The sequence below is a fragment of the Rhodococcus sp. 14C212 genome (assembly GCF_011058195.1).
GTDB classification, from domain to species: domain Bacteria; phylum Actinomycetota; class Actinomycetes; order Mycobacteriales; family Mycobacteriaceae; genus Rhodococcus; species Rhodococcus aetherivorans.
In genome coordinates this window covers 1-49,118 of sequence record NZ_JAALEH010000039.1, presented here as the reverse complement: position 1 = coordinate 49,118, position 49,118 = coordinate 1, and the positions used below count along the sequence as shown (strand labels likewise).

At 68.9% G+C, this 49,118-nt stretch carries 45 protein-coding genes and 1 pseudogene; 13 read left to right on the top strand and 33 right to left on the bottom strand.

The window, feature by feature from the left end:
- Positions 1-489 (bottom strand): LLM class flavin-dependent oxidoreductase (locus G6038_RS17765; protein ID WP_165039127.1); only part of this gene is annotated, 489 nt, incomplete at its 3' end.
- Between the two features lie 84 nt (positions 490-573).
- Here G6038_RS17765 and G6038_RS17760 point away from each other — a divergent pair.
- The gene (locus tag G6038_RS17760) at positions 574-1,299 is read left to right on the top strand and encodes an MOSC N-terminal beta barrel domain-containing protein (protein WP_165039126.1); all 726 of its coding nucleotides are present in this window, start codon (positions 574-576) and stop codon (positions 1,297-1,299) included.
- Positions 1,300-1,385: 86 nt separating this feature from the next.
- Here the strand turns inward: G6038_RS17760 and fahA are convergent, their stop codons facing one another.
- From fahA to G6038_RS17685, 15 genes are all read right to left on the bottom strand, one after another.
- A complete protein-coding gene (fahA, locus tag G6038_RS17755) occupies positions 1,386-2,573 on the bottom strand; it encodes a fumarylacetoacetase (protein WP_165039125.1) in 1,188 nt (395 codons plus the stop codon).
- Positions 2,570-3,454, bottom strand: coding sequence for a hypothetical protein (locus tag G6038_RS17750; protein ID WP_165039124.1), 885 nt, complete (start codon positions 3,452-3,454; stop codon positions 2,570-2,572). Before G6038_RS17750 ends, fahA begins: the two co-directional genes overlap by 4 nt.
- Positions 3,451-4,647: a cupin domain-containing protein gene (locus tag G6038_RS17745; RefSeq protein WP_100055252.1), complete on the bottom strand. Its 1,197-nt coding sequence runs from the start codon at positions 4,645-4,647 to the stop codon at positions 3,451-3,453. The genes G6038_RS17750 and G6038_RS17745 overlap by 4 nt, the downstream gene beginning before the upstream one ends.
- Positions 4,648-4,758: 111 nt before the next feature.
- On the bottom strand, positions 4,759-5,292 hold the full coding sequence (locus tag G6038_RS17740; protein ID WP_165039123.1) for a MarR family transcriptional regulator: 534 nt from the start codon (positions 5,290-5,292) through the stop codon (positions 4,759-4,761).
- Between the two features lie 80 nt (positions 5,293-5,372).
- The gene (locus G6038_RS17735) at positions 5,373-6,203 is read right to left on the bottom strand and encodes an SDR family NAD(P)-dependent oxidoreductase (RefSeq protein ID WP_346772845.1); all 831 of its coding nucleotides are present in this window, start codon (positions 6,201-6,203) and stop codon (positions 5,373-5,375) included.
- 79 nt (positions 6,204-6,282) lie between these two features.
- A complete protein-coding gene (locus G6038_RS17730) occupies positions 6,283-8,016 on the bottom strand; it encodes an iron ABC transporter permease (protein ID WP_165039121.1) in 1,734 nt (577 codons plus the stop codon).
- A gap of 5 nt (positions 8,017-8,021) precedes the next feature.
- Positions 8,022-9,188, bottom strand: a complete 1,167-nt coding sequence (locus tag G6038_RS17725) for an ABC transporter ATP-binding protein (protein WP_100055256.1) — start codon at positions 9,186-9,188, stop codon at positions 8,022-8,024.
- Positions 9,189-9,217: 29 nt separating this feature from the next.
- A complete protein-coding gene (locus tag G6038_RS17720; protein ID WP_165039120.1) occupies positions 9,218-10,390 on the bottom strand; it encodes an acyl-CoA dehydrogenase family protein in 1,173 nt (390 codons plus the stop codon).
- Positions 10,391-10,430: 40 nt separating this feature from the next.
- The gene (locus G6038_RS17715) at positions 10,431-10,712 is read right to left on the bottom strand and encodes a hypothetical protein (RefSeq protein ID WP_165039119.1); all 282 of its coding nucleotides are present in this window, start codon (positions 10,710-10,712) and stop codon (positions 10,431-10,433) included.
- A gap of 42 nt (positions 10,713-10,754) precedes the next feature.
- Complete coding sequence (locus G6038_RS17710) at positions 10,755-11,816, bottom strand: extracellular solute-binding protein (RefSeq protein ID WP_165039118.1); 1,062 nt, start codon at positions 11,814-11,816, stop codon at positions 10,755-10,757.
- Positions 11,817-11,897: 81 nt separating this feature from the next.
- The gene (locus G6038_RS17705) at positions 11,898-13,142 is read right to left on the bottom strand and encodes an acyl-CoA dehydrogenase family protein (protein ID WP_165039117.1); all 1,245 of its coding nucleotides are present in this window, start codon (positions 13,140-13,142) and stop codon (positions 11,898-11,900) included.
- A gap of 85 nt (positions 13,143-13,227) precedes the next feature.
- Positions 13,228-14,403, bottom strand: a complete 1,176-nt coding sequence (locus tag G6038_RS17700) for an amidohydrolase family protein (protein ID WP_165039116.1) — start codon at positions 14,401-14,403, stop codon at positions 13,228-13,230.
- A gap of 142 nt (positions 14,404-14,545) precedes the next feature.
- Positions 14,546-15,607, bottom strand: a complete 1,062-nt coding sequence (locus G6038_RS17695) for an LLM class flavin-dependent oxidoreductase (protein ID WP_346772844.1) — start codon at positions 15,605-15,607, stop codon at positions 14,546-14,548.
- Entirely contained in the window at positions 15,604-16,821 is a 1,218-nt protein-coding gene (locus G6038_RS17690) for a CoA transferase (protein ID WP_165039115.1), read from the bottom strand. Before G6038_RS17690 ends, G6038_RS17695 begins: the two co-directional genes overlap by 4 nt.
- Before the next feature lie 254 nt (positions 16,822-17,075).
- Entirely contained in the window at positions 17,076-17,882 is an 807-nt protein-coding gene (locus G6038_RS17685) for an SDR family NAD(P)-dependent oxidoreductase (protein ID WP_206024982.1), read from the bottom strand.
- Positions 17,883-18,008: 126 nt separating this feature from the next.
- On the opposite strand from G6038_RS17685, the gene G6038_RS17680 reads away from it, so the two are divergent.
- From G6038_RS17680 to G6038_RS17665, 4 genes are all read left to right on the top strand, one after another.
- Positions 18,009-18,797, top strand: a complete 789-nt coding sequence (locus tag G6038_RS17680) for a GntR family transcriptional regulator (RefSeq protein ID WP_165039114.1) — start codon at positions 18,009-18,011, stop codon at positions 18,795-18,797.
- A gap of 247 nt (positions 18,798-19,044) precedes the next feature.
- The gene (locus G6038_RS17675; RefSeq protein WP_165039113.1) at positions 19,045-20,214 is read left to right on the top strand and encodes an MFS transporter; all 1,170 of its coding nucleotides are present in this window, start codon (positions 19,045-19,047) and stop codon (positions 20,212-20,214) included.
- Positions 20,215-20,350: 136 nt separating this feature from the next.
- Positions 20,351-21,247: an enoyl-CoA hydratase gene (locus tag G6038_RS17670; RefSeq protein ID WP_165039112.1), complete on the top strand. Its 897-nt coding sequence runs from the start codon at positions 20,351-20,353 to the stop codon at positions 21,245-21,247.
- A gap of 51 nt (positions 21,248-21,298) precedes the next feature.
- A complete protein-coding gene (locus tag G6038_RS17665) occupies positions 21,299-22,015 on the top strand; it encodes an SDR family oxidoreductase (protein ID WP_165039111.1) in 717 nt (238 codons plus the stop codon).
- A 3-nt stretch (positions 22,016-22,018) separates the two neighbouring features.
- Here G6038_RS17665 and G6038_RS17660 read toward each other — a convergent pair whose 3' ends face one another.
- The 13 genes from G6038_RS17660 to G6038_RS17600 all read right to left on the bottom strand — a co-directional run bounded on the left by G6038_RS17660 (position 22,019) and on the right by G6038_RS17600 (position 35,207).
- On the bottom strand, positions 22,019-22,897 hold the full coding sequence (locus G6038_RS17660; RefSeq protein ID WP_165039110.1) for a TIGR03619 family F420-dependent LLM class oxidoreductase: 879 nt from the start codon (positions 22,895-22,897) through the stop codon (positions 22,019-22,021).
- A gap of 88 nt (positions 22,898-22,985) precedes the next feature.
- Entirely contained in the window at positions 22,986-24,107 is a 1,122-nt protein-coding gene (locus G6038_RS17655; RefSeq protein ID WP_165039109.1) for a phosphotransferase family protein, read from the bottom strand.
- Positions 24,107-25,396, bottom strand: coding sequence for an acyl-CoA dehydrogenase family protein (locus G6038_RS17650; RefSeq protein WP_165039108.1), 1,290 nt, complete (start codon positions 25,394-25,396; stop codon positions 24,107-24,109). Before G6038_RS17650 ends, G6038_RS17655 begins: the two co-directional genes overlap by 1 nt.
- Positions 25,397-25,440: 44 nt before the next feature.
- Positions 25,441-26,583: a thiolase family protein gene (locus tag G6038_RS17645; RefSeq protein WP_165039107.1), complete on the bottom strand. Its 1,143-nt coding sequence runs from the start codon at positions 26,581-26,583 to the stop codon at positions 25,441-25,443.
- Positions 26,580-27,017 carry an OB-fold domain-containing protein gene (locus tag G6038_RS17640; RefSeq protein WP_165039106.1) on the bottom strand — a complete coding sequence of 146 codons (438 nt, stop codon included), beginning with the start codon at positions 27,015-27,017 and terminating at the stop codon, positions 26,580-26,582. Before G6038_RS17640 ends, G6038_RS17645 begins: the two co-directional genes overlap by 4 nt.
- Entirely contained in the window at positions 27,014-27,502 is a 489-nt protein-coding gene (locus tag G6038_RS17635) for an OB-fold domain-containing protein (RefSeq protein ID WP_165039105.1), read from the bottom strand. The genes G6038_RS17640 and G6038_RS17635 overlap by 4 nt, the downstream gene beginning before the upstream one ends.
- A complete protein-coding gene (locus tag G6038_RS17630) occupies positions 27,499-28,686 on the bottom strand; it encodes a lipid-transfer protein (RefSeq protein WP_165039104.1) in 1,188 nt (395 codons plus the stop codon). The genes G6038_RS17635 and G6038_RS17630 overlap by 4 nt, the downstream gene beginning before the upstream one ends.
- A 98-nt stretch (positions 28,687-28,784) precedes the next feature.
- Positions 28,785-29,597: an SDR family NAD(P)-dependent oxidoreductase gene (locus tag G6038_RS17625; RefSeq protein ID WP_165039103.1), complete on the bottom strand. Its 813-nt coding sequence runs from the start codon at positions 29,595-29,597 to the stop codon at positions 28,785-28,787.
- The gene (locus tag G6038_RS17620; protein ID WP_100055269.1) at positions 29,594-30,421 is read right to left on the bottom strand and encodes a mycofactocin-coupled SDR family oxidoreductase; all 828 of its coding nucleotides are present in this window, start codon (positions 30,419-30,421) and stop codon (positions 29,594-29,596) included. The genes G6038_RS17625 and G6038_RS17620 overlap by 4 nt, the downstream gene beginning before the upstream one ends.
- 85 nt (positions 30,422-30,506) lie before the next feature.
- Positions 30,507-31,625 carry an extracellular solute-binding protein gene (locus tag G6038_RS17615; protein WP_165039102.1) on the bottom strand — a complete coding sequence of 373 codons (1,119 nt, stop codon included), beginning with the start codon at positions 31,623-31,625 and terminating at the stop codon, positions 30,507-30,509.
- Positions 31,626-31,704: 79 nt separating this feature from the next.
- Positions 31,705-32,469 carry a glucose 1-dehydrogenase gene (locus G6038_RS17610; RefSeq protein ID WP_165039101.1) on the bottom strand — a complete coding sequence of 255 codons (765 nt, stop codon included), beginning with the start codon at positions 32,467-32,469 and terminating at the stop codon, positions 31,705-31,707.
- 122 nt (positions 32,470-32,591) lie between these two features.
- Entirely contained in the window at positions 32,592-33,641 is a 1,050-nt protein-coding gene (locus G6038_RS17605) for an NADP-dependent oxidoreductase (protein WP_346772843.1), read from the bottom strand.
- Between the two features lie 78 nt (positions 33,642-33,719).
- On the bottom strand, positions 33,720-35,207 hold the full coding sequence (locus tag G6038_RS17600; protein ID WP_165039100.1) for a class I adenylate-forming enzyme family protein: 1,488 nt from the start codon (positions 35,205-35,207) through the stop codon (positions 33,720-33,722).
- A gap of 179 nt (positions 35,208-35,386) precedes the next feature.
- On the opposite strand from G6038_RS17600, the pseudogene G6038_RS31410 reads away from it, so the two are divergent.
- From G6038_RS31410 to G6038_RS17585, 3 genes and pseudogenes are all read left to right on the top strand, one after another.
- A pseudogene (locus tag G6038_RS31410) lies at positions 35,387-35,638 on the top strand (IclR family transcriptional regulator); the annotation flags it as partial.
- A 212-nt stretch (positions 35,639-35,850) separates the two neighbouring features.
- A complete protein-coding gene (locus tag G6038_RS17590) occupies positions 35,851-37,182 on the top strand; it encodes a DUF3533 domain-containing protein (protein WP_165039099.1) in 1,332 nt (443 codons plus the stop codon).
- A gap of 142 nt (positions 37,183-37,324) precedes the next feature.
- Complete coding sequence (locus tag G6038_RS17585) at positions 37,325-38,872, top strand: bifunctional 3'-5' exonuclease/DNA polymerase (protein WP_346772842.1); 1,548 nt, start codon at positions 37,325-37,327, stop codon at positions 38,870-38,872.
- Here the strand turns inward: G6038_RS17585 and G6038_RS17580 are convergent.
- The 4 genes from G6038_RS17580 to G6038_RS17565 are packed head-to-tail and all read right to left on the bottom strand — an operon-like array spanning position 38,851 to position 41,270.
- Positions 38,851-39,714 carry a DNA-3-methyladenine glycosylase 2 family protein gene (locus G6038_RS17580; RefSeq protein ID WP_165039098.1) on the bottom strand — a complete coding sequence of 288 codons (864 nt, stop codon included), beginning with the start codon at positions 39,712-39,714 and terminating at the stop codon, positions 38,851-38,853. The two genes, G6038_RS17585 and G6038_RS17580, sit on opposite strands and share 22 nt — an antisense overlap.
- Positions 39,711-40,298, bottom strand: a complete 588-nt coding sequence (locus tag G6038_RS17575) for a methylated-DNA--[protein]-cysteine S-methyltransferase (protein ID WP_165039097.1) — start codon at positions 40,296-40,298, stop codon at positions 39,711-39,713. The genes G6038_RS17580 and G6038_RS17575 overlap by 4 nt, the downstream gene beginning before the upstream one ends.
- Entirely contained in the window at positions 40,295-40,786 is a 492-nt protein-coding gene (locus G6038_RS17570) for a sigma-70 family RNA polymerase sigma factor (protein ID WP_165039096.1), read from the bottom strand. The genes G6038_RS17575 and G6038_RS17570 overlap by 4 nt, the downstream gene beginning before the upstream one ends.
- A complete protein-coding gene (locus tag G6038_RS17565; RefSeq protein ID WP_165039095.1) occupies positions 40,773-41,270 on the bottom strand; it encodes a methylated-DNA--[protein]-cysteine S-methyltransferase in 498 nt (165 codons plus the stop codon). Before G6038_RS17565 ends, G6038_RS17570 begins: the two co-directional genes overlap by 14 nt.
- A 386-nt stretch (positions 41,271-41,656) precedes the next feature.
- Between G6038_RS17565 and G6038_RS17560 the strand changes: the two genes are divergently transcribed.
- The 5 genes from G6038_RS17560 to G6038_RS17540 all read left to right on the top strand — a co-directional run.
- A complete protein-coding gene (locus G6038_RS17560) occupies positions 41,657-42,694 on the top strand; it encodes an AraC family transcriptional regulator (protein WP_165039094.1) in 1,038 nt (345 codons plus the stop codon).
- A 348-nt stretch (positions 42,695-43,042) separates the two neighbouring features.
- Positions 43,043-43,843 (top strand): polyphosphate kinase 2, encoded by an 801-nt coding sequence (gene ppk2 / locus G6038_RS17555; protein ID WP_206024986.1) that lies wholly within the window; start codon positions 43,043-43,045, stop codon positions 43,841-43,843.
- 28 nt (positions 43,844-43,871) lie between these two features.
- Positions 43,872-46,661, top strand: a complete 2,790-nt coding sequence (locus G6038_RS17550; protein WP_206024980.1) for a cation-transporting P-type ATPase — start codon at positions 43,872-43,874, stop codon at positions 46,659-46,661.
- Between the two features lie 883 nt (positions 46,662-47,544).
- A complete protein-coding gene (locus G6038_RS17545) occupies positions 47,545-48,519 on the top strand; it encodes a quinone oxidoreductase (RefSeq protein WP_165039092.1) in 975 nt (324 codons plus the stop codon).
- A gap of 64 nt (positions 48,520-48,583) precedes the next feature.
- Positions 48,584-49,118: TauD/TfdA family dioxygenase (locus G6038_RS17540; protein ID WP_165039091.1), on the top strand; the 535-nt coding region annotated here is incomplete at its 3' end.

Here is a 49,118-nt window from a genome sequence, read left to right as displayed (position 1 = left end):
CAGCAGGGGCGGGGCGGGATCGGGGACGAGGCCGGCCCGGAACCCGCTGACCTCGAACGTGTCGTACTTGTGGGTGACCTTCTCTCCGGCGAGCGCGGCGCGCAGGAACTGCAGCGTGTCGCGGGCCCGCTTGAACGGCTCCTCGAACGGGGTGCTGTTCCACTTCTCGACGATCACGTTGGACGAGGTGCCGACGCCGAGGACGAAGCGGCCCGGGGCGGCGGCGGCGAGGGTGGCCGCGGAGATCGCCAGGGTGGCCGGGCCGCGCGTGAAGACCGGGACGATCGCGGTGCCCAGCCGCAGCGTCGGCGCCCACACGCTCGCCAGCGCCAGGGGCGTGAAGGCGTCGGCCACGCTGCTCTCGGACGACCACACGTCGGTGTAGCCGAGGTCGGGCAGTTCGGCGATCAGGTTTCGCTGATCCGGCAGGGAAATGCCGTCGAGAGGGATAGTCAGGCCCCAACGGCGCGGCGTCGCATCATCGCTCATACGCCACACCTTAGGCTGCGCCGGTGTGTCCTTCGGGCTGCCACGACCGCCCGAAGGACACACCGGTCCGTATGCTGGCCCGCTGTGCAGGTCTCTCAGCTCTGGCGTTACCCGGTCAAGTCGTTCGGCGGCGAGCAACTGCAGTCGGCGACGATCGAGTCCGACGGGCTGCGCGGCGACCACATGTGGGCGGTGATCGACGCCGAGACCGGCACCGTGGCGTCGGCGAAGAAGGTGCGGGCCTGGTCGCGGTTGCTCGAGTGCCGTGCCCGCCTGCTCGACGACGCCGACCCGTCGGATCCGTCCGTCCTCGAGATCACGCTGCCCGACGGCCGGTGCACCCGCGGCGACGACCCGCGCACCCCCGGGCTGCTGTCCGAGCTGACCGGGCGTGCGCTGACCCTGGAGGCCCGCCCCCGCACCTACGACGACGCGCCGCTGCACCTGCTCACGACGGCCGCCGTGGAGGCGCTCGGCACGGACGAGCCGGCGGGCGTCGCGCTGCGCCGCTTCCGGCCCAACGTCGTGGTCTCGACGGACGGCACCGGGTTCGTCGAGGACGACTGGCTGGGCCGGCGTGTCGAGGCCGGTTCCGTCGCGCTCGTGCCGACGCAGCGCACGGCGCGGTGCGTGATGGTGACGCTGCCGCACCAGGAGGTGCCGGCCCGGCGCGACATGCTGCGCACCGTCACCGACCGCAACCGCGTCCCGAACCGTCCCGAGGCCAGGCCCGCTCCCTGCATCGGCGTATACGCCGATGTGGCGTCGGGCGGTGTTCTGTGCGTAGGTGATTCGCTGATCGTCTGCTGAAACGGATCCGCGCGCCGACCGGACGTCGACGCGCGGAATTCACCGCGCCGCTGTCGAGCCGGCGCGCGGATCCGGGGAGAGCCGGCTCAGCGGCCGCCGTCCTTCGCGGGCAGGATGCGGGTGCGGACCTCGCCGAAGCCGATTCGGGTGCCGTCCGGGCCCGGAGCGGTCGCGGAGATCGCGATCTCGTCGCCGTCCTCGAGGAAGGTGCGGGTCTCGTCGCCGACCCGAACCGGTTCCTTACCGCCCCAGGTGAGTTCGATGAACGCGCCGCGCTGCTCCTTTTCCGGCCCGGAGATGGTGCCGGAACCGAACAGGTCGCCGGTGCGGGTGGCGGCACCGTTGACGGACGTGTGCGCGAGCATCTGCGCCGGCGACCAGTACATCTGGGCGTACGGCGGACGCGAGACGACGTGGCCGTTCCATTCGACCTCGAGATCGATGTCCAGGCCCCACTTCTCGGTGCCCTTCAGGTACGGCAGCGGCTCCGGGTCCTGCACCGGGGTGTCGACGCGGGCGGCCTCGAGCGCGGCCAGCGGCACGACCCACGGCGAGATGGAGGTCGCGAAGGACTTGCCGAGGTTCGGGCCGAGCGGCACGTACTCCCACGCCTGGATGTCACGGGCCGACCAGTCGTTGAGGATGACGGCCCCGAAGCAGTGGTCGGCGAACTCGTCCGGGGTGATCGACGATCCCATCGGCGAGCCGGCACCGACGACGAAGCCCATCTCGGCCTCGATGTCGAGACGGATCGACGGTCCGAACACCGGCGCCGGGTCGTTCGGGCCCTTGCGCTGGCCACACGGGCGCACGATGTCCACGCCGGACACGACGACGGTGCTCGAGCGACCGTGGTAGCCGACCGGCAGGTGCTTCCAGTTCGGCATCAGCGGCGACGGGTTGTCGGGCCGGAACAGCCGTCCGAGGTTCGACGCGTGGTTCTCCGACGCGTAGAAGTCGACGTAGTCGGCGACCTCGATCGGCAGGTGCAGCTCGACGTCCGCGACGGCGTGCACGGCCTCGGCGGGCACGTCCCTGGCGACCAGGTTCTGCAGCGCGGCGCGTACCTCGTCCCAGCGGGCGCGGCCCTGCGTCATGAACGCGTTCAGGGTGGGCTCGACGAAGGCGGGGTCGTCGAACACGACGGACAGGTCGAGAACGGAGTCACCGACGCGTACACCGACGCGGGGCTGCGTTCCGGCCGTGGAGAACACACCGTAGGGCAGGTTGTTCGCGCCGAAGAGCGAACCTTCCGGGATGTCGATGACGGTCATGCAAGGGATCCTTCGGTGATCGGGGACATCGTCGACGGAGCCAGGCCGACCTCGACGAGGTCGACGAGCGGCTCCGCGATGCTGCAGGTTCCGAACGAGTGGAAGCTGTTGCGGACCTCGGTGATGCGCGCGGGGGTCAGCGAGCCCAGCCGTGCGGCGAGGCGGTCGCCGTCCCGGTCGGCGAGCACGGCCGCCAGGTCCGGGGTGTCCGCACCGTCGAGCGCGGCGTCGACGGCGGCGAGCACGTTGAGGAATCCGTGCTGCTCGAATCCGGTCTGTGGGTCGGTGTTGCGGACCGCGTGGTGCAGACCGGCCGTGGCCTTGAACGGCACCTTCGTGCGCACCACGGTCGCGACGGCCTCGGCGAGTTCCTGCTCGTCGGGGTACGCCTCGGCGACCACGCCGCCGGTGCGGAACTTCGCCGCGTAGCGCGATCCCACGAGACCCTGGAGGATCTCGGTGCGGCGCTCGTCGCGCGGAATCTCCACGAACAGAGCCACTCCCGGGTACTCGGCGGCGAGCACATCGAGGGCGACGAGAAGCCCGGTGGGGGTCTCGTCGGCCGGAACGGCGATCTCGAGCGCCGCCACGGCGACGCCGTCGAGGCCGCGCAGGCTCTCCATCGCGGGAACGACCGCGGCGGGACCGCCGGGAACGGTCAGGCTCAGGGTCAGCTCACCGCCGAGCGGTCGCTGCCCGAGCGCCTCGACCAGCTCCGGAATCCGCGGCGCCGGGAACACGAACGTGCCTACCAGCTCGGCGTGGTCGGCGACGCGGTGCGCGGCGTGGGCCGGCAGCGCGAGGTCGAGCGGGGCGTTGCCCGGCGGGAAGAGCGCCGCGTCGTCACACAGGCCGGCGAGCAGGGGTCCGAGGGTGCTCACTTGCCGAGACCTCGATTCCAGCTGCCGGCGTAGGCCGGGTCCTCGCACGCGAGCGCGCCCTCGCCGAGTTCGAGCGGGCGGAAGGTGTCCACCATGACGGCGAGCTCGTCGAAGAAGTCGACGCCGAGGCTCCGCTCGTAGGCACCGGGCTGCGGACCGTGGGCGTGGCCGCCGGGATGGACGGAGATCGAACCCTGGCCGATGCCGGAGCCCTTGCGGGCCTCGTAGTCGCCGCCGCAGTAGAACATGATCTCGTCGGAGTCGACGTTGGAGTGGTAGTAGGGCACCGGGATCGCCAGCGGATGGTAGTCCACCTTGCGGGGTACGAAGTTGCAGATGACGAAGTTGTTGCCCTCGAACGCCTGGTGCGCCGGCGGCGGCTGGTGGACCCGGCCGGTGATGGGCTCGTAGTCGTGGATGCTGAAGGTGTACGGGTACAGGCAGCCGTCCCAGCCGACGACGTCGAACGGGTGGTTGGGCACGAGGTAGCGGGTGCCGACGATCCCGTGCGAGGTGCGGTGCTTGACCAGGACCTCGACGTTGGTGTCCTCCACCTGGATCAGCTCGGTCGGGCCGTGCAGGTCGCGTTCGCAGAACGGCGCGTGCTCGAGGAACTGGCCGAACCGCGACAGGAAGCGCTTCGGCGGGACGATGTGACTGTTGGCCTCGATGACATAGGCGCGCAGCGGCTCGTCGCCGGTGGGGATCCAGCGGTGCGTGGTGGCCATCGGCAGCAGCACGTAGTCGCCGGCCTTGGCGTCGAGCACACCGAAGACGGTCTCGACGCGGGCGGTGCCCGATTCGACGTAGACCATCTCGTCGCCGACGACGTTGCGGTAGAGCGGCGACTCCTTCCTCGAGACGACGTAGGAGAGGCGCACGTCCGCGTTGCCCAGGATCAGCCGGCGGCCGGTGACGACGTCGGTCTCCGCCCAGACGGTCTCCGGGAACAGGTCGTGCAGCTTCAGGTGACGCGGCTTGAGCGGGTGGTTCGGGGTGGTGGCCTGCTCGGGCACCTTCCACTCGGTCGCGTCGACGATGGCCGACGGGATGTGGCGGTGGTAGAGCAGCGCCGAGTCCGAGGAGAAGCCCTCCTCGCCCATCAGCTCCTCGTAGAACAGCCCGCCGTCCTCGTTGCGGTGCTGCGTGTGCCGCTTCGGCGGGATGACGCCGAGCTGTCGGTAGAACGCCATGGGATTCCGCTCCTCGGGTTCTCGGTGGCTGATCCGCGGATCCCCGCGGTGTTAGTAAACACCTTAACTAGTTTTCGGGCGTGAGCGCAACCACATCGGGAAGATCGGTCGTCAGTTGCGGTCGCGCATGTCGAATTGGCTCCGCCTGGTGATGAGTTTGTTGAGCAGCATGACGAGGATCTGCTGCTCCGCCTCGGTCAGCACATCGACCCAGGCGGTCTCGCGCTCGTTCTGGGCGCGGAACGTCTCCACGATCTCCCGCTCGCCGGCCTCGGTGAGCGACAAGCGGACCGACCGGCCGTCCTCCGGATCCGGGGTACGAGCCAGCAGACCGGCCTCGACCAGTGGTTTCGCGAGATTGGAGACGGCGGCGCGGCTCATGCCGGTGAGCTTGGCGGCCACCTTCGGCTCGATGGGGCCGGCCAGCCAGGTGACGAACATCAGGCGGTACGCCGACCACGACCGCCCCCTCGGGCGGTGCACGGCCGCCTCGAGGTCGTACGTGACGATGTCGGAAGCCCGGTTGAGGGTCAGCAGCACCTCGGTGGCCTGCTCGTGGTAATCGCCGTATCGGCTGCTCAGGCGCCGGTTCGCGAGTTCGACGAAGGACCAGTAGTCGAGGTCGCGGGCGTCCGCTTCGGTCATGAGCGCCACCTTATCCGAGCGCGACTATTCAGTACACGGGTTAATCAACATGACCGTCTCGTCGGCGTGAACAATTCGGGTCACCGAACGTCCTTGCCGTCGCTGACCTCCTGCGTCGCGCGCGTTGCCCTCAGCTTCTCGATGCGATGCTGGATGCGGCGCATCCCACGCAGCCAGCGATCGGTGTCGCTCGCGCGGTTCACGTAGTACTGCGCGACCTCACGGTGCGGCAGGATCAGGAACTCCTCACCGGCCAGAGCGCGCATGACCTCGTCCGCCACCTGCCCGGGTTCGAGGACCCCGGATTCGAAGATCACCGAGCCGGCCTCGTCGGTCGGCAGCAGGTTCGTCCGCACTCCCTGCGGGCACAGGCATTGAACGATGATTCCGCGGTCGCCGTATGTCGCAGACAGCCATTCCGAATGGGCGACGGTTGCGTGCTTGGTTACCGAGTACGGAGCGGAGCCGAGCATCGTGAGCAAGCCCGCGGCGGATGCGGTCGCGACAAACCGGCCGCGGCCGCGTTCGAGCCACTCGGGCAGCAGTTCCCGTGCCGCGCGCACGTGCCCCAGCACGTTGACGTTCCAGGACCGCTCCCATGCGGACTCGGTGTCGTCCGGTCCGGTCTCGATGCCCGCGTTGGCGAAGTAGGCGTCGATTTCGCCGAGTTCGGCCCGGGCTCGCGCGACGAGCTCGGCCACTGCCTGCTCACCCGCGGCGTCCCCCGGTATCGCGACGCCCCCGATCTCGTCCGCGACGGCGCGGCACTCGTCGGCCGCGAGGTCGTTGACGACCACCCTCGCGCCCGCGGCGGAGAGGCGCTGCGCCAGTGCCTTGCCGATACCGTTACCCGCCCCGGTGACGACGACACCCGCACCACGGAGCCAGATAGGATTTCCCGTTGTGTCCACAGTCTTTGCCTTTCGCAGAACAGGGAGAACGCCGGACCGCCCGGCCGACACGTGGTCGGCCGGGCGGTCCGGGAACATGTCACATCTTGCTCATCGCGTCCGCGCCGCCGGCGAGCATCGCCGCAGTGACACCCACGGCGGTCACGCCCGTCATCACGAGGGCAACGGCGGCCACCAGCGGATACCCGCCGTTGGACCAGTACTCGAACAGGATGGTGCCCATGACCTGGGTCTGGGACGCGCGCACGAGCAGCGACGCCGTGAACTCGTGGGTGAGCAGCACGAACAGCAGCGCCGCGGTACCGCCCAAGCTGCCGCGCATGAGCGGCAGCAGGATCTTCACGTTCGTGGCGACGAAGCCCGCGCCGCTGACACGGGACGCTTCGAGGTAGCTGTCCCCGAGCGCGAGCATCGACGACAGCTGCATACGGGTCGCGAACGGCAGCATGAGCGTGACGTACACCAAAATCACGACCCACGGCGTGCCGTACAGGATGATCGGACCGGTGGTGTAGGTCAGCAGGAATGCTGCGCCGAAGATCACGGCAGGAACCCCGAGCGGCATCGATACCAGAACGTCGACGAGGAGGCGGAGGACGGGGTAGCGCTGCCCGCGCACGATCAGGCTGGCCGCGACGAAGCCGAGCGGCAGCACGATCGCCATGGCCGCGAGCGAGAACATCAAGCTGTTGCCGACCGCGGCCGGCACGGCCGTGCCGGAGAAGATCGTGCGGAAGTTGTCGAACGTCAGGGTCGAGAAGTCGACGGTGCCGCGCCAGTATCGGGACAGCGCGACGAACACCAGGGCGAGCAGCGGCAGGATCGTCGACAGCAGCGAGAACACCAGGATCACCGCGACGCCGGCCTTGGAGGGCCGACCCTGTGATTTGAACGCCTTGCCGCCGTGCGTGACGAACCGGCGCTGATTGCCGAGCATCGCCTTCTGCGCGAACACCACGACGACACCGACGACGAGCAGCGGTGAGCCGAGCGCTGCGGCGGTCGCGAACTGCGCGGGACTGTCACTGATCTGGAAATACATCTCGGTCGTGAGCACGCTGACGCCGGAGTTGGTGCCCAGAAGCAGTGGTCCGGTGAACTGGCCGAGACCGAGCAGCAGCGCGACACCGGAACCGTAGATGAGGGTCGGGCGCAGCAGCGGAAGGGTGATCCTGAAGAAGACCTTCCATTCCGGCATGCCGGAAACCTGTGCGGCCTCGATCATCTCGGAGTTGATGTTCTCGAATCCGGAGCGGACGAACATGAAGACGAACGAACTCAGCGAGAAGCCGGTGATGATGACGATCCACTCGATCGAATAGATGTCGACCGGGCCTTCCTCGAGGTGCGACCACCACGGCAGGTTCCGCAGCACAGCGTTGAGGTAGCCGGGCCGCGGCGACAGCAGAAACGCCCAGCCGACGATCGAGGCAACCGCCGGAATGACGATGGGCAGAATCGGCAGGACTTCGAGGAAGGCGAATCGGCGGGGCAGGCGGCTGGCCGCCCACGCCAGAGCGGTTCCCAGCACCATCGCGATGGCCAGCGATCCGATCGCCAATCCGAGTGTGTACCAGAGGATCTGACCGATACGCGACAAGCCGAACGCCCGAGCGTAACCGGCGGCGCCGTCCTCGAATGCGGTCAGTTGCAGGCGCACGATCGGGAGGACGACCAGGTAGGCGAGCAACGCGGTGAACGCGACGACACCCATTCGGCGTGCCCCGGCGCGCACCGCCGCGTTCTGCATACCGGTCGGGGCGGTTGCGACGGGCTCGTGCTCGTCGGTCCGTGGCAGTGTCAGAATTGCCATCGTCCTCACCCCACCAGGGCGCTGACGAGCGCCTGCTGTTCCATCGGCAGAGCCCTGCCGTCGGTGTCGAAGGTCCGCCCGTCGATCGGGTCGAAGGCGAGGACCATCCGCGCGTCGCGTTCGATCACCCGCGGTGCGCGGAACGAATCGAACGTCGCGACGCGGGCGTGCAACTGGCGACGTTGGGAGCCCTCGACCGCGACCGAGAGCATGACGTCCAGGTGCAGGCCACCGTACTCGACGTCGTCGACGTGGACGGCCATGCCCGCCTCGCCGGGCTGCAGGTCCGCCACGTCCGGGACCAGGCGTACCTTTTCGGGGCGCAGGCGCACCACGAACGAACCGACCGACGCAGCCGCACGCGGCTGCATGCCGTGGATCTCGGTGCCCAATGCGTACCACCGGCCGTCGACGTACTCGCACGGGACCCGGTTCGACATGCCGGTGAAGCCCGCGACGTACTCGTCGACCGGCTCCTCGAAGACTTCGCGGGGCGGGCCCATCTGGACGATGCTGCCGGACCTCATGATCGCCATCCGGGTTCCCAGAGCGAGGGCTTCGCTCTGGTCGTGCGTGACGAACACCGCGGTGAACGGCTTGCGCTGGTGCAGGTCGTGCAGCTCCGCGCGCACCTGGTCGCGCAGGCGGGCGTCGAGATTGCTCAGCGGCTCGTCGAACAGCACCAGGTCGGGGTGGGAGACCAGGCCGCGGGCCAGAGCCACGCGCTGCTGCTGACCGCCGGACAACTCGGCGGGGAGACGGTCGAGCAACCGCTCGCAGTCCACCAGCGCCGCGGTCTCCTCGACGCGTCCGCTTTCGAGGGCATGGGTGAGCTTGCGGGATTTCAGCGGGTAGGCGATGTTCTTGCGCACGGTCATGTGCGGCCACAGAGCGTAGGACTGGAAGACCATACCGATGAACCGCTTGTCCGGGGTGAGATTGATGCCGCGCTGCCGGTCGAACACCACCTGGTCGCCGAGGGTGATGGAGCCTCCGGCCGGCTGTTCGAGGCCCGCGAGGCAGCGGAGCGTCGTGGTCTTGCCGCAGCCCGACGGGCCGAGCAGCACGAGGAATTCACCGTCCTCGATCTCGAGGTCGAGGTGGTCGACGGCGACGGTGGGTGGTTTTCCGTCGAAGTTCTTGAGCAGCTGACGTACGGAGACGTGGGACACGGTGTACTCGCTTTCTGAACGAGCCGGGTTCAGGACTCGGTGGAGGAGAGCACGGCGGATGCCGGCTCCTGCCTCGGATCGGTGGATGTCTCGCTGCCTCTCGCCGTGCCTGCCGCGGCAAGAGCATAGAGGCGCTGGGCGTGATCGTCACCGCTCCCCCACAGGACGCCGGAACTCAGGGCACGACGGTAGTACAGGTGTGCGGTGTGTTCCCAGGTGAAACCGATACCGCCGTGCACCTGGATGTTCTTCTCGACAGCGAGTCGCGCGGCGTCCCCGCAGGCGAGGGCTGCGATCGCAGCGGCCTCGGCCAGATCGTCGTCGCTCCCCTCCACGACTGCCCACACAGCGTGGGCGACGGCGGACTCGGCGAGTTCGACAGCCACGGCGACCTCGGCGAGCATGTGCTTGATCGCTTGGAATCCGCCGATGGCGCGGCCGAACTGGACGCGCCGGCCGGCGTAGTCGACGGCATTGGCCAGGGAGGTACGCGCGACGCCCAGGCTCTCGCACGCGAGGGCCACGACCGCCCTGTCGTGGATCCACTCGAGTGGAACGCGCTCCGCGAGGACGGTTGCCGGCGCCGCCTCGGCACGAACCCGGGACAGGATCCGGGTCGCATCGGTGGTATCCATCCGCTCGGTCGTGAGCACGGCCGCGTCGACGGCGTAGAGGCCCACCGTCCCGGACTCGTCGGCGGCGGGCACCAACACGGTGTCGGCGACGTCGCCATCCACGACGAAACCGGCTCGGCCCGTGACGAACACGTCGTCACCCACGTGTTCGGCCCGAAATCCGGAGTCCGTACCGGGGGCGGTCACGACCGTGGCGACGACGGCCTCCCCCGTCGCGATGCCGGCGAGCAGCTCCGCGGCGCGCGGCGCGCCGTCGCAGCGCGACAACGCCGCGGCGGCAACGACGCCGCTGAGGACCGGGATCCGGCTCAGTTCCCCACCGAGCAGCTCGAGGACGGCGGCGACGTCGGCGAACGATACGCCGAGACCACCGGCGGCCTCCGGAACGGCGAGTGCACCCACGCCGATCTCGGTGCCCAGCACGGCCCACAGGTCACGATCGACCGGACCGTCGCGGTAGACGCGCTCCGAGCGTCCGTCGGCCGGGTCCGTCCGACGGATCACCGATCGGATGGTGTCGGTGAGCAACGCGGTGTCCTCTGCCGCGGCCGAGCTTCCGAGAATCATGCTGTCGCCTTTCGTGGGTGAGGGAGCGCCGGGGGCCCGGTCAGTCCGAGGACGGGAGGGGCTTTGCCTGCTTCTGGCTGAGGATTTCGTCGCCGACCGCGAGTGGCCCGGCACCGCCACGCACAACGACGACCTCGACGCCGCCACCGGAGTAGCGCTTACCCATGAGAAGCTCGTTGCCCTCGGCGGGCGTGGCCGGGGCCGCTTCCGCGCTCATCGGCGCGCCACCGCACAGCAGCGGTCCCGTCGCGCCGTCATCGATGCGGACGACGATGACCTCCGCGGTGCACACCGCGCTCTTCAAACGTTCACCGACATTCATCGGGAGTTCCTCTCGTATCAGGTCCGTACCGAACCGGTGTGCTTATTGGGAAGCGCCGAACAACTGCTCGAACTCGGCGCGGAAGGCCTCCACATCGGCGGCGGTGACGGTCCGCGAGTTGACCCAGATGTTCTCGGCCGGAGTCGCCGCCGTCGCGATGTCGGGCAGGACCGCGCCGGCACGGTTGGCGACCGCTTCCTGACCGGCTTTCGTCAGGAGGAAGTTCGCGAACAGTTGCGCCGCGTTGGGATGCGGAGCGGCGCCGGTGACGCCCGTGTAGAAGGCCGCACCGAACACCGGCTTCGGCATGGCTGATTCGACCGGAGCGCCGGCCGCCTTCTCGGCGGTCAGCGGGACGGTGTAGACGGTGGCGGCGAGTTCCCCGGAAGCCAGGGCCTGACCCATTGCCTGCGCACCCGGATAGGTGCGTGGTTGCTGCGCGGCGAGCTTCTCGACGAAGTCGGGTGAGACAGTGTCCGCGAGGTAGTCGTAGAAGTCGACGATTGCTGCGGATACCGGCAGGATCACGCCGATCTTACCGCCGGCCAGCTCGGGGGCGAGCAGGTCCTCGTAGCTGTCCATGCCCTCGGGGACCCGGTCGGTGTTCCAGCCGTAGGTGAGCACGGCCGCCGACGAGGTGAAGATCGTGTCGCCGATCATGAACTTCTCACTGTCGAACTCGGCCGCGTCGAACGCCGGGCCGGTGACCGGGGTGTAGTAGCCCTCGGCAATACGCTCGTCGACCCACGGGCGGGCCGCCGAAGCGACGACATCGGCGACCTGCCGGCCGGTCGAGGCCTCTGCGGCCAACTTGGTCTGCAGATTCGCGTCGTTGTCGCGGACGATGTCGACGGTGATCCCGTACGCCGACTCGAAGCGGTCGGCGAGATTCTCGAGATTGTCGGTCGCCTGCCCGGTGTAATACGTCACCGAGCCCTCCTGCTTGGCCGCCTCGACGACCTCCTGCCACGCGGCGTCCCCCTGCGGGCCCAGGTCCTCTGCGGCGACCTCGGTGGTGGTGCCGGAACCGCAGGCGACCGCGGTGAACGTCAGCGCGGCGACCCCCAGTCCGGCGATCGTGCGGCGCAGCGTCGAGATTCTCATGGAACACGGCCTTTCGTGAAGAGCAGTACTCGGGGGGTAGTACACAGGGGTGAGGCTCGGATGGTGACGCCGAGGGTCGGCTCAGGAAGGCGGGGCGGCTGCACGGGCGCGTGCCTCCCGCCAGGTCAGTCCGCGGTCGGCACGGGCTTCCGCCGGCAGTCCGAGCAGTCGCTCGGCGACGATGTTGCGCTGGATCTCGTCGGAGCCACCGGCGATGCTGTACCCGGGCGCGCCGAGCACGTGGGCGTTCCACCCGAACGTGCCCGGCACACCGGTGTCCGCGACGAGATCGCGTCCGAGGATGATGCGCGCGGCTTCGGAGACCGCGGCGAGCTTGTCGACCCACTGGATCTTGCGCACCGACCCGACCGCCGTCGGGGCGGCGTCGGCCTCCCGGGCCTGACGATCGCGCAGCATGTCGACCTGGGCGAGCTTCTGCCGCAGGTAGACCCGCGCGAGGAGCTCGCGCACCCGCGGATCGGTGTCGCGGCCGAGGGTGCGGGCGGTGTCGAGGAGCTGGTCGAACTGCCCGCCGACGTTCGCCGTGTTGGACCCGCCCTCCCGCTCGAACGCCAGCGTGGTCAGCGCGACGGACCAGCCCTTGCCGACGTCACCGAGCCGCAGCGAGTCAGGGATGCGCACCCCGTCGAGGAAGACCTCGTTGAAGCTGCTGCCGCCGGACATCTGCCGGATCGGACGGACCTCGACCCCCGGAGCGTCCAGGGGAACCAGGAATGCTGTCATTCCCGCGTGCTTGGGCTGGTCCGGATCGGTACGTGCGATGAGCTCACCCCAGTCGGCGAACTGCGCGCCCGAGGTCCACACCTTCTGCCCGGTGATCACCCAGTCGTCGCCGTCCCGCACCGCCCGGGTCCCCAGGTTTGCCAGATCGGAACCGGCGTCGGGCTCGGAGAAGAGCTGGCACGCGAGCAGGTCACCTCTCAGCATCGGGGGCAGGAACTCGCGTTTCTGTTCCTCCGTCCCGAGGAGCCGAATGGTCGGTGCAATAAGATGCATTGTCACCGAGAACAATTCGTGCGGACGCAGCGGGCAGTGATCGTTCTCGATGCGGGCGAAGAATTCCGCGAGGTCGGCGCCGAGGCCGGCACCCCCGAACTCCTCGGGCCAGTCGAGGGCACCGTAACCGGCATCGAGCTTGACCCTCTGCCAAGTACGGTGCTGATCGAGAAGTGCCTTCTCGTCGTCGAATCCGAGGTCGTGGAACACGGCCACGTCGTAGGGGTCGTCGACCCGGTCGAACCCGAGCCGGGCGACGGTCTCGACGACCCACGCACGGGCACGGGACTCGAACTCCGAGAGGGACATCTTTCCTCCACTTGACTGGGCCGGCGAGTGCACGGCCGAGAAGATGACAGGGACGCAGGACCCGGAAGCCGAACCGGCCTCCGGGTCAGGAGTCCAGGTTGTACAGCGCGGCGGCGTTGTCGTGCAGAATCTTTCGAGCATCCGCCTCGGACAGGTGGGAGAAGTTGCGGCGCAGATACTCGTCGGGCGCCAGCGCGTCGGAGGCCGGGCCGGGCGACATCGACGTCGGGTGCGGGTAATCGGTCTCGTACAGGACGTTGTCGGCACCGAGCTGCTCGATCGCGCTGCGGGCCGAGTCCTGCTCGAACCAGAAGCAGCCGTAGATCTGACGCTTGAAGTACTCGCTGGGGATCAGCTCGTACTCCGGGTGCTCCTTGTGCACGCCGCTGTTCTTCCACTGCCAGTCCAGGCCCTCGAGGGCGAACGGGATCCAGCCGATGCCGGACTCGACCGAGACGAACTTCAGTTCGGGGAATCGATCGCAGATGCCGCCACAGATGAGCTGAGAGATGGTGCGGGCGTTGTCCATGAAGAACGAGATGCCCATCATCGCGTAGTTGGCGTGGACACCGTTGCTCTCGTGGCCGAAGCCGCTGAGATCGACCTCACCGGAGGCGATGTGGAAGTTGATGGGCAGCTTCTTCTCCTGGGCCGAGGCCCACAGGCGGTCCCAGTACGGGTCGGTGAGCATCGGCAGGCCGAACGCGGCCGGGTTCTGCGTGAAGACCAGCCCCTTGTGACCCGCCGCGGCGACGCGCTCGACCTCGGCCAGCGTGGCCTCCATGTCCCAGAAGGGCAGGATTCCGACCGGAATGTACCGGCCGGGGGCGAATTGCGCCCACTCGGTGAGGTAGTCGTTGTAGGCCTTGATGCACGCGATCTGCAGCTCGTTGTCGCCGTTGGACTGCAGCGTCTTGGAGCTGAACACCGCGACGTTCGGGTAGAGGATCTGGGCGTGGATGCCGTACTCGTCCATGATCGTCAGGCGCTTGGCCGGATCCCACGAGCGCGGGTCGGTGTCCTCGAAACGGGGCGGGCAGTTCGGCGGGTACTCGTGCCAGCCGGCCATCGCCGGCGACCCGACTGCGCTCATGCGCTTACCGGCGACGAACCATGCCTGGTCACCGCGCTGGTCGTCCCAGCGGACGTGGGGCACCAGATCGCCCCACTTCTTGGTCGACATCCGCGACGTCCACAGGTCCGGCGGCTCGACGACATGGGTGTCGGTATCGATGATCTTGATATCGCGAAGGTCGTACACGTAATCCTCCTGAATCGGATGGAGTTCGAACGGGAGATCCGCTCGGCGGATCGCATACCCTTACTATTAGGAACATGCGAATATTAACGGAGATTCAGATCACAGTCCATACCCGGAAGCGATCTGCGTCATGGCAGTGGAATCAGTGGTTCAGAGCTGGGAAAACGGCCGTTCCCAGCAGCCGGATCGACTCGCGGGTCGCCGCATCGTCGACGCCGGGGAACACCACGCGCACCGTCACGTGCGCGCTCACCGTCCGGGGTAAGGCCCTCAGCAGTTCCCACCACGGACGAAGTTGGGCAACACATTCTTCGGGCGTGCCGGCCACGACATGGTCCGGTCGCGTCTGCGTGGGTATGTTCGTGCCCGACCCTTCCGGTACGACGCCGTCACCGGCCTGCGCCATCCAGCGCCGGTACCGGTCGCCGACGAGGGAATGCCCGTCCGCCACCGCCTCCCACGCCCCCGAGGCGGCGGTGAAGGCGCACATCGTCAGGGCGATGTGGAAGGGCCGGTCCAGGTCTGCGAGTTCGAGCGTCTCGAGGCGGCGGGCCAGCTGCGCGACGGACGCGAGCTCGGGCGCGATCCAACCGTCGGCGATGCGTGCAGCGCGGCGCACACCCCGACTCGAGAACGCGCCCAACAGGATCGGTGGACCTCCGAGCCGGGCAGGGAGCGGACGGACCGGGACGGCCTGCCCGCTCCGTCCGGCCGGCACGACCGGCTCGCCCGACCAGGCTGCACGGAGCGTGCAGACGGTCTCCTCCAGGATTCGCGCGCGCCGCGAACGGTCGATGCCGAGCGCCGCGAATTCTTCCGGGCGATATCCCAGTCCGAGGCCCAGGAGCACCCGCCCACCACTGAGCTGGTCGACGACCGCGACGTCCTCGGCCAGCCGCAGCGGGTTGTACAGCGGCCCGATCGCGACGTTCGTCGCGAGGTCGACCGCGGCCGTCTCGCGAGCCAGCGCGCCCATCACCACCAACGGGCTGGGAAGGTAACCGTCTTCTGCGAAGTGGTGCTCGCTGAGCCAGACCGAGTCGAACCCGGACTTCTCGGCGGTCACGGCATGCCGCACGAGGGCGTCCAGCGCCCGACCCGACTCCGCCGCGGTCCCGCCGACAGTCTGGGCGGTCAGCGCTCCCAGCCCGACCCGGATGCGACGGCCTCGCTCACCGGTCGCCGCATCCCGGATCCGGCTCACTTGATGGCGCCGTCGATCTTGAGCTGGACGATCTGGTCCCAGTCGAGGCCGTGCTCGAGCAGAACTTCCTCGGTGTGCTCGCCGTGCTGGGGGGCACGGGTGAGCACCGGGGCCTCGTTTCCGAACCGCATCGGCGCCGTGACGAGATCCAGCGTGCGTCCGTCCTCGTACTCGACGGTGCGGACGTACTCGTTCGCGATCGCCTGCGGGTCCGTCAGCACGTCGAGGGGCTTGCGGAACACGTCCCACTGCCCCTCCTGCTTGCCGAGGATGTCCGTCCACTCCCCGAGGTTGCGGCTACGGAACACGTCGGTGAGTTCGGCGGTGCACTCGCGGGTGTTTCGGGCGCGGTCCTCGAACGTCGCGTAACGCGGGTCGTCGATCAGGTCGGGTCGGCCGATCGCCTCGCACAGCCCGGGCCAGTACTTCTGGCTCTGCAACAGCGCCAGATGGATGTACCGGCCGTCGCTGGTCCGGTAGATGTTCGAGACCGGGTTCACCGGCGCGGACCGGTCCGGATAGGGCAGTTCCGCGGCCCCGATGAGCTGGGCGCCGGCGATGGTCGCCTGCATCGCCCACGCGCCGACCGCGAACAGCGACGTGTCGACGACGACCCCCTCCCCGGTGCGTTCGCGGTGCAGCAGTCCGGCCGCGATCCCGCCGGCGAGCGCCATGCCGCTCTGCACGTCGCCGAAGGCCGGTCCCGGCATGTTGGCCGGCCACTCGAGGTCGTCGGGGGCGATCGACCCCGCCGCACCGGAGCGGGCCCAGTAGGTGATGCCGTCGAATCCACCCTTCTCGGAGTCGGGTCCGGCGACGCCCTGGGCGGTGCCACGCGCGTAGACGATGCGCGGATTACGCGCCATGATGTCGTCGACGTCGATACCCAGCTTGGTCCGCGCATCCGGCAGGAAGTTGGTGGAGAAGACGTCGGCCGTCTCGACCAGCTTCATGAGGACCTCGCGGCCCTGGGGGGTGGCGATGTCGAGCGCGATGGCGCGCTTGCCACGGTTGTTGATCTCCCACAGGCCCGACATGCCGTCGACGTCGCCGGGCACGCCCCACGCCGCGGTCGTGCGCATCGGATCCCCGAAGTCGGAGTGCTCGACCTTGATCACGTCGGCTCCCCAGTCGGACAGGATCGCGCCTGCCGAGGGGACGAACGCATACAACGCGACCTCCACGACCTTGATCCCGTTCATCACCTTGGTCATCGAGCGTTCTCCTTCGTCGTAACGCAGTCACGTTCTACTGCAAAGGTTTTCGGGCCGCGGGCAGCTGCGCTGCGTGTGGTGGTGGTTCCGCCGGCCGGCGCGGCGACATACGGGCGCGGATTCGACGGAGCGGCTCCGGATCGGGGCGAAAAACACCGTAACTATAGCAATGTTTTGTGCGTTGTACATCACATCGCCGACGAAGGCCGGTTCGATCGGGTCGGGATCCGGTACAGCGGCTTCCGTGCACCAGGTCAGTACAGGGACTCCCCGCCGTCGACGACGAGGTTCGTCCCGGTGACGAACGCCGAGTCCGGGCCCGCGAGGTACAGGGCCGCGCTCGCCATGTCCGCCGGCGTACCGGCGCGCCCTATCGGCACGGTGGCGGCACGCTCGTCGAACAGCGAATTGCGCTCCTGCGTAAGTGGCGTCGCAGTGATTCCGGGGGACAGTGCGTTGACCCGAATGCCCGTGGGGGCGAGCTCGTAGGCGGCCATTCGTACCAACTGGTTGAGACCGGCCTTTGCGGTGCCGTACGGCACCAGGCTCGGCCGCACACCCAGCGCCCGGATCGACGAGACCACGACGATCGAGCGATTCGTCCCCTCACGTCGGACCATCGCGCGGGCCGCGGCCTGCACGCACCGGAACGTGCCGGTGAGGTTGAGGTCGATACAGGCCTGCCACTGCTCCTCGGTGAGTTCGAGGAACGGCGCCACAGTGCCGCTGCCGGCGTTCGCGATCAGGATGTTGAGCGACCCGAACTCCCGCTCGACCCGTTCGAACATCGCCGCCACCGAGTCGGCGTCGGCGATGTCGGCCACGATGCCCGCGACCCGCGACTCGTCGCCGCACCGAGCGCGCAACGATGCGACGGCCTCGTCGAGGATCTCTGGGCGGCGGGCCGCCACCGCGACCGTCGCGCCGGCGTCGAGCAACCGCTCCGCGATACCGCGGCCGATGCCTTCGCTACCGCCGGTAACCAGGGCACTCTGCCCGACCAGCGCCTGGTGCTGCGTGCCGGAGTGCGTCGAATAGTGTTCCACTGTGTGCTGCGTCATAGCTTTGGTATAGCATTAGATACGAAATATTGGCATGGTTAAGGAGGACGGCGCGGTCGGGACGATTCCCGTCCCTATACTCATCACCACCCCGATCGCCGACCGAACAACCGACGAGGACATCGAATGACGCGCAACACCATGGGTTCTCCCACAGGAACCGCCGCCCTCCGACGTGCCATCGCGATGACACGGAACGAGAAGGTCTCGCGGACGGTCGCACGCATGGTCGCCAAGGACATCGCCGACCGCCGGCTCGGCCCAGGTTCCGCGCTCGAGTCCGAGAACGACATGGCCAAGCGGTTCGGGGTCGGCCGCGCATCGGTGCGAGAGGGCCTGCGCCTGCTCGAGGCACAGGGGCTGGTAACGGTCCGGCAGGGCCTGGGCGGGGGGCCGATCGTGTCGGAGCCCTCAGGCTCCGAGTTCGGCGACACGCTGTCGATGTACCTGCAGGCGAACGGCATCCAGTTCCGCGAAGTCGCCGAGGCCGCCCTGGAGATGGAGGGGCTGGCCGCAGCAATGCTCGCCGATCGGATCGCCGCCGGAGAGGACGTCGACCTCACTCCCCTGGCCGCCCACGATCTCACACCGGACATGTCGAACGAGGAGGTCACCGAGACCGCCACCGGATTCCACAGCGCGCTGCGGAACTTGACCGGCAACTACGTCCTCGACCTCACCGGTTCGGCCCTGGCCCACCTGTACACCGACCGGATGCTCGGCGCCCACCCCGAGGAGTGGAACGAGCAGGAGCGGGAGGCGTTCACCGAGCCGCACCGCCAGATCCACGACGCCATCGCTGCCGGCAACGCCGAACTCGCCCGCACTCTGACCCGCGCACACATGCGCGAGGTCATCGACCGCATCAGCCGCCAGAACCCACGCATCCTCGACGACCGGGTGGAGTGGCTCTGACCGCCTAGCCTGCCCTTCGTCTTCCGGCCGCCGCCTCCTGGGTACACCCGGCAGCTGCGGCCCGTTCGTATGCGGCACGGCCGTGTCCGGAGGAGTTCCGCGGCGTTCTCGGTCGAGCGTGTCCCGTCGGGTGACGAACGAAAGCGGAGACCTCTTGACGACCAGACCCTCCATACCCACCGACGAGACTTCCCTCCCGGCGCGTCCGGCGGAACCGCCCCCGGCAGCTTCCGCGCCTCCCCCGGGCATGCCCCCGGGGCAGCCGAAGCAGCCGCGCGCGGTATGGGCGATCACGTTCGCCGTGATCGTCGCATTCATGGGCATCGGCGTGGTCAGTCCGATCCTGCTCCCACTCGCCGAGCAACTGGGGGGCACGCCGTCACAGGTGTCGTTGCTGTTCACCGGCTATATGGCCGTGATGGGTCTCGCGATGCTCGTGACCGGCGCGGTGTCCAGCCGTATCGGCACCCGCAAGACCCTGCTGTTCGGCCTGTTCGTCATCGCCGGGTGCGCCCTGGGCGCGAGCCTGTCGGGGACCCTCGGTCAGATCATCGGCTTCCGCGCCGGTTGGGGACTGGGGAATGCGCTGTTCGTCGCGACCGCACTGGCCGCGATCGTCGGCGCCGCGGCCGGCGGTGCACCGAGGGTGATCGTCTTCTACGAGTCCGCTGTCGGCATCGGCATCGCGACGGGCCCGCTCGCCGGTGGGCTCCTCGGCCAGATATCCTGGCGCGCCGCCTTCCTCGGTGCTGCCGCGCTCATGGCCGTGGCCTTCGCGTTGCTCGTCGTCCTGCTGCCATCCTCGACGACGCCCGACCGGCCGATCCCGCTCCTCGCACCGCTGCGGGCGCTCGGGCACGCGGGCCTGCTGTCGATCGCGCTCGTCTCCCTGCTGTACCACCTCGGCCTCTTCGCCCTGTTCGCATACGCGCCGTTCGTCCTCGAACTCGATCCCCTCCGGCTCGGATTCGTCTTCTGCGGCTGGGGCGTGTGCGTGGTGATCTCGTCGGTGTCCGTTGCGCCTCGGTTGCGCACCGCGCTCGGCGCGATCGGCGCGACCGCCCTGGGTCTGGCCCTGTTCGCCCTCACCCTCACGGTCGTGGCTGTGTTCACCGGCAACCGACCGGCGGTCGTGACGTGCATCGTCGTCTCGGGCCTGTTCCTGGGCGTCCTCAACACCCTGGTGACCGAAATCGGCATGGACGCCGCGCCGGTGGACGGGAGCACCGCAGCCGCGGCGTACAGCTTCGTGCGCTTCGGCGGCGGCGCGGTCGCCCCGTGGGCCGCAAGCCGGATGGGCGAGATCTTCAACCCTCACGTCCCGTTCGCCGCCGCCGCGGGCGCCGTCGCGCTGGCGTTGGGGGTGCTGGCCCTCGGCCGACGCCGACTGCCCGCTCACCACCGTCGGCAGCGTTGAGCTGCACAGCTTTACAACAGCCCGGTGACTTGCGCCACAGAGGACGGTACGGTAGACATAATCATATCGAATATTGGCATGTTTTGCCGGACGCGGGTATACCGTCGCCGGCACGCCGGACTCCGTGAGGACCGCGATGACCGACTACCAGTACCTGACCTACGAGTCCCTCGACGCGGGCCGAATCGTCCGCATCATGCTCGACCGCCCGAAGCAGCGCAACGCCCAGAACCGGGGCCTGCTCGTCGAACTCGGCGAGGCCTACGCACGCGCGGAGGCCGACGACACGGTGCGCGTGGTCATCCTCGGAGGCCACGGACCAGCCTTCTCGGCCGGGCACGATCTCGGCTCCTCCGACGACGTGCGCGAGCGCGCTCCGGGCTCGGACCAGCACGTCACCTACGCCTGCAACGGCGCCACCTACTCCGAGACAGAGATGCGCCACCACCAGGAGTGGCACTACTACTTCGAGAACACCCGGCGCCGGCGCAGCATTCGCAAGATCACCATCGCGCAGGTGCACGGAGCCGTGTACTCCGCGGCGCTCATGCTGATGTGGAGCTGCGATCTGATCGTCGCAGCCGAGAACACAACGTTCGCGGACGTCGTCGGCACCCGGTTGGGGATGTGCGGCGTCGAGTGTTTCGCCCATCCGTGGGAGTTCGGCCTCCGCAAGACCAAGGAACTGCTCCTGACCGGTGACTGCCTCGACGCGGCCGATGCCCACGCCCTCGGCATGGTCTCGAAGATCTTCCCCGAGAACGAAATCGCCTATTCGACCCTCGCATTCGCGCGCCGGATCGCCCGGATCCCCACCATGGCAGCCCTGCTGATCAAGGAGTCGGTGAACCAGAGCCAGGACGCCGGCGGATTCCAGTCTTCGCTCGACGCGGGCTTCACCCTGCACCAGCTCAATCACGCCCACTGGTCCGCGCTGACCCGTGGTGAAACCTGCATCGGCACGGTCGAGCACGGGCTCGACGACTGGCGTGCGACCCCCGAGATCCGGCGCGCCGACCCTCGCGTGCCCTGACCGCATCTCCCATCCCGATACGACCCATTCGCACCTCGAAAGGCCTTGCCCATGAACGAGACGTCCCCCGCCCGCACCGTGATCGTCACCGGCGGCACCGGCGGCCTCGGCGCCGCGGTCACCGGCCACCTCCTCGACGCCGGCTGGCGACTGGTGGTCCCCTGGTACGTCGATGCCGAACTCGACCGCATCGCTCCGCACCCGAACCTCGAGACGATCCGCGCCGACCTGTCCGACGAGCAGGCCGTCGAGGCGATCGTGGAGTGCGCGACGAAGGACGAGGACCGGCCGCTGTTCGGCGTGGTCAACCTGGTCGGCGGATTCGCTGCCGGCCACCGGGTCCACGAAACACCCCTCGAGGTCCTCGACGCCCAGCTGTCGATCAACCTCAAGATCGCCTACCGCGTCATCCAGGCCGCCCTGCCCGAACTCATCCGCCACGGCGGTGGGTCCGTGGTCTGCATCGGCTCCGCCGCCGCCGTCCGGCCCTTCCCCGGCGCGGCCACCTACGTCGCTTCCAAGGCGGCCGTCTCCGCCCTCGTCCAGGCACTCGCAGTCGAGTACGCCGACGACAACATCCGGGTGAACGGCCTGCTGCCCACCATGATCGACACTCCCGCCAACCGCGCCGCGATGCCCGAGGCCGACCGCTCCACCTGGGCCCGCCCCACCGACATCGCCGAGGTCATCGGTTTCCTGCTCGGTGATTCCTCGCGCGCAGTCAGCGGCGCGTCGATCCCGGTCGTGAACGTTGCAGGCGCAGGCTGACCCTCAGACTTGCGGTGATCCCACCCCGAGGCGATCGGCGGCCGCGGCCAGGGAGTCACGACGCTCTTCCACCGTGTCGCCCTTCCAGACCGAGTCGGCCCAGACCACGAGGTCCTCGATACCGTGGTCGCGGTATCGGCGCAGGTCCGCCGCGTCCGCCGCCTCGACACGCACGTAGCACGGGAACTCGCCCGTCCGACCGAATTCGCGCCGAAGCCTGCGAATCTCGGTCACCATCTCCACCGCCTGCTCGAAGCTCGGCGTGCCGGAGGAGAACCACCCGTCCCCCCGCCGTGCCGCACGGTCCAGGGCTTTCGGTCCGTTGCCGCCGTGGATGACGGGCACATGCACAGGGCGAGGGTGCAGTTGTACCTCGTCGAATCGATAGTGCTCGCCCTCATGGGAGAACGGCCGGCCCGACCACGCCTTCCGCAGGATGGTCACGCACTCGTCGGTTCGCGAGAAGCGTTTGCGGAACGGCACGTCCAGCGCTGCGAACTCCTCCTCGAGCCAACCGGCACCGACCCCGAAGAGCAGGCGACCACCGCTGAGTTCCTGCACGGTGATGGTGGTGCGCGCAGTGTGCAGCGGGTGTCGCAGCGCAGCGACATACACGGCCGTGCCCAGTTTGATGCGGTTCGTGGTCGCGGCCACGGCGGCGTGCACCGCCCACGGATCCGTCAGCTCCGTCGACACATCGACGATGGGTCCCGTGTGGTGCTGCGTCGTCCCCGTGGAAGGGTGGCTGCTGGAGTAGGCGACCGGATGGAGGACGTGCTCCCCCAGCCACAGTGCGTCGAATCCCAGATCGTCGGCGCAGGTCGCCAGTTCGACGAGTTCGGTGGGATTCATTCCGTATGCGCTCAGTCCGACGGAGGCCATGGAGTTCGCCTTTCGTGTGATCGATGGTGAGACGATTCGTCCGCGCGGTGGCCGGTGCCACCGCGCGGACGGGCGTGCCCGAGGGAGGTCAGGCGGGGAGCAGGCCGAGCGCGCGACGGGCGAGGGGCGCGACGAATTCGCCGCGCTGACCCATCCGCGCGTCGGTGGTCTCGCCGCGTACGAACCGTGCGTAGAGCTGCTGCAGAATGACCACGGTCTTCCAGCACCCGAACGCCTCGTACCAGTCGACGCGCGACAGGTCCAGATCGCTGCCGGCCGCGTACCGCGCGACCACCTCCGCCCGCGACGGCAGGTCGAGGCCGTGCATGCCGGGCACGACGATGAACGCCGCGTCCGAGTCCGGATCCACGGTCCGGTCCGGCCAGTAGTTGAGCAGCGTGCCCAGGTCGACCAGCACGTCCCCGGTCGTGGCCATGTCCCAGTCGAACACCGACTTGACCCGGGTCGGGTCGCCGTGCGGGAACTGGCAGTTGTCGACCTTGTAGTCGTTGTGGACGATCCCGGCGCGCTGACTCGCCGGGATCGCCGCACGGATCCGCCGGGTCACCTCGGCCATGAGCGCCCCGGTCTCGGCCGGGGTGTACTCGGCGACGTCGTCCCATCGTGCCGACCAGCCCCGCACCTGGCGCTCGAGGTAGCCCTCGGGCCGGCCGAGGTTCGCCAGGTCGCATGCGGCGGGGTCGACCGCATGCAGGTCCGCGAGCGCGTCGATCACCGCGAAGCCGATCCGCCGCCCGGCGTCGTCGACGCCGGACATCGAGTCGGGCACCGAATCCCACACCACCACGCCGTCGCGATACTCGGAGACGAAGAACTCGGCGCCGACGACACTCTCGTCCGCACAGTGCAGGAGCGCCCGGGGGGCGCGGTCGTACTCGCGGTGCAGGCGGGACAGCACCCGATATTCGCGGGTCATGTCGTGGGCGCCCCGAGCGAGGTGACCGAAGGGCGGGCGGCGGACGACGAGGAGACGGTCGCCGAAGCTCACGCGATAGGTGAGATTCGCCGAGCCGCGGGGGAACTGCAGGACAGAGAACTCCCCGTCGAGGTCGTCGAGGTGCATCCGCAGGTATGCCTCGAGCGCGGCCCAGTCGAGGTCCTCTCCCGTCCGGACCGGCGCGACCTCCGTGCGCGGCTCCTCGACGCTCGAGGCCGACGGCTGCTCGTCGGACACGACCGAGCCCGTCATCACTGGGCTCCCACCGCGGGCAGGCCGAACTTGAGTTCGGCGGCCGTGTCGAGCGCCGGCAGGTGCGTCGTCGGGAACAGGCCCGACGCCGGCGTGGCGTTCTTCAGCAGCTGCTTGGCGATCTGTTGCTTGTGCAGTTCGGTGGCGCCGTCCGCCAGGCCCATGTGGTAGCTCTCGAGCAGCCACTTGCCGAACGGCATCTCCTTCGAGATGCCGAGGGAACCGTGCAGCTGGATCGCCCGGGACACGACGTTGTTGAGCACCTTGGGCATCACCATCTTCACGGCGGAAATGTCGGCAATGACCTTCTTGTAGTCGTCGAGCTCGTCGATCTTCCAGGCTGTCCGCAGGACGAGCAGGCGGAACTGCTCGAGCTCGGCCCACGACTCGGCGATCATGTCCTGCACCAGCTGCATGTCGGCGAGACTCCGGCCGCGCGTCTCGCGAGACACCGCGCGCTCGAGCATCATGTCGAGGGAGGCGCGGACCAACCCCACGGTGCGCATCGCGTGATGGATGCGCCCGCCGCCCAGGCGGGTCTGCGCGACGGCGAAGCCCTCACCCTCCTCGCCGAGCAGGTGGTCGACGGGCACCCGCACATCGGTGTAGCGGATGTAGGCGTGTGTGCCCTCCGCCTCGTTGTGGCCCCACACCCCGACGTTGCGGATGATCTCGATACCCGGGGTGTCCATGGGGACGACGAACATCGACGCGCGCTTCGTCCGCGGGGCGCCGGGATCGGTCACGGCCATCACGATCAGGAAGGACGAGAACCGTGCGTGCGAGGAGAACCACTTCTCACCGTTGATGACGTAGTGGTCGCCGTCCCGGACGGCACGGGTGACGAAGCTGGTCGGATCCGAGCCGCCCTGCGGTTCGGTCATCGAGTAGCAGGACATGATGTCGCCGTCGATGAGGGGACGGAGGTACCGCTCCTTGAGTTCGGGTGTGCCGTAGTGCGCGAGGATCTCGGCGTTGCCGGAGTCCGGTGCCTGGCAGCCGAACACCACGGGGCCGCTGTGGGTCGCGCCGAGGATCTCGTTGAGCAGTGCGAGTTTGAGCTGCCCGTAGCCCGGGCCACCGAGCTTGGGGCCCAGGTGGCACGCCCACAGGCCCTGCGCGCGCACGACGTCCTGCAGGGGCCGGATGAGCTTGTTCCGGGTGGGGTCGGTGACGTCCCATGCGTGCTCGACAACGCGGTCGACCGGGGCGACCTCCTCGTCCACGAACCGCTGCACCCAGTCCAGCTTCTCCCGGAACTGCGGATCGGTCTCGAAATCCCATGCCATATCGGTGGTCTCCTACTCGGAAGGTGAAAGTCGGAATGCGCCGGTCAGCGCGTGAGGACGGTGCAGGCGCTGATGCCCGGCGCGCCGTAGACGTGGGTGAAGCCGACCCTCGGCTCCCCGGGGACCTGCCGGTCCCCTGCCGCGCCACGGAGCTGTACGACGTTCTCGTAGACCTGGCGCAGGCCGGTCGCGCCGATCGGCTCGCCGTTGGCCAGGCAGCCGCCGTCGGTGTTGACCGGGATCGAACCGCCGATCTCGGTGGCACCGGACCGGATGAGGGACTCCTGCTCGCCGTGCTTGCACAGTCCCGTCTCGGCGAGGTGCATGATCTCGGCTCCGGCCTCGGTGTCCTGGATCTGTGCGACGTCGACGTCGCCGGGTTCGATGCCGGCGGCCTCGAATGCAGCGCGGGACGCGGTGACGGTCGGGCCGTCGGCCCGCTCCGGTGACGTCCACGGGCTGAACACCTCGAACGAGCCGAACTCCCGGGACCGCAGTTCCGCAGCATCGAGAAACACCGGGGCATCGGTGTATTCGTGGGCCCGGTCCGCGCGGGCGAGGACGAGCGCCACCCCGCCCTCGGCCGGTGAACAGAACATGTACTGCGTGAGCGGGTCGTTGACCATCGTGGAGCCGGCGATCTGCTCCTCCGTCAACGGTGTGCGGCGCCACGCGTGCGGGGCGAGCGCACCGTTGCGGAAGGCCTTGGCGGCGACCGTCGCGAGCAGCGACTTGGGCAGGTTGTGCTCGACGAGGTAACGCTGGATCTTCATAGCGAAGAACTGGGTGGTGACCATCATGCCGCTCTCGCCGTACCAGCGGCCGATCCCGTTGTCCTCGGGGCGTGCATTGAACGCGCCACGCGGGTGCTTGTCGAACCCGACGACCAGACCCAGATCGGACTCGCCGGAACGGATCCGGCTGACCGCCGAGGTCAGGGCACTGCCACCGGTCGCGCAGCCGTTCTTGACGTTGACGAACGGCAGGCCGGTCAGGCCCAGAGCGGAGACGAGCGTGTCGGCGTTGCCGGCCGAATCGCTGCCCCCGTACGCGAACTGGATATCCCTGAACTCGACACCGGCATCGGCCAGAGCCTGCCGTGCCGCATGCGCGCCCTGTTCGAGCCCGCTGACACCCTCCGTGCGACCGAACCTGTGGATGCCGACACCCACGATCGCGACCTTCATCGTTGCTCCTCACTGCTCGGGGCGAACGCGAACGTGACGATCTCGATGCCGTCCTCGTCCACGTGGTTGACGATCGTGGTCAGCCGCATCGGTATGTCGATCCGCAACGCATCCGCATCGGCGACGGTGAGCCGGGACTCGACGATCACGTCACCGAGGACGACGTAGCCGACGCCGAACGGCTCGAACGGCTCGACGCACACGAACGGGCTCTTCGGGGCAAACGACTGCACCGTGTAGGACCACAAGGTCCCTTCACGCGGCAGTTCGAGGTCCGTCATCGCCTCCTCGCCGCACCGCGGGCAACCGCGCTGGTAGGGGAAGGTGACGGTGCCGCACGACGGGCAGCGGGCGCCGCGCAGCGCGGCCTCGGCGTCGCCGCCGACGAACAGGTCCGGATCGATGGGGCGCCGCGTTGCAGTGGAGGCGCTCATAGCCTGCCTCCGGTCGCGGTGGCCGTGCGTTCGGTGTCGAGTTCCCATACCGGCAGCACCACAGGGTTGCCCGCGGGGTCAGTACCGAGGTTCTCGAATGCGCTGCGCACCGGCGTGCCGGCCGTGACGTCGACGCGTCCGGGCAGGTTGCCGATCAGCCGAACCCCGTCCGCCTCGTCGTCGACGTCGACGACGATCACCGTGTACGGCACCGGGAACAGCGGGTGGACCTGGTGCTCGACGATCGTGTGGGCATAGACGGTGCCCGTGCGGGCGACCGGCTTCCACCGCACCGACGTGCTCGCGCAGTACACACAACGCGGCCGGGGCAGGTGTATGCGGCGGCCGCAGTCCTCGCAGGTCAGGATCGCGAGCTCTCCGTCGGCGGCGGCGTCGAAGAAGCCCTTGCTGCCGCGTTCGGTGACGAGGGGACGCAGCCGGTCCCGGGTAGTGTCCGCCGGTGCGGCGGTGCCGCCGGCGCTCATGCCGACACCAGGATCAGCGCGCTGGCCGCCGGCGGCGGCGCGGAGGTGACGAGGGAGACCCGGGCTCCCTCGACCTGGCTGGTGGAGGTGCCGCGGATCTGCCGCACTCCCTCCACGACGTGGTTCATTCCGTGGATGTATCCCTCGGACATGTGTCCTCCACTCGTATTGATCGGGATCGACCCGCCGAGGTCGATCTGTCCGTCGGCGAGGAAGTCGCCGGTGTCCCCGCGCTTGCAGAAGCCGTAGTCCTCGAGCTGGATCAGCGCCGTGATCGAATAGCAGTCGTAGATCTGTGCGACGTCGACGTCGGCCGGGCCGAGACCGGCCCGCGAGTACAGCGTCTCCTGGCACACCCTCGACGGCAGGGCGGTGATGTCCTCACGCATGAGCGTCGGGTACATGAGGCCCGGCTGCGGGTGCGGACAGGTGGACATCGCGACCGACCGGATCAGGGCCGGAGTCTGCCTCAGGTCCTCGGCCCGTTCGGTGGTGGTGACGACGACCGCGGCGGCACCGTCGGTTTCGAGGCAGTAGTCGTACAGACGCAGCGGCGACGACAGCATGCGCGAGTCGAAGTAGTCGTCGAGCGTCATGGTGCGCTCGTACATCTGCGCAGCCGGATTGGCGTTGGCGCGGCGGCGGGTTACCAGGGCGATCTGGGCGAGCTGCTCGGAGGTCAACCCTGTCTCGGTCATGTAGCGCTGCGCGACCAGAGCGAAGTACTGGCCCGACGACAGCAGGCCGTAGGGCCCGAAGAACTCCTCGAACGTCTCGTTACCGCCGACCTCGGGGGTGGCGACCGGGGACAGACCGAAGCGACGGCCGGAGCGGCCGTTGAGGGAGCGGAACACCACGACGGTGGTTGCCTGTCCGCTCATGATCGCGGCGACGGCCTGCGCGACCATCGCGGCCGGGCCGGAGCCGCCCGGGCCGGCCTCGCCCCAGTAGGTCAGGTTCGGAACGCCCAGTCCGTCGGCCAGGGCCGCACACGAGACCAGGTCCATGTCGTTGCGGACGATGCCGTCGACATCGGCCGGCGTCAGTCCGGCATCGGCGAGGGCGTTCGATGCGGCCTCGACGGCCAGAGCGGTGACCGACACGCCGGAGTCGCGGGAGTACTCCGTCGTGCCGATACCGGCGATCGCGCAGGCATCCCTGCGCCAGGTGGGGTCGGTGGACATAGGCGGTCCTCTGCGTAGCGCTCGCCGGGAAGCGGCGGGCGGATGGGTTCGGTCGTGTTCGGAATGCTCGAGGTCGAGGCCGGATTCCACCGGTCTCGTCAGTTCGCGGTCAGGCCGCCGTCCGCGGCGATCGCGGCTCCGGTCATGAACGAGGCGTCGTCGGAGAGCAGGAACGCGACCACCGACGCCATCTCGCCCGGGTCCGCCGACCGCGCCAGCGCTGTGTTCTCGACGACCCGGCTGCGCGTAGCCTCCGGTTCCGGTCCCTGCAGCGCAGCGGAATTCGCGCGCAGTCCGGTGCTCACCAGACCCGGACACAGGCAGTTGGCCCGGATCCCGCGATCGGCGTACCCCATGGCGACCGAGCGGGTCAGCTGCAGGACACCTCCCTTCGACGCGTCGTAACCGGGGGTGTTCAGATTCGTGGACACGAGGGACGCAACCGATCCGACGGTGACGATCGAACCTCCGCCGGCGTCGAGCAGGTGCGGAATCGTCGCGCGCAGCGGCAGGAAGGTGCCGGTGAGGTTCACCCGCAGGATGCGCTCCCAGTGCTCCAAGTCCATCTCGTGCAGCATCGCGGTGCCGGAGATGCCCGCGCACGTGACCACCCCGTCCAGCCCACCGAATTCGGCGACGGCCACGCCCACGGCTGCGGCGACGGAGGACTCGTCGCCGACATCGCATGCCGAGCCGATCACGGTGCCGCCGGCCGCCCGCACCGCCTCGGCGACCTCCACGGCCGCGCCTTCACGGGCGTCGGTGACCGCGACGGCTGCGCCCTCGGCGGCGAGCCGGTGTGCGACGGCCGCACCGATTCCACTGCCGCCCCCGGTGAGGAACACCCGCCGTCCGGCGAGCCGCCGCGTCAGGTCCGCGGACGTCGTACCGCGGGTTTCGCTGATCGTCACAACCGAACCCCCATGTCGACGGGCAGTGCGACCCCGGTGATGAACTGAGCTTCGTCGGAGGCCAGGAACAGCACCGCGTTGCTCAAGTGGGCCGCTGAAACCCATCCGACACCCATCGGATTGCGATCCTTCGAGCGTTCCCACAGGTCTTCGGGACCGGGATTGTCCAGATCCGGACCGAAGATCCGGAAGGTGGCGTCGTTCAGCAGCATCGGGGTTTCGACGGCGCTCGGATTGACCGTGTTGACCCGGATGCCGTGCGGGCCGAGTTCCGCGGCGAGCGTGCGCATCAGCCCCATGACGCCACTCTTGGAGGCGTTGTAGTGCGCGATGTTGGCGGACCCGAGCATGGCCTGGATCGAGCTCGTGATGACGATCGATCCACCGTGGCCGGCCTCGATCATCGCCGGCACGACCGCCTTGACGGTATGGAACGCGCCGGTGAGGTTGACGTCGAGCATGTCCTGCCACTCGGTGTCGCTGAGCTCCCACGTGGGGCGGAAGCCGACGATGCCGGCGTTGGCGGCGACGATGTCGATGTGGCCGAACTCCGCGAGGGCCTCGTCGACGACCGCGTCGAGTTGCTCCTGGCTGCGCACATCGGCGGTGCGCGCCAGTACACGCCGGCCGGTCGCGGCGACCAAGGCCTCGGTCTCCTTCAATTCGACCTCGGTCGGTAGCGGGTAGGGCACCGAGTCGATCTCGGTGCATGCGTCGAGGATGACGACATCCGCACCCTCCTGCGCGAACCGCAGCGCATGCGACCGGCCCTGGCCCCGGGCTGCGCCCGTGACGAGCGCGACCTTGCCTTCAACTCTTCCCATCAATCCGTCTCCTTCTCGGAAGTACCGTCGTGCGTCCAGTCCTGTTCGAGAGCGCCGCACGACCGGACGCTGTTGCCTGCCGGCGTCACTGGTTGAACAGCTGGCCGAAGCGAAGCTTCAGCGCCTCCAGCGACTCGGGAGTCATCGCCCTCAGGTCCTGCGGAGCCACCGTGTCGATCGTCGTCACCGCCGACGAGACATCGGGCAGCACGGCCGCGTTGCGGAACGAGAGCGCCTCCTGCCCGGACGGAGTGATCATGTAGTTGGCGAGGAGCTGGGCAGCGTTGGGGTGCGGGGCTTTCGCGAGAATCGACGTGTACATCGGGGCGCCCCACACGAGCTTGTCGAACCCGCTGTCGACCGGTGCGCCGTTCTTCTTCTCCACGGTCTGGTCCTGGGCGAATACCGTCGCGGCGATCTCGCCGGACGCGAGGGCCTGCGCGACCGGCAGCGCACCGGGGTAGATCCGCGGCTTCTGCGCGGCGAGCTTCTCGACGAAGCCCTCACCACCGACCTGCTCGAGGTAGCTGCCGTAGAAGTCGACGTGCGCGGTCGACGTCGGCAGCACGATACCGATCTTGCCGTCCGCCAGCGCCGGGTCGAGCAGGTCCTCGTAGCTTTCCAGTCCCACGGGGTACCGGTCGGTGTTCCAGCCGAAGGTCAGCACGGAGGCGCCGGTGACGAAGTCGCCGGACTCGCGTAGCAACGTGTCGGTGTCGTATTCGGAGGCCGCGTCGGTGAAGGCCGGACCGATCGGCTTCACGACACCGCCGGCAGCGGCGAGCTCGACGACCCAGGGAGAGGTGGCCTGGGTGACGATGTCGGCAACCTGATTGCCGGTGTCCGCCTCTGCCCCGACCTTCTGGTGGATGTTCGCATCGACATCACGGACGACGTTCACTCGGATGCCGTAGTCCGCCTCGAAGCGGCGGCCCAGTTCGGCGAGGGCGTCGGCCGCATTCGACGAGTAGATCGTAACCTCGCCCTCCGCCCTGGCGGCCTCGACGACCTGCTGCCAGGCCGAGTCTCCGGCCGGGCCGGTCGCTCCGACGGACTCCGAGGTGATGCGATCGTCACCGCCCCCGCCGCAGGCGGCGAGCATCGTGGACACGACGGCGACGGCGATCACGGCGGTGGCGCGGGTGAGGGAGCACCGGCGACGGACGGTGCGGTCAGGGCGCGAGCGCCGGGAGGGACTGTGCATGCGGGACGACTCCTGTCGAACGGTCGGCACGGCCGACGGTATGGGTCACTGCGTTCCGGCGGTCACCGGTTCGCCACGATCAGGCGGTCGACGTCCGGCCGCCGTCGACCGGGATGATCGCGCCGGTGGTGTAGGTGGAGCCAGGGCCGGCCAGGTACAAGGCGGCACCGACGATCTCGTCCGGATTCCCTGCTCGCTGCAGCGGCAGGGCCTCGAAGATCTCGTTGGCGTAGTCCATGTCCCATGCCTTGCTGATGTCGGTGAGGAACGCACCGGCCATGATCGTGTTGACCCGCACCGTGGGCCCGTACGCCTGGGCGAAGCCCTTGGTGAGGGCGTTCAGTCCCGCCTTCGCCGCGGCATAGGGCAGGTCGTTCGGGGTCGGTCGCTCGGCCGCGATCGAACTGATGTTGATGATCGAGCCACCCGCACCGGCCGCCATCCGCGGCGCGATCAGGGTGGTGAGGCGGAAGGGACCTTTGAGGTTGACGTCGACGACCTTGTCGAACAGGGATTCCGACACCTGGTCCAGGCTCGGGTACAGCGGGGCCATACCGGCATTGTTGACGAGGACGTCGAGGTGGCCGAACTCCTCGTAGACACGATCGACGAGCGGTTCGTGGGCGTCCCAGTCGCCGACGTGGAAGGCCAGCGGAAGAGCCCGGCGACCGGTGGTCTCGGCGACCTCCGCAGCCAGCTTTTCGCAGCTCTCCACCTTGCGGCTGACGATCACCGTGTCCGCACCGGCCCGTGCGAACGCGAGGGTCATCTCCCGCCCGAGGCCACGGCTCCCGCCCGTGACGAGGGCGACCTTCCCTTCCAACGGCAGCGCCTGGTCGGTCATCGTATGGCTCCTTCGGATGTGAGGCCGCCCCGTGGATCGGGGGCAGCGCCGAATTTCGGTAGGTTCGGGGCGGCACCGCAGGGGGCGGTGCCGCCAAGTGCGTGCCGACGGATTCGGGTCGGTCAGTCGCCGGCGCCCGCGGCGAGCGGGACCACGGCCTTCCCGGTGGCGGTGCCGTCCAGCATGCCGAGGAAGGCCTCCCACGCGCCCGCAACACCGTCAGGGAATTCGGTGTGCACTGGCCGAATTCGATTCGAGCGGACGAGACCGGCCATCTCCGACTCGAATTCGTCACGGGCATCGAGATGGTCGCCGAGGAGGAAACCCTCCATGCGCGCGCGCCGCCAGATGAGCTTGAGGAGGTTGCTCGGGCCGGGCTGCGGCGCGGCCGAGTTGTAGATGCTGATCATTCCGCACAGCGCGATGCGGGCGTGGTCGTTGATCACCCGGATCGCCGCCTCGAGATGTTCCCCGCCGACGTTGTCGAAGTACACGTCCACGCCGGGGACATCGAGTTCGGTCATCGCACCGCGCAGAAGATCCTTGATCGGGCCGTCGTGGTGATCGAACGCGGCGTCGGCTCCCAGACTCCTCGTGAGCGCGACCTTCTCGGGGGACCCGGCACTCGCGATCACCGTGGCACCGCGCAATTTCGCGAGCTGGACGACCGTCGATCCGACTGCTCCGGCCGCTGACGAGACGAATACGACATCGCCGGCCGCGACGCGAGCGATCCGCTCGACGCCGACCCATGCCGTCATGCCGGGAATCCCCAACAGTCCCAGGTGCACGGCGGGCGGGAGATCGTCGTGCCGCAGGACACGGCACTCGGAGACCGGGACCAGCGAATGCTCCCGCCAGCCGTGGTCGTGCAGGACGAGAGCACCGACGGGGACGGCGCTGTCGCAGGACTCGGTGACGCGCCCGACGGTCGGGGCGAGCATCGGCTCGCCGATCTCGTAGGGTTCCGCGTAGGTGGCCTCGCCGCCCATGCGCCCACGCATGTACGGCTCGACCGACATCACGAGGTTCGCGACGCGGACTTCGCCGGTCCCGGGAGTGCCGATCGTCGTCGCCACGAGTTCGACGTCGGTGTCCCGTGGCCGGCCGGTCGGCCGGGCACGCAGCACCCACGCGTGCTGTGTCGGATCTGCTGTGCCGGTGAGGTTCACGACGGTCTCGTCCTCCGTATCGGATCGGGAACTGCGAAAGATCTCATGAGCGCCCGGGCCGGAACCCGGAAGAGTCGATCAGGCGACAGCGCAGATCCGGTCGACGAGATCGCGCCGCACGAGCTTGCCGGTCGGCGTCCGTGGCAGCTCGTCGACGAACACGACGTCGTCCGGGGTGCGGGAACCGCGCAGCCGCTCACGACACCAAGTCCGGAACGACTGTGCGTCGTCGTGGATCTCGCCGGTCGGCACGATCACCGCGCAGATCCGCTCGCCCCACTCGTCGTCCGGCACTCCGATCACGGCCACCTCGCGGACCTGGCCGTGATGCACGAGAATGTCCTCGATCTCGGCCGGCGCGATGTTCTCGCCACCCCTGATGATGGTGTCGTCGGCGCGGCCGCCGATGTAGAGGAAGCCGTCCTCGATCCGGGCGCGGTCCCGGGTGGGGAACCAGCCGTCCGCGTCGAGCACGGAACCCTTGCCCATGTACTCGCCACTGACCTGCGCGCCTCGGACCCACAGCAGCCCCGTCTCCCCCTCGGCGAGAACGGTCACGTCGTCGTCGTCCCGGATCTGGGCCTGCATTCCGGGAACGATGCGTCCTGCAGAAGCAAGCCGGCCGCGGAGGGCGGGGTCGGCAAACGCTTCCCGATGGTCCTCCGGACCGAGCACGGCGATCGTCGAACTGGTTTCGGTGAGACCGTAGGCGTTCACGAAGCCGGTGTCGGGGAAGGCCGTCAATGCCTTTTCGAGGACCGGCTGTGGCATGCGGGCTCCGCCGTACGCGAGGGATGCGAGGGACGGTGTGCCGGCGGGCGCGCCGTCGAGGTGCTCCACGATGCGCGCGAGCATCGTCGGCACGACCATCGCGCTCGAGACCTCCTCGTCTCGGACGAGATCGAGCCAGGCCTGGGGTGAGAAGTCGGGCAGATGCACCATCCGGCGGCCGGCGTAGATGTTGCTGAGAACCGCGCCCAGACCCGCGATGTGATACGGCGGGGTGCTGACGAGCGTCGCCTGTTCTTCTCCCGCAGAACCGAATTCGACGGTGTTGAGCAGATACGACAGCAGATGCCGGTGGCGCAGCAACACGCCCTTCGGCGCGGAGGTCGTCCCCGAGGTGAACAGCACGATCGCCGTGTCGTCGTCGGCCGAGCGATCTCCGGCCGCGCGCTCGGCTGTGCGTGCGAGTTCGAGGAACCGATCGGACGTGACGATTCGATGCGAGATCCCGGAGAGCTTGTCGGCGTAGACGTCGTCGGCGACGACGATCGGCCGGTCGAGCCGGTCGATCAGCTCTCGCAACTGGTCGGCGGCGAGCCGGTAGTTCAGGGGAGCGAGCGGGATACCGGCGCGCGCCGAGGCGAACATCAGGACCGGCAGAACGGGGCCGTTCACGCCCACGAAGACGACATGGCGCGCCCCGAGTTTCTCCAGGAGCGTGGCTCCCCTGGCCGCGAGTTCGTCGAGCCGGCCGTAGGTCGTCCCGTCGGACCGACGGCCCATTGCGAGCCGATCGGGTGTAGCCGACGACGCCATGTCCAGGACCATTGCGATGCCCATTTCACCACCTGTCTGCGAGCACTCTCACGACGCGGCGGCCTCATCTGTCCTGCCGGCCGTCGTCTTCTCCGAAGGAAACCGGGAAGTGCTGTACGTCACTTCTCCCTCCGGATGTGAACCATAGCAACTATGGCAATATTTGTGAAGGTAGTAGTGGTTTTGGGTGTCGTGCGACGACTAAGCGCATTCCGCTGGGCACCGGACTGGTCACCCTCGCCGAGCCCGTCGAGCAAGACCTGCGCATCCTCGCCCGCCCCGTCCTCGAGGAACTCGCGGACTCGGTGGAGGCCACCGCCCACCTCGTCGTACGCGAATCCGAGACCGAGGCCCGCGCGCTCACAGTCGTCGAACCGCGACGTTCGACGGTGCACATCGCCTTCAGTCCCGGCCAGATCATCCCGACCGACCGAGGCCGAGCGAATGTATCGCTCACTCGATCAGACCGACAGCACGATACATTCGCTCACTCGACCCCCAGCGTGCCGAGAGTGAGCCACCTCGCGCACGAAGCCGTGACGTGTCTCCTGCCACGAGCGGGCCGAGAAGGACGCCCATCTGCTCACGGGCGTGCACAATTGAGTGGCCGGCCCGTTCCGACCGGCCACTCGCACTACCCGACTCCACGCATCACGGAAGGTCTGGAATGAGTTCGACGGAGATCAGCGCCGACCCCCACGCCGGCACGCTGCGCAGCCCCCGCTTCTGGCTGGCGCCGGTCGTCGTGGTGACCGCCGTGATGGCGGCCCTGGCGGCCCTCTACATCGGCAGCATGATCAATCCGGCCGACAATCTGCACAGGTTCCCGGTCGCCATCGTGAACCAGGATGTCGGCGACGTGCTCCCCGGCTCGGATCAGCAGCGCAACCTCGGCGCCGAGATCACCGCCGCCGTCGCCGACGGGGTCGATCCGGAGGAGATCGATCTGCAGCAGGTCGGGATCTCCGCGGCGACCTCGGGACTCGACTCGGGCCGGCTCTACGGGGCGATCGTGATTCCGAGCGACTTCACCAAACGCACGTCGATCCTTGCGCAGGGCAGCGTGATCCCCGGCGACATCGAGAAGCCGATCATCACCGTCTACACCAACCCGCGCACCGGCACCTTCGGCAAGGGCATCGTCGAGTCGATCGCCGACCGCGCCCTGACCGCCGTGAACACCACCGTCGGCGAGCAACTCACCACCACCGTCACCGACACCCTCGCCACCAGCGCCCCCGATCTGCAGCTGTCCGGCGGAAGCCGGTTGGTGCTGGCGGATCCGATCGACGTCCGCTTCGTCGAGCACAAGCCGCTGCCCGACGGCACCGGGCTGGGCCTGTCCGCGTTCTACTACACGCTGTTGCTCATCCTCGCGGGCTTCACCGGCGCCACCATCGTCAACTCGCTCGTCGACAGCGCCCTCGGGTTCGTCCCCACCGAGTACGGGCCCTGGTACGTCGACCGGAAGACGGCGCACCTGTCGCGGTTCCGGGTCCTGCTCGTGAAGTGGGCGATCATGGTGATCCTGGGGCTGATCGTCTCCGCGCTCTACCTCTGGATCGCGACCCTGCTCGGCATGCCCGTGACCCGCGCCCTGCTGCTGTGGGAGTACGGCGCCCTCGCGATCACCGCCGTGGGTGTCACCTCGATCTCGGTGATGGCAGTGTTCGGCTCCGCGGGTCTGCTGGTGAACCTGTTGATCTTCATCATCCTGGGCCTGCCGTCGTCGGGCGGCACCGTGCCGCTCGAGGCCATGCCGCCGTTGTACTCGTGGCTGTCGACGTTCGAACCGATGCACCAGGTGTACATCGCGACCCGGGCCATCCTGTACTTCGACGGCAGCGGCCCGGCGGGTCTTACGCGGGGCGCCCTGATGACACTCCTCGGACTCGGCATCGGTCTCGTGCTGGGTGGGGTGGTGTCCCGGATCTACGACGTGCGCGGATTCCACCGCCGCAGCGACGCCGAACCCGCACCCGTCCCGGCCTCGGCGTAACGACGCGAAAGACAGGACCCCGCTGCTCCTCGAGGGCAGAGCAGCGGGGCCCCGGGTCTCGAACGTAGCGTTCCGATTCCGCCCCGCCCAGCCGCGCCGGGGTGAAACGGGGGATGAAATCGCAGGGGTGCAGACTGGAGGGGTGCGCACCGTCCTGGTTCCCGACACCGCCGGCGGGGAACCGCTCGGCGCATGGACCGTTCCGGTCGGCGGCGACGGACGCCCGCTCGAGGCGGCCGAACACCACGACGACCTCGCGACGGCCGTGCGGACGCTCGAGGCGGCAGACCCGCCACGGTGGATCTGGACCGGTACCGCGACCGTGTACCCCGCCCTGCTGCGCGCCGGCGTCCGGGTGCGCCGATGCCACGACCTCGCGTCCACACGCGCGATCCTGAACGTACGCGCCGGGATTCCCGCACCGCCGGAGCAACGACCGGTCGACGAGCGTCCCGGGCTGTTCGACGTCGCCCCCACGGTCGACCTCGAGACCGTGCTTGCCGAGGTCGAGCGGCAGCGCACCGAACTCGCCGGCAATGCCCGGCTCGAACTGCTCGTCGCCGCCGAATCGGCGGGCACACTGGCCGCCGCGGAGATGGGTTTCGACGGGTTGCCGTTCTCCGCCGACGCCCACCGCCGGGTGCTCGAGCGCACCCTCGGTCCGCGCCCCGCCGACGACGGGCTGCCGCCCCGGATCGCGGAACTGAACGCACGGATCGGCGAGGTGTTCGGTCGTGCGCTGAATCCGGCCTCGCACACCGAAATTCTCGACGCGTTCCGGCGCGAAGGCATCGACCTGTCGTCCACCCGCAAATGGGTGCTGCGCGAACTCGACCATCCGGCGGTGCCCCTGCTCTTGCAGCACCGGGACCTGTCGAAGCTGCACAGCACCAACGGCTGGCAGTGGCTCGACACGTGGGTGCGCGGCGGCCGGTTCCATCCGGTCTATGTGCCCGGCGCCGTGGTATCCGGGCGCTGGGCGAGCCGCGGGGGTGGGGCCCTGCAGATCCCGAAGGCGCTGCGGTCGAGCGTGATCGCCGAGCCCGGGCACGTCTTCGTGATCGCCGACGCCGGCCAGCTCGAACCGCGGATCCTGGCCGCAATGTCCGGCGACCCGCGGATGACGGCGGCGGCGGGCGGCGACGACCTGTACGCACCGGTGGCTACAGCCGCGTTCGGCGGCGACCGGGCGAAGGCGAAGGTGGCAGTGCTCGGCGTGCTCTACGGTGCGACGGCCGGCGAGTCACGTGCGCTGCTCACCCTGCTGCGCAGGAGCTTTCCCGAGGCGGTGGAGTTCGTGGAAAGCGCCGCACGTGCCGGGGAGCGCGGTGAGGTGGTGCATTCGTGGCTCGGCCGCGCGTGCCCGCCGCCGGGTGCCGACTTCTTCGCGCACGGTGACGCGCGGGCGCGGGGGCGGTTCACCCGCAACTTCGTCGTCCAGGCGACGGCCGCCGAATGGGCGCTGTGCGTGCTGGCCGATCTGCGCCTGCGCCTGGCCGCCGACGACACCGGCGAACTCGTCTTCTTCCAGCACGACGAGATCGTGGTGCACACCCGCACCCCGGACGCCGCGACGGCACACCTGTCCGCCGCGGTGGAGTCGGCGACCCGACTGCTGTTCGGTGACACGAAAGTGCTTTTCCCCATGCATGTCTCGATACGGGAACGCTACGGCGAGGACGAGTCGTAGGCGGCGTGCGTCCACAGATGGAACGCGGCGTAGGCCCGCCACGGACTCCACTGCCGGGCCCGCGCCGTCGCCTCGCGGGCAGAGCCCACGCCGAGTGCCCTGCGCAGCACCAGATCTCCGGCGGGATACGCGTCACGGTCCCCGAGGACGCGGACGGCGAGGTAGTCCACGGTCCACGGCCCGATGCCGGGCAGCGCCGCCAGATCGGTACGGAACCGCACCGGTTCGGCCGGATCGAGCCCGTCGGCCGCGGCGCGAGCGAGCGCCAGCACGGTCCGCACCCGTGCCCGGGTGAGCCCCACCGCACCCTGCACCTCGTCGACATCCGCGGCGGCAAGCCGCTCCGGGGCCGGAAAGCAGCGCATATCACCGGATCCCGGAGCGCCGTAGCGGGCGACGAGCCGGCCGGCGAACGTGGCAGCGGCGGCGACGCTGACCTGCTGACCCAGCACGGTCTGCACGGCGGTGTCGAACCAGTCCGTCGTCCCGAGCACGCGCAGTCCCGGCCGGACCGCCACCATCGGGGCGAGCTGCGGATCGGTGCCGAGCGCCGCGTCGATCACGGCCGGCTCGGCGTCGAGATCCAGCCACCGCCGGACGGTCTGCTCGACCTCGGGCAGATCGCGGCGGTCCGCGTCGATCCGGACGGGCACATGCTCGGCGTCGGGCCGGGGCCGGATCGCGACCACCGCCGGGCCGTGCCGGCCCCGCACCGACCGCACGTGCGTGCCGGTGGCCGCGTCGTGTCGTTCGAGGCCGGCGACGGTGTGGCTGCGCAGGGCCGCCAGCATCGGGGCGGTGGCCAGCGGCGGCGTCACCGCCAACCGCAGGGCGACGCTCACGCCGCGGCCTCGAGCCGCAACAGGGTGCGCTTGGCGTCCACGCCCCCCACGTACCCGCCGAGGTCCCCGTCGCTGCGCACCACCCGGTGGCACGGCAGGACAACGGGCAACGGATTCCGCGCGCACGCCGTACCCACCGCCCGGACGGCACGGGGGCTGCCGGCCACGGCCGCCACCTGGGCGTAGCTGGCGGTACGGCCGTAGCCGATGCGCGGCAGGTGGGTGATGACCTCCCGGCGGAAGCCCCTGGCCAGGCGCAGGTCGAGCGGCAGGTCGAACGCGGTGCGGGCCCCGTGGAAGTACTCGTCGAGCTGGCGGACGGCGACGTCGAGCCGGGCGGACGTGGCGAGGATGCGCGGGCTGATGTCGGCGGCGAGCCGGTCGAGGACCGCCTCGTGGTCCTCGGCGGCGTAGGCGACCCGCACGAGGCCGGCGGGGGTGGCGGCGAGCAGCAGCGGTCCCACGGGGGTGCCGACGATCCGGTAGGCGACGTCGAGCAGGTCGGCGGCCTCGGCGGCGACGACGAGCCGGGCGTGCAGGCGCGTCAGGTCGGCGGGGTCGACGGGCGGTGTTTCGAACGTCATGACGGGTCCTCCGTCGGGTAGCGGCGGCGCAGCGCGGCCCGGCCGTCGGCGGCGGCGCGGCGCGCGGCGTCGGTGGAGTTGCCGAGGATCGCGGCGATCTCGGCGTAGGGCAGGCCGACGACGTGGTGGTAGACGATGGCGGCGCGCTGGGTGAACGGCAGCGCGGCCACCGCCGACCACAGGTCGTCGTCGGGCTCGGGCATCCCGGAGGCGAGGGGGCGTTCCGGCAGGGCCGCGACGGGCACCGGTGTCCGCGCCCGGGCACGGTGGACGTCGACGGCCTTGCGGTGCGCGATCGTGACGAGCCACGCCTCGACGTTGCTGCCCGGACGCAGCGCCGGGTAGGCGCGCAGCGCGGCGAGGAACGTCTCGGACCACGCGTCGTCGGCGTCGACCGGACCGAGCAGCGCGCGGCACACCCGCAGGACGGTGGCGCCGTGCTCGGCGACGACCCGCTCGAACGGCGGCAGCGGGTCAGGGGACGGCATGGGCCACCTGCGCCTCCCGGTCGAGCAGGTAGCGCTTGCGGGCGAGACCCCCGGCGTATCCGGTGAGGTTGCCGTCGCGGCCGATCACGCGGTGGCAGGGCACGACGATGCTGACGGGGTTGCGGCCGTTCGCGGCGGCCACCGCACGCACCGCCGTGGGGTGACCGACGGCGGCGGCGAGGTCCGTGTAGGTGCACACCGTGCCGTACGCGACGGTCCGCAGCGCCTGCCAGACGCGGAGCTGGAAGGCGGTGCCGTGCAGTGCCAGAGGCACGGTGAACTCGGTGCGCTGCCCGGCGAAGTACTCGCCGAGCTGCTCGGTGACCTCCTCGAAGCCGGTCGCCGCGACCTCTCCGAAGGTGCGCGGGCCGGGCCGGTGCCGGTGTTCGACGAGGTACAGGCCGCTGAGTGCCCCGCCCGTCCGCACCAGGGTCAGCGGTCCGATCGGTGAGTCGACGACCGTGTGGGTTCGCGTCGCGTTCACGGGGTTGATCCTTCCATCCGGCGTATACGAGGTAGACGCATCGGCGGACGGAAATGTGAGAACCAGCCATCCGTGGTGCAGCCCATACGGGCGAGGATGGAATACCCGGGACAGGGGTCGTGTTGAACAGGTCGGATCGGCACGCTCCGTGTCCCCCGGGCTCAAGTAATTTGCCTTTGCAGAGTTCCGTCCGGCTGGAGCTGCATTGCGCCTTTCGCCGTGAGGCGACCGGGCGTGCCGGTCCTTTTTCTTTCTTCCCGTCTCGGCGAGCGTGGCCCCGCCCCAGGGCCGCGATCCGCGGTCGCGACGTCGAGCCTCTCGGTCGACGCCGATATAGTCGTCTTCACTCGTCGCGTCGCTTATCGATTCGGGACAGGAAGCGGCAGTTGAAGCCTCTCGCACGCTATGCCTCACTGAACAACTACGTCGAACTCGCCCACTCGCTGGGCCTGGACCCCGCCTCTCTCGTCAGGAGCGCCGGCCTGGACCCGGCCGGCCTGAGCCTGCAGGACCGCTGGGTGCCGGCAGCGACGATCGCCGAGTTGCTCGAACGCTCCGCCGCCGAGTCCGGCCGGGACGACTTCGGTCTCGCCCTCGCCGAGTGCCGGCGATTCTCCAACCTCGGCCCGCTGAGCCTGGTCATCCGGGAGGAGCCCGACGTCCGCAGCGCGCTGAAGGTCCTCATGCGGTACGAGCACATGTACAACGAAGCCCTGCGCACCCGGTTGAACGAACACGGCGGTGTCGCAACCCTCCGGCTCACCCTCGACCTGGGGAAACCGGGAACCTTCCGCCAATCTGTCGAGCTCGCCGTCGGAGTTCTGCACCGATTGCTGCAAGGCTTCCTCGGGCCGGCCTGGCAGCCCGTCACCGTGTCGTTCACCCATCCCGCCCCGCACAACATGCGCACGCATCTCCGGACCTTCGGACCCGTCGTGGAATTCGAGCAGGACTTCGACGGAATCACCCTCTATGCCAAAGACCTCGACTCCCCCAATGCGATGTCCGATCCGCTGTTGCGGCCCTACGCCCAGCAGCTCCTGGATTCGATGCATGCCCCTCGTGAGGCGACGACGCTCAATCGCGTCCGCGAGCTGATCGAACTCCTGCTTCCCACCGGTCGTTGCTCGATCGAGCAGGTCGCTCGCAGCCTGGGGGTGGACCGCAGGACGGTGCACCGCAGACTCGCCGACGACGGCTACACCTTCTCGTCGCTCCTGGATTCGGTCCGCGCCGAACTGGCCGGACACATGGTCGGCAACCGGCGCTACTCCCTGACCGAGGTCTCCGAACTGCTCGGATTCTCCTCGCCCGGCAACTTCTCGCGCTGGTTCCGGAAGCGCTTCGGCTGCACCCCGAGTCGCTGGCGCGCCGGAGACTCGTCATCGGAACAGATCCAGGCACGTCACATCGACACGACCTGACGTGATGCCGAAGCTCGGCCTGAGCACCATCCGCCGCAAAACGCGACATGCCCTGCGCGGTTGGGGGGAGAATCCCACTCATGCACGCCACCGCCGGAACACGCGAGCGCGACGTCCGGCGGTACGCCTTCGGTTCATACGCATCGTCCGCACCTCCGGTGCAGGACTCGAGAACGCGACGTCGGGGCGGGAAGGCACCGAGCCGATCCCGGGCTCGACCGCATCGGATTCTTCGTACCAGGAGACACGGCTGTGGGATCGAAATCCGCACCCTCGAAATCCAAGAAGAAGGGCAAGGCTCACGGGGACGGGAAACGTGAGCCGCAGCAGCGTGCCGATACCGGTGAATTGCACGCGCCCACCGTCGAGCTCACCCCGCCGATGAAGAACAAGGAATACCGGCGCCTGCTCAGACCGCTCCACGCCGAGCTCGTCGCGGTGCAGGAATGGGTGAAAGCGTCGGGCGCGAAAGTCTGCATCGTGTTCGAGGGGCGTGACACCGCCGGGAAGGGCGGAGTCATCAAGGCGATCACCGAGCGGGTGAGCCCTCGGGTGTTCCGCGTGGTCGCGTTGCCCGCACCGACCGAGCGGGAGAAGACGCAGATGTATGTGCAGCGATATCTGCCGTATCTGCCGGCCGGTGGTGAGGTCGTGATCTTCGACCGCAGCTGGTACAACCGCGCCGGTGTGGAACGGGTGATGGGCTTTTGCACCGAGGAGGAGGCGCACCGCTTCCTCCAGCTCGTTCCGGCCGTCGAACGCGCGATGGTGGAGGCGGGTGTAGTCCTGCTGAAGTACTGGCTCGAAGTGAGCGAGGAGCAGCAGACCGCACGGTTGCAGAGCCGGATCGACGATCCGCGCAAGATCTGGAAGCTGTCGGACCTCGATCTGCAGTCGTACAGCCGGTGGTACGACTACTCACGGGCGCGGGACGAGATGTTCCGCTTCACCGACACCGGCTGGGCACCGTGGTATGTCGCCGACAACGACGACAAGAAGCGCGGGCGGCTCAATATCATCAACCATCTGCTGAGCAAGATCCCCTACGAGCCCCTGGAAAGTCGCGACATCACCCTCCCGGCGCGGCAGAGCCCCGACAACTACCGGGTGACGACGCAACCGCTGCACTGGATCCCGACTCCCTACTGACGTCCGCGCCGGGAAAGGACCGCCCGTCATGGCCTCGACAGAACGCACACCGGAACGGGCGGACTCCCCCGCCACTGGGCAAGCACCCATCACGTGGCACGCCCAGAGTGCCGACGTCGTGGTGTCCGCACTGGCCTCGGACACGCAATCCGGACTGACGAGCGACGAGGTGGGCGAGCGTCGCCGACGCTACGGGTCCAACAGCATCGTCTCCGAACCCGCACCGTCGGCACGGGCGCTCGCGCTGCTCCAGCTGAAGGATCTGATGAACCTGATGCTGGTCGCGGTGGCGGTCGTCAGCGTCGTCATCGGGGAGATTCCCACCGCCATCATCGTTGCCGTACTCGTCGGACTCAACGTGGTCCTGGGCACCCGGCAGGAGTTGAAGGCCCGCGCCAGCGTCGATGCACTGGCGAAGATGCAGACCCCGCAGGCGCGGGTGACCCGTGACGGGACACTGGTTCAGCTCGCGGCCACCGACCTGGTGCCGGGCGACGTCGTGCAGCTCGAGGCGGGCGACATCGTCCCTGCCGACGGCCGACTGCTCATCTCGGCCACCCTCGAGACGCAGGAGGCGGCACTGACGGGCGAGAGTGCCCCCGTCCCGAAGGATCCCCAGACCCTCGGCGCCGCCGACGTCCCCCTCGGCGACCGCAGCAACATGGTCTTCCAGAACACCTCGGTCACCCGCGGCACCGCCACCATGGTGGTCACCGAAACCGGCATGCACACCCAGATGGGCCGCATCGCCTCGATGCTCTCGGCCGTCGCGCCGAGCAAGTCGCCGCTGCAACGCGAACTGAATTCGCTCACCAAGTTGCTCGGCATCATCGCGTGGACCGCGGTCGCTCTCATCGTCGTCCTCGGAGTGATCCGCGGACAGAGCCTGACCACGGTGTTGCTGCTGGGCATCTCCATGGGGGTCTCCGCGATCCCGACCGGCCTGCCGACATTCGTCCAGGCCATGCTCGCCTACGGTGCCCGCCAGCTGGCCGAGGCGAAGGCCGTCGTGAAGAACCTCACCGACGTCGAGACCCTCGGCGCCACCAGCGCGATCAACTCCGACAAGACCGGCACGCTGACCATGAACCAGATGACCGTGCGGTCGCTGTACTTCCACTGCCGCTGGTACAGCGTCGACGGCGAGGGGTACAGCAAGTCGGGACGCATCACCCACGTCGCAGGCGAGGCGCCCCCCGACTTCACCCTGCTCGCCTACGGGCTGTGCCTCGACAGCGACGCCACCGTCTCCGACACCGGACAAGTGGTCGGCGATCCCACCGAGGCCGCCCTGGTGGTGCTCGCAGCGAAGGTCGGCATCGACGCCCCGCAGACCCGGCGGACGTATCCCCGCGTCGCCGCCGTGCCGTTCGACTCCGCGTACAAGTTCATGGCGACGTTCCACCACCTACCGGTCGACGGCACCACCCGATTCGTGGAACTGGTCAAGGGCGGACCGGACGTCGTTCTCGCGCGGTGCGCGAGCGCCTTCCGTCCCGGCCGGCAGGCGGTACCGATCGGCGACGTCCGGCAGGAACTGCTCGCGGCGAACCAGGCCATGTCCGAGAAGGGCCTGCGCGTCCTGGCGTTCGCCGTACGCCTGCTCGACGGGCAGGAGCAGGCCGTGAACGCCGACCCCATGTCGTTCGTCGAGGACCTCACGTTCGTCGGTATGGTCGGCATCATCGACCCACTCCGGCCGGAGGCCATCGAGGCCGTGCGCACCGCCCACGAGGCCGGCATCGAAGTCCGGATGATCACCGGAGACCATGCGATCACGGCGTCGGCGATCGGTGCCGAGCTCGGCCTCGGGCCGGGCGCGATCGGCGGCGCCGAGCTGCAGGCCATGTCGGACGAGGAACTGACGGCAGCACTGCCGAACCTCCACGTCTTCGGTCGCGTCACCCCCCAGGACAAGCTCCGTCTCGCCGGCGTCATGCAGCAGAGCGGGGCAGTGGTGGCGATGACCGGCGACGCGGTCAACGACGCCGCGGCTCTGAAGAAGGCCGACATCGGGGTGGCCATGGGCTCGGGCAGCGAGGTCACCAAGCAGGCCGGCAAGATGGTCCTCACCGACGACAACTTCGGAACGCTGATCACCGCGATCCGGTTGGGCCGCAACATCTACGAAAAGATCGTCTCCTACATCCGCTACCAGATGTCGAAACTGTTCTCACTGGTTCTGCTGTTCCTCGTCGCGAGCATCTTCGACATCAACGACGGGGTGGCGCTCACCCCGCTGATGGTGCTGTTCCAGCACTTCTTCATCACCCTGTTCCCGGTCGCCGTCATCATGCTCGACCCCCCGCCGCCCGACCTGATGAACAAACCACCCCGCGACCCCGAGATGCCGATCGCCAACCGGAAGGCATTCACACAGTGGCTGGCCTACGGCATCCTGCAGTTCGCCGTCACCCTCGCCGCGATGCTCCTCGCTCCGGGCGAGATGAGCACCACCGAAGCGAACGTCCCCATGACGACGGCATTCGTGGTGCTGTCGTTCGGATCCATTCTCGCCGGACTCGTCATGCGGCGCGATCCGGAGTCCGGCCTACAGGCACCGATACTCGGGGCGCTGAAGATCCTGTCGATTCCCGTCGTGGTCACCGTATTCGCTGTCGAAATCGGCTTCCTCCAGGAACTTCTGATGACCACATCGCTGACCGGCGGTCAATGGCTCGCCTGCCTCGGCTGGTCCCTGATCGTCCCGATCGTCGTCGAGGCGGAGAAGGCGCTGCGCCGCCGCCGTCGAGCGGTATCGCCGGCACTGCTGCCCCCCGAGGTCGCAGTCGGCCCGCAACGAGCCGGCGCGCACTGACGCCGACTCCTACGGGCATCCCGGATAGGGGCCGCAATCATCGGTCGGCATCGCCTTGATCACCGGTGCGACGTGGGCGCGGGTGGCTGCGATCGTCCTCGCCGCCTTGTCGATCCTGGCGAACTTCATGTGGCTGCCGTACTACCCGTGGTGGTCGGTGCTCATTATCGCTCTCGATGTGGTGGTGATCTGGGCCGTCTCTACCTGGAATCCCCGAGCCGCTACTACCAGAGCTGATCGGCGGTCCCTCGCAGAACCCGAGTGCAGGACCGGACCGGGAGCGCGCCGCCGGACGCCGGCGGCGGCGGGGTGCCGGCCGACCGCCGGTGGTGAGCGCGCACCCGCCCCTCGGCCACATCCCTCGTGCTGCGGCCTCTCGACGTCGTGGTGACAGACTTCCACTGCCGCGGGGCATGGCCATCGGCCTGTTGCGCTCCCCGATCGCGGTCTGACGCAACACCCCGCCACCCGAGGTCCTTCACATCGGCGCCCTCCGGGACGCGCTGTCCCGCATCGGATTCGCGACCCACGCCGCCTCGGGACCGATCAACGAGTCCGGATACGACGAACCGTGCGGACCGGATACACCGGCTCGGCCCCCGTGTCCCCAAATGAACAGTTCTGCGTCCCGCAGGGATAAGCACCCGGGCACACCTTCCACTACTGTTAGGTCCATCACACAGAGTCGGCTGGGGAGAGGGAAGGTCGGTCGCGGCCGCGACATCGCCCACCTCATCCCGCCGGAACGCCAGCTGTCGAGCACGGCAACGTGCCCGCGACAGCCCGGATCCCGCGCAGCGGGAAGCAACTACATCCCGAGAAACATCCAGGTGCCGAAGCCTGCCCGGCGGACCGGGCCGGTAGGCGCGACAAGGAGGAGACTGTGGCAAAAGCCGTCCGCTTCTACGAGACCGGTGGCCCCGAGGTCCTGCGCTGGGAAGCCGTCGAGGTCGGCGAGCCCGGACCGGGCGGGGTCCGGATCCGGCACGAGGCCGTGGGGCTCAACTTCGCCGACACGTATTTCCGGACCGGCCTGTACCCCGCCCCGTTGCCGGCCGGCATGGGCGTCGAGGCCGCCGGCGTCGTCGAGGCCGTCGGCCCGGGCGTGTCCCACGTGCGGGAGGGTGACCGGGTCACCTACACCGGCAGCCCGCTCGGCGCCTACAGCACCGAACGCGTGATGCCCGCCGAACACCTCATCCCGCTGCCCGATGCCATCGGGTTCGACACCGCCGCGGCGATGACCATGCGCGGCTTGACCACCGCTTACCTGCTGCGCCGGATCCACCCGCTGAAGGCCGGCGACACCGTACTGCTGCACGCCGCGGCAGGAGGCGTGGGTCTGATCTTCACCCAGTGGGCGAAGTTGTTGGGCATCAACGTGATCGGAACTGTCTCCAGCGAGGAGAAGGCCGAGATTGCGCGCACTCACGGGTGCGATCACGTCGTGATCTACACGCGGGAGGACGTCGCGCAGCGAGTGCGGGAACTGACGGACGGCGCCGGCGTTCCCGTGGTGTTCGACAGCATCGGCAGGACGACGTACTCGGCCTCCCTCGATTCGCTGGCCCGTCGCGGTCTGCTGGTGTGCTTCGGCACCGCCTCCGGACCGATTCCGCCGATCGACGCGATGCAGCTCGCGGTCAAGGGCTCGTTGTTCGTGACCCGTCCGGCGCTGGCGGACTACATCGCCGACCCGGCCGAGCGGGCCGAACTCGCCGCAGAGCTGTTCACCCACGTCGCTACCGGGAAGATCGCCATCGAGATCAATCAGCGGTACGCACTCGACGACGCGGTCCGCGCCCACCACGATCTCGAAGCCGGCCGCAGCATCGGCTCGTCGGTCTTCACCCTCTGACCCCGGCTGGGCGGGGTGTTGCTCCGGACACCACCGCCACCCCACCACCCACGAAGGATCTGTCATGACTACCACCACCCGGCCGTCGGAGACGACCACGAGCACCACGCGGGAGTTCCGCGTCGAACCGCTCACCTGCACCATCGGCGCCGAACTGTTCGACGTCGACCTCGGGGAGGTGTCGCGTGACCACGCGCTGTTCGAGCAGCTGCACGCACTCCTGCTCGAATACAAGGTGCTCTTCTTCCGCGATCAGGACTTCACCCGCGCCGAGCACGTGGCGCTGGCCGAGCGGTTCGGTCCGCTCGAGGATCACCCGGCGCTCGGCAGCGACCCCGACCATCCCGGTCTGGTGCGGATCTACAAGGACCTCGACAGCGCGCCGGAGCACTACGAGAACGCCTACCACTGCGACGCCACGTGGCGGCCCAACCCCCCGATGGGGTCGGTGCTGCGCGCCGTGGAGATCCCACCGGTCGGCGGCGACACCGTCTGGGTGAACATGGCCGAGGCCTACCGGCGGCTGCCGCAGTCGGTCAAGGACCGGATCGCCGGGCTGCGGGCCCGGCACAGCATCGAGGCCAGCTTCGGTGCCGCCC

Coding starts and splice junctions, on each gene's coding strand:
- G6038_RS17675 (WP_165039113.1), top strand. CDS start 19,045: ATGCCCCCGGGGCAGCCGAAGCAGCCGCGCGCGGTATGGGCGATCACG.
- G6038_RS17690 (WP_165039115.1), bottom strand. CDS start 16,821: ATGACCAAGGTGATGAACGGGATCAAGGTCGTGGAGGTCGCGTTGTAT.
- G6038_RS17705 (WP_165039117.1), bottom strand. CDS start 13,142: ATGTCCCTCTCGGAGTTCGAGTCCCGTGCCCGTGCGTGGGTCGTCGAG.
- G6038_RS17630 (WP_165039104.1), bottom strand. CDS start 28,686: ATGTCCACCGACCCCACCTGGCGCAGGGATGCCTGCGCGATCGCCGGT.
- G6038_RS17640 (WP_165039106.1), bottom strand. CDS start 27,017: ATGAGCGCCTCCACTGCAACGCGGCGCCCCATCGATCCGGACCTGTTC.
- fahA (WP_165039125.1), bottom strand. CDS start 2,573: ATGACCGTCATCGACATCCCGGAAGGTTCGCTCTTCGGCGCGAACAAC.
- G6038_RS17620 (WP_100055269.1), bottom strand. CDS start 30,421: ATGGGAAGAGTTGAAGGCAAGGTCGCGCTCGTCACGGGCGCAGCCCGG.
- G6038_RS17655 (WP_165039109.1), bottom strand. CDS start 24,107: ATGACGGGCTCGGTCGTGTCCGACGAGCAGCCGTCGGCCTCGAGCGTC.
- G6038_RS17745 (WP_100055252.1), bottom strand. CDS start 4,647: ATGGCGTTCTACCGACAGCTCGGCGTCATCCCGCCGAAGCGGCACACG.
- G6038_RS17680 (WP_165039114.1), top strand. CDS start 18,009: ATGACGCGCAACACCATGGGTTCTCCCACAGGAACCGCCGCCCTCCGA.
- G6038_RS17645 (WP_165039107.1), bottom strand. CDS start 26,583: ATGAAGGTCGCGATCGTGGGTGTCGGCATCCACAGGTTCGGTCGCACG.
- G6038_RS17720 (WP_165039120.1), bottom strand. CDS start 10,390: ATGATTCTCGGAAGCTCGGCCGCGGCAGAGGACACCGCGTTGCTCACC.
- G6038_RS17615 (WP_165039102.1), bottom strand. CDS start 31,625: ATGCACAGTCCCTCCCGGCGCTCGCGCCCTGACCGCACCGTCCGTCGC.
- G6038_RS17740 (WP_165039123.1), bottom strand. CDS start 5,292: ATGACCGAAGCGGACGCCCGCGACCTCGACTACTGGTCCTTCGTCGAA.
- G6038_RS17685 (WP_206024982.1), bottom strand. CDS start 17,882: ATGACGCAGCACACAGTGGAACACTATTCGACGCACTCCGGCACGCAG.
- G6038_RS17635 (WP_165039105.1), bottom strand. CDS start 27,502: ATGAGCGCCGGCGGCACCGCCGCACCGGCGGACACTACCCGGGACCGG.
- G6038_RS17610 (WP_165039101.1), bottom strand. CDS start 32,469: ATGACCGACCAGGCGCTGCCGTTGGAAGGGAAGGTCGCCCTCGTCACG.
- G6038_RS17710 (WP_165039118.1), bottom strand. CDS start 11,816: ATGAGAATCTCGACGCTGCGCCGCACGATCGCCGGACTGGGGGTCGCC.
- G6038_RS17730 (WP_165039121.1), bottom strand. CDS start 8,016: ATGGCAATTCTGACACTGCCACGGACCGACGAGCACGAGCCCGTCGCA.
- G6038_RS17600 (WP_165039100.1), bottom strand. CDS start 35,207: ATGGGCATCGCAATGGTCCTGGACATGGCGTCGTCGGCTACACCCGAT.
- G6038_RS17715 (WP_165039119.1), bottom strand. CDS start 10,712: ATGAATGTCGGTGAACGTTTGAAGAGCGCGGTGTGCACCGCGGAGGTC.
- G6038_RS17570 (WP_165039096.1), bottom strand. CDS start 40,786: ATGCCGTCCCCTGACCCGCTGCCGCCGTTCGAGCGGGTCGTCGCCGAG.
- G6038_RS17590 (WP_165039099.1), top strand. CDS start 35,851: ATGAGTTCGACGGAGATCAGCGCCGACCCCCACGCCGGCACGCTGCGC.
- G6038_RS17575 (WP_165039097.1), bottom strand. CDS start 40,298: ATGACGTTCGAAACACCGCCCGTCGACCCCGCCGACCTGACGCGCCTG.
- G6038_RS17665 (WP_165039111.1), top strand. CDS start 21,299: ATGAACGAGACGTCCCCCGCCCGCACCGTGATCGTCACCGGCGGCACC.
- G6038_RS17660 (WP_165039110.1), bottom strand. CDS start 22,897: ATGGCCTCCGTCGGACTGAGCGCATACGGAATGAATCCCACCGAACTC.
- G6038_RS17650 (WP_165039108.1), bottom strand. CDS start 25,396: ATGGCATGGGATTTCGAGACCGATCCGCAGTTCCGGGAGAAGCTGGAC.
- G6038_RS17550 (WP_206024980.1), top strand. CDS start 43,872: ATGGCCTCGACAGAACGCACACCGGAACGGGCGGACTCCCCCGCCACT.
- G6038_RS17670 (WP_165039112.1), top strand. CDS start 20,351: ATGACCGACTACCAGTACCTGACCTACGAGTCCCTCGACGCGGGCCGA.